This is a genomic window from Peteryoungia rhizophila (assembly GCF_004912145.1).
GTDB classification, from domain to species: domain Bacteria; phylum Pseudomonadota; class Alphaproteobacteria; order Rhizobiales; family Rhizobiaceae; genus Allorhizobium; species Allorhizobium rhizophilum.
Map to the genome: position 1 here is coordinate 228020 of NZ_STGT01000006.1, position 54980 is coordinate 282999.

Here is a 54980-nt window from a genome sequence, read left to right on the forward strand (position 1 = left end):
AGCTTTCGATATGCAGCCCGACGGCAGTCACCCGCTCGTCTTCGATCGCCGCCGCCGCAAGCGCAGACAAGCCCGTCTGCGCCTGGTTTCCGGCCGTCATCAGATAGGCGATCGGCAGCCCGCGGGCCTGCATCGAGATATTGAGTGCGATATTGGAAGACTGGGTGAGGATCGCCACGCCCCTGTCGACATGCACCATGCCGTGTTGGTCGGGCCAGAGCAGGGCATCGTCCAGCATGTTGATGAAGCCGTAGCAATTGGGGCCGAGCATCGGCATGTCGCCAGCGGCAGCCACGAGCTCCGTCTGAAGCGCCAGACCATCGGGCAGTTCCGACACCGCTTCGGCGAAGCCGGATGCGTAACAGATGGCGCCGCCGGCACCACGCTGGCTAAGGTCGCGGATGATCTCGACCGACAGACTGCGGTTGACGCCGACAAATGCGGCATCGGGCGCGCTTGGAAGATCGGCGACCGACCGGTAGCAGCGATGGCCATGCACCGTCTCGCGCGTCGGATGCACCGGCCAGATGTCGCCGCGATACCCCGCCTTGCCGCACTGCTCCACCACCCGTGCCGCTTCCTTACCGCCGAAGACGGCGATCGATTGCGGGCGGATGAGGCGGTTGAGTGCTGCAGCGGGGATGCTCATCCAGGCCACCTGTCTGTCGGAAGGTGGCCAGGGTCGGAGGGCGGAAGACGATGCGAGCTGCCGGAAGCTTGATTAGCCATGCTCATGCTCCAAACGGTCGCAACAGGTCGCGGCTGATGATGTGGCGCTGGATTTCCGAAGTGCCGTCCCAGATCCGCTCGACCCGCGCATCGCGCCAGAAGCGCGCCAGCGGCAGGTCGTCCATCAGGCCCATGCCGCCATGGATCTGGATCGCTTCGTCTGTGACACGCGCCAGCATTTCCGAGGCATAGAGCTTGGCAGAGGCGATCTCGCGATTGGCCGGCAGGCCCTGGTCGAGGCGCCAGGCGGCGGCGAGCGTCAGATAGTCGGCCGCATCGATCTGGGTGATCATGTCGGCGAGCTTGAACGACACGCCCTGGTTCGTCCCGATGGGCTTGCCGAACTGATGCCGTTCGGCAGCATAGGGGACGCACAGATCGAAGACGCGCCGCGCCCGGCCGACGCAGCTCGCAGCCACCGTGAGCCGGGTGCCGTAAAGCCAGGCATTGGCGAGTTCGAAGCCCTTGTGCAGTTCGCCGAGGATCTGGGCCGAGGGCAGGCGGCAATCGTCGAAATCGAGGATGCAGTTCTTGTAGCCGCGATGCGACAGGGAGGAATAACCGTCGCGGATGGTGAAGCCGGGCGTGCAGCGATCGACCAGGAAGCAGGTGATCAGCTTCTTCATGCCCTTTGGCGTCTCCTCCTCTCCGGTGGCCACGAAGACGATGACGAAATCGGCGATGTTGGCATGGCTGATGAAATGTTTGGTGCCGTTGACCACCCAGTCATCGCCATCAGGGCGTGCGGTGCAGCTCATGCCGCGCAGGTCCGAGCCGGCACCGGGTTCGGTCATCGCAAGCGCATCGAACTTGTCGCCGCGCACGGCCGGCAGCAGGTAGCGTTCGCGCTGGTCGTCGTTGCAGCCCATCAGAATGCCGGAGGGCCGGCCGAAAAACACGGTGAGCGCCATGGAGGCGCGGCCGAGTTCGCGTTCGACCAGCGTGAAGGTCTGGTGGTCGAGCCCGCCGCCGCCGACCTCTTCCGGCATGTTGCAGGCGAAGAAACCGAGTTCCTTCACCTTGGCCGCGATCTCCCAGCCCATCTCCGGCGGCACGTGGCCTGATCTCTCGACCTGGTCCTCAAGCGGATAGAGCTCGCTCTCCACGAAGCCGCGGACCGTGTCGACGATCATCTGCTGCTCTTCGGAAAGGGCGAAATCCATGGCTCTATCCTTGTCGGTTCACGGCGATGGTGGGCATGGGTCTACCTCTTCTGCCCGACGTGGCGGCCGGCGCCTTCGGGCATCGGCAGGCGCTCATGCGCAGCGATCAGGGGTTGAAGCTTCGATAGGACCGCTGGCAGCGGCGGAACGGTTTTGCCCTCGGCCGAGGAGACATGCAGCATCAGGTGCTCGCAGGTCGCCACAACGGCATCGTCAGAAGTGCGGCGCAGCCAGAAGAAGCTGTGTAGCTTCTTGCCATCCGACGGCAGCAGCTGCACCTCGACATAGAGCGCGTTACCCAGCTTGCACTCGTCGAGCAGCCGCAGATGGTTCTCGACCGTGTAATAGCTGTGGCCGGCCGAGACATAATCCATGTCGACGCCGATGAGGCGCAGCAACGCGTCGGAGCTGTCGGCGAAGCACTGGCTGTAGCGGTATTCGGTCATGTGGCCGTTGTAATCGACCCAGGACGGATGCACGCGGAAGTCCGCAAGCTTGATCGGCTTTGTGACATCAGCGGCAGCAGGAGCCGGTGCAGATGACCAGAGATGCGCCTCGAACTCCGCCAGCAACTTGCCGGACCCCCAGCCGCGACCGGCATCGCCGGCCTTCAGGGCCTGCATGATGCCGACAAGGTTCTGGTCGCGGATGCGTTCCAGATCACGAATGCCGCGCGCGCCCGACTGGGCGTCCGACTGTCCCGCGATCTTGTCGACGAGTTCGTCGTTGAGATCGACCACATCGGTGAGCTTGGTCCAGGGCCAGGCGAGGCAGGGGCCGAACTGGGCGAGGAAATGCCGCATGCCGGCCTCGCCGCCGGCGATGCGATAAGTCTCGAAGAGGCCCATCTGCGCCCAGCGCATGCCGAAGGAATAGCGGATCACATCATCGAGCGTCTCGGTGTCGCAGATGTCGTCCTTGATCAGCCATAACGCCTCGCGCCACAGCGCTTCCAGCAAGCGGTCGCCGACGAAGCCTTCGATCTCCTTGTTGAGGATCACGCCCTTCATGCCGATCGGCGCAAGTTTCGCCTTGGCCTCTTCGAGCACCGCGCGGCTGGTCTTTTCACCGCCGACGAGTTCGGCGAGCGGCAGGAGATAGACGGGGTTATAGGGATGCGCGACGAACATGCGCTCGGGATGTTTCATGTCGCGCTGCAGGTCGGTCGGCAGAATGCCCGAGGTCGAGGAACCGATCAGCGCCTTGGGGTCGGCAGCCGCATCGATCTGGGTCAGCACGCCGCGCTTGAGATCAACGCGCTCCGGCACGCTTTCCTGGATCCAGTCGGCGCCTGCGACCGCCTCCGCAAGCGACGCCGCATAGGTGAGCTTCCCCTTGGGCGGCAGCGGCGCCATGGTCAGCATCTCATAGGCGCGTTCGGCATTGGCGAGCACTTCGCCGATGATGCGCTGAGCCTCGGGATGCGGATCGAAGATCGTGGTGTCGATGCCGGCCAGCACGAAACGCGCCGCCCAGGCCCCGCCGATCACACCGCCGCCGATACAGGCCGCCTTTTGAATTCTGCTCATCACGTTCTCGTCCGCATGTCGGTTTGTTCTATGACCCGTCTCCGAAATCATCAGGGACGGGCGATGCATCAGCGCTTGGTCAGCTTCAGTTTCTTGCGCACCTCGTCTGGTCCGATGATCCGGGCACCCATGCCCTCGATCACGGTCACGGCCTTTTCGACGAGTTGGGCATTGGTGGCGAGCATGCCCTTGCCGGCATAGAGATTGTCCTCCAGCCCGACGCGCACATTACCGCCAGCCAGCACGGCGGCCGCCGGATAGGCCATGGCATTGCGGCCGATCGAGAAGGCCGAGAAGGTCCAGGTCGGCGGCACGTTGTTGACCATGGCCATGAATGTGTTGAGGTCATCGGGCGCGCCCCAGGGAATGCCCATGCATAGCTGGATCAGCACGGGATCCTCGATCAGACCTTCCTCGACCAGTTGTTTGGCGAACCACAGATGGCCGGTATCGAAGGCTTCGATCTCGGGCCGGACGCCAAGATCCGTCATCAGCTTCGCCATGGCACGCAGCATCGATGGCGTGTTGGTCATGACATAGTCGCCGAGCGAGAAATTCATCGTGCCGCAGTCGAGCGTGCAGATTTCCGGCAGGCATTCGGCCACATGGCTGACGCGCTCGGTGGCGCCGGCCATGTCTGTGCCCACGGGATTGAGCGGCAGCGGCTGTTCGACATTGCCGAAGATCAGGTCTCCGCCCATGCCGGCCGTGAGGTTCAGGACCACGTCGACATCGGCCGAACGGATGCGATCCGTGACTTCCTTGTACAGATCATTGCGGCGGCTCGCAGCACCCGTTTCCGGATCGCGGACATGGCAATGCACGACGGCGGCCCCGGCCTTGGCGGCATCGATGGCGGACTCGGCAATCTGCTTGGGAGTGATCGGTACATGCGGCGATTTCGAGGTGGTGTCTCCGGCGCCGGTGACGGCACAGGTGATGAAGACATCCCGGTTCATGGCTAATGGCATGGACAGTTCTCCCCTGTTGCCTGGGGGGTATTACGGGGCAGAATGTCGCAGGATGCTTTGCACCATCGGATCTGTTCTGTACACTATCGGAAATCCTGGAAATTCGATGCAATGCCCGAGCAGACTGCGCCCCCTGATTTCGCACCCACTTCGACCCTTCTCGACATTCTCGTCGTGCCGGACACCAATCTCATTCTCGTGGCCTCGGTGATCGAGCCCCTTCGACTGGCCAATAGGGTCAGCGGGCTCGAGCTCTATCGTTGGAGACTTTTGAGCCCCAACGGTCAGGCGATCCAGACCAAAAGCAACATTCCGATCCCGGTTCACGGCGCTTTCCAGCCCGGTAGCGAGGAGAACCCGCTCTTCGTTCTCTCGAGCCATGATTGGAAGCGTCAGGCAACATCAGAGCTCAAGCGGCTCTTGGCAAAGACGGCCCGTCATCGTGGCGTGGTGGCAGGCATCGAATCCGGCGTCTGGCTGCTTGCAGAGAGTGCGCTTCTCGACAATTTTTCCGCGACGCTGCATTGGGAGGATTATGACGAGTTCTGCAGCGCCTATCCGCAGGTGCGGCCCGTGCGCGAACGTTTCGTCATCGATGGCAAGCGGATCACCACAGGTGGGTCTCTGCCGACGCTTGACCTGATGCTCGAGCTGATCCGTCGCCGCCATGGATATTCACTGGCGCTCGAAGTGTCGCGGCAGTTCATTTACGAGCAGGGCGGGGTCAGCAGTGACGCTGCAGCCATGCCCTCGACTGGCAGCATTCGGCTGGCTGACCCAAGGGTCAGTCATGCAATGCGGCTGATGGAAGAGCATATAGAACAGCCGCTGGCGCTGACTAAGCTCGCGCGTCGCATCGGGATCAGCGAAAGACGGCTGCAATCGCTGTTTACAACCGCAATCGGCGTGCCGCCGCATCTCCACTATCTGGCGCTGCGTCTCAACGCCGCCCGTCGCAAAGTGATCGAGACCCGCGCGGCATTTGCCGATATCGCTGCCGCAACCGGCTTCAACTCAGCTTCGGCCTTTTCGCGCAGCTATCGCGGCCATTTCCACGAGAGCCCGAGCGAAACCCGTCGGCGTCTGACGTCGGCTGCGCGGACGGGCGAAGTTTTCGACATTCTTGCGGTCAGGTAGGCGCGTCCGGCAGCGCTGCCCGGCTGTCAATAGCCTCCGTCTCGTGATAGGTTGCGCCATCCCGCTAACTCGCCTGCGTGCCATGTAGCTGACGCTGCCCCGTTCGCTCGCGCGTGGTAATGATGCCCATGCCCAAGTCTGAGCAAGACGAAGAGAAGAAGACGACAAGTGCCCCAGACCAGAGAAACACCCCGCTACTTCAAGGCTCCCGTCTTTGCCGTCGCCCCGATGATCGACTGGACGGATCGGCATTGCCGCTTCTTCCATCGGCAGCTCTCGTCTCGGGCGCTTTTATATACCGAGATGGTGGTGGCCGATGCGATCATCCATGGGCCGCGGGAGAAGCTGCTTTCGTTCAACGACGCTGAACATCCGGTTGCCTTGCAGCTCGGTGGGTCGGATCCGGGCAAGCTGGTTGAGGCGGTCAGGATCGCTTCGGACTATGACTATGACGAGATCAATCTCAATGTCGGTTGTCCGTCGGACCGGGTGCAGTCGGGGACCTTCGGGGCTTGTCTCATGCAGACGCCCGAGGTGGTCGAGGCCTGTGTCTCGGCGATGAAAAAGGTGGCGACGGTGCCGGTTACGGTCAAGTGCCGGATCGGGGTGGATGATCAGGAGCCGGCGGAGGTACTGCCCGATTTTCTCGCGCGGATGATCGGGGCGGGGGCCGATGCGATCTGGATCCATGCGCGGAAAGCCTGGTTGAAGGGGCTTTCGCCGAAGGAGAACCGGGAGATCCCACCGCTGGATTACGAGCTGGTCTATCGGATGAAGCGGGAGAATCCGAGTGTTTTTCTCGGCATCAATGGCGGGATTTCCGATCTCGACCAGGCGGTGGAGCACCTCTCCGTCATGGATGGCGTCATGCTCGGGCGGGCGAGTTATCACAATGCGACGCTGCTGACCGAAGTCGATCAGCGGATCTATGGCGCGGCGGCCGTGCCGGTCGACTGGGATCATGTGCGTGATGTCATGATCGGTTATGCGGAGCGGGTCGTGGCGTCCGGGGGGCGGCTCAACCATGTCACGCGGCATATGGTCGGGCTGTTCCAGGGCTATGCCGGCGCGCGGCGCTATCGGCAGATCCTGTCGTCGGAGGCGACCAAGCCGGGTGTGTCGCCGGAGCTGATTGCCGAGGCCTTTGCAGCGGTCGACATCGCGGGCGGGCCGAAGACACAGGGCGCGCCCAGCAGCACGTCGGCGGCTGCGGAATGATTTTTAGCGTGGCTTTCCGGCATTTCTGAGGTCCGAAAGCGAGAATGGCGCCCCGGGGGGACGCCATTCGAAACTTTTGATCAGTCGGCCTGGATGTTGACGGCCTTGGGGCCCTTGCCCATGCGGTCCGGCTCGGTGTCGAAGGTGACCTGCTGGCCATCCTGCAGGCTCTGCAGGCCAGACGCCTGGAGCGCGGAGATGTGGACGAACACGTCCTTGGCGCCGCCTTCCGGGGTGATGAAGCCGAAGCCCTTGTCCTGGTTGAAGAATTTTACAGTGCCCTTGGTGGCCATGGGAGAGTTCCTTGTTCCCGATTTTTTTTGTCGTCTGCGCCACGGCCGGCGGACCGGAAGCGGCAAGGCAAAATTCCGCCGAAACGGAACCGTCGAGGGATCGCGATAACGGGGAAAGAACGTCTACCGGCGGGAGAAGGCCCCCAGGACCGCACGGGCGGTTTCACTCAATCTGTCCAGTCTCCGGGATCTTTGGCCCGAACCTCAAAAAACGTAGGGACATTTCCGAACCTTGGCAAGTATGAAAAGTCACAGTCATCGCCACGGGACGCCGGCAAAGAGCTGAAATCCTTGAGATTTAGGGGGTGGGAACGATGCCGTGTCGCCACCCTCGGGCGAAGGGTGGCGAGCTGCCCGGGTGTTTTTCGACGGGGGACGACGGGTTGTTCCGTCTTGAAGCCGCCGTCCTCCGGGGTTAGGGGAGAGGTGGCTGGGCGCGGGAGTGGATGAGTATGGCGAAGACGGGTGCCGCAGTGATCGACCCTTACGAGCTCCTGGGCGTGGCCCGCGATGCCGACGATGCGGCCGTCAAGGCGGCCTATCGCAAGGTGGCGAAAACCGCCCATCCGGATGCCGGCGGCGATGCCGAGGCCTTCGCAAAGATCTCCGCCTGTTACGACCTGCTGAAGGATCCCGTGCGCCGCCGGGTCTTCGACGATACCGGCTATGATCCGCAGCTCGCCGAGCCCACCGATCTCAAGGGGCTGATGGTGCTGGAAACGCTGATCAACGACATGATCCTCGACGAGCGCGAGCCGGGCAGTTTCGATCCCGTGGCCGGGCTGCGCCGCAAGCTCACCGACGACATTCTCAAATGCCGCTTCCACATTCTCGAGCTGGAGCGCCACCGGGCGCGGGTGCGCAAACATCTCGACCGGCTCGGTCGCCGGCCGGAGACCGACGTGCTTGGCTCGATGCTCAGGGCGCGGGCGCAATCGATCACCGATGCGATCAAGGCGTCGGAAGTGCAGATCGGCGCGATCGAGCGGGCCTATTCCATGCTCGAGGGGTATTCCTACGAGCTGGAGCCTTTGCCTGTCGAAGTGGAAACCGAGGATCTGCCGAAGGCGGCGGAATAGGAACGCCTCCCTCGCTTTCGCCACTACTTTCCCCATCACTGGCCCGCTCGCTTGCGCCCTCATGACGGGGTGGCCGCACGGACCGGCGGGTGTTTCTGCGGATTGCGGTGGCGCCAGACGCGGCGGTAAAGGGCGGATTCCTCCGGGTCCGGGTCGTTCGACTGCCAGGCGGCGAGGGCGGCTCTCTCGTGGTCCCGATGCGGGCCGGGCCGGCCGAGGATGCGGTGGATGAGGCCGAGCCGGGCGCGCAGCAGCGTTGCGGGCTGCTCGTCCACCGGCCATGGGCGTGGGTCCTGGCTCGGGACGAGGCAGGCGGAGAGTGTATCGGCGAGCGTCAACAGATCGCGACGCAGGGCGGGCTCGGCATGGATGAGGCAGCGCGGCAGGCGTTCGCCTGTTGTGATCGGCCGCTCGGCCGGGGCGGCCGGGCCGCAGCAGGTGCGGCTACGCCGGCATTGGCGTGTATGGCAGTGCAGGGGGACGCGATGCTCGGCGGCCATGTCGCGCATGAGGCGCAGGTGCAGCGGTTCGATGATGGGTCCGCTGATGGTCTGAAGGTCTGGCATGCCGGTCTCCTTTCGGTGTTTCGGGAAAGAGTGAAGGGGCGGGGCCTGTCTTCCCCCTTGCGGGGGAGACAGATCAACCCAAGCTCCGCCGCCGGTCGGGATCGCTCCCTCCGGGGGTGGTCATGTCAGTCTCGGACGAGGCGCCAGAAGCAACCTGTCTAAGTAGTTTTATGTGGCTCCCTCCGGTGCCTCGTTCGGCGTCTATTCCCGCTGCATGCGTCTCTCTGGCAAGGCGGCGACGGTCCTTGGTCCTCGGGTCAGGCCCGAGGATGACCGAGGAATGACCGGGCGCGGGTCCGGCTGCGACGTCACACGAGATGACGCTTCAGCCTGGCCGGTGGCCCGGGAGGTTCCCGCCGGATGGTGCACCAATCCGACCGGGCCCCTCGCCCGGGGGATGCTTTTCGATCATTGGCGATCGTCCAACATCCCCGCCGTTTTGTTCGCCCCGCCGTCTGGCATGTTCGCGACGGCGTGGGCGCCTTGTCTGTGTGCCTCTGAGGCACGTCCTTCCGATCGGGGTATCCAGTCCTGGGGCATCCGACCCCAAAACCTTCGTCCAGCCCCTCGTCCGGAGGGAGACCGTTGCAGCGGGCCGGGGATTTGTGCCTGCGACAGCACTCGCCCCCGGCGCCGGCCCCGCCTCGCCTGACATCGCATCGTCAGGTGTATCCGAGGGCGGGACGGGGAATAGGGTAAAGCGGTGGAAATGGGCGGGGATGAAAAAACATGTCGGCGATTGATTTTGTTGGGGAATCGCTGCGGCGCGTCCCCCTTTTTTTAGAAGTTTACATGTGCCTTCATCGGATCACTTACGATTGCGTTGTGAATCGGCTGCTACATCAACTTGTATAGACTCAATTAGTCAGAGTACGCTCCGCATAAGATGATTGCGTGTTCGTCACACATGTGGAGACTGCCATGCCAACTCTAAGGCGCTTTATAATAAAGAATTTTCGAGGCATTAAGAGCGCGGAAATAAATGTAGATGTGCGAAAGAACGCGAACGTAATTACGCTAATAGGTCTCAACGAAAGCGGAAAAACTACGATACTTGAGGCCTTGTCCCATTTTTCGACTGGGGATCGAACAATACCAAATCTGGTTGCTCGATCAGAAAGGAAGGAGCACCTTATATCGCTTATACCCATAGATCGGCGAGCCGCATTCACAGACAGCATAAAAATTACTGCTGAAATTGGATTTCCTGAAGGAGAGTTCCAAAAGTACGTTGATAGAGCCAAATTGAGGTTCTCAAAGGATCTGCGCGTCAAGAGTCCTATCGAAAAGATATCCGTAGCTAAGTGCTTTGAATACAAAGATAGTTCTTATGTAAGGCAAATGAGCTATTGGAGCGGCATAGACCTTGAGGTTAAGGATGCCGGTAAAAAAAAGTACGTCGATTACGTGTCGCCGGAAGATAAAACAGTAGATAATGATGTTTGGCTCTGGATTGTTGAAGAGATAGAAAAGGAACTTTTCGAGCTTGTATATTTTCCGACATTTATAGTTGATATGCCGAATAGAATATATCTGGAAGAACACGACAACGAAAGTGCTATCAATTTATACTATAGAAAGGTGATAGAAGATATTTTGGCTAGTTTGGATGAGGGTATAGACCTCAAGCGGCACGTCGTTCAAAGGCTGAAAGATGCAAAGAGATTAGACGCCACCCCGAATTGGTTTTCAATTTTCTTTGGAAAGCCAGAACGTAGCTTGGTTGACTCGGTTCTTAACAAAATACAAGCAGCAATCAATCGCGAAGTTATCGGAAGCTGGGCCAAGGTTTTCAAGGGCTCGGCGACGTCAAGAAGCGTCAAGCTTGAATGGAATGTCGATAGCCAAAAACAAGATATGGCTTATCTGTCTTTTGCAATTTCCGACGGGCAGTCGACGTATGCTATTCACGAGCGGTCATTGGGTTTTAGGTGGTTTTTCTCTTATCTACTTTTTACGCAATTTAGATCTAAATCAAAAAAGAAGACAATATTTTTGTTTGATGAGCCGGCGGCAAACCTTCATGCAAAAGCCCAAAGTCAACTTATGGAAAGTATAGCTAGAATTGTTGGTGGAGGAAACAAGGCTATATACTCTACTCATAGCCCTCATATGATAAATCCGGCTTGGTTGAGCGATGCATTTATCGTCGAGAACAAGTCTGTGAACATAGAGAAGCATGAGGATATTTATGGTATGGAAATGAAGGCAAACGATATACATGCGGTTGGATACGGCGAATTTGTGAGTAAATTCCCCGAGAAAACCACCTACTTTCAACCTGTTTGGGAGAAGCTTCTATATGAGATTCCGCCAATTGTGGGATCTGGTCCGTATTTATGCGTTGAGGGGATATCGGATTTTCACTTATTCTATTACGTCAGAAATCTTAACGATCAGAAATTTAAATTTTCTATAGTTCCTGGCGTTGGTGCAGGCGGATTTGAAGCTACTTTGCCGTCGCTATACGGCATCGGCGCTCAGTTCATACTTCTTTTGGACGACGACACACAGGGAAGAAAAGAAAAAGTTAGATACATTGAAAAAGGAATATTATCCGAGGATCAGGTCTATACTCTCGCTGATGTGAACCCTGAGTTTGCGGGCCGCCGACTTGAGGAGTTAATCACGGCTGGCTCCATGTCCCTCATCAAAGGCCGTTTCTCAGGCAAATCTGGTAAGAAGCAAGTTGGAATGTACCTTGCCGAGATAGCGAGTTCCGGTGCGAAAGGTTCTCTGGACACTGAAACGATCGCCAACGGTGAGATTGTGTTGCATTGGTTCGCTGACAAAATATCGAAGTAAGCATTCGGTGATTGTTTTCTAGAAACTACAAGCGCCTCACCACCCACACCAACCCAACCACCAATGCCACCATCACATCCCGCACCAGCCATCTCACGCTGCGGGAACGGCTGCGCCAGCCGGCGGTCATGTAACTGAGGATATCCGAGAGCAGGTTTGCCAAGTCTTGCATGGTGGCCGTTTTGCCCCTCTCTTGGAATTTCTAGCACTTAACTGCGCTAAGATGCTGAAATTCCGTTCTCCCCCGCAAGGGGGGAGATAACGTCACCGCCCCGGCCGTCCCGTTTTGCCCTTCGTCCTTGCCTTGCGCTTGCCGTCACCCGGATCCTCGTAGGAGCCGGCGCCAGCGCGGGCGCGGATGATGGGGCGAGGGTCGTCTGCACCCCTCACCAAGTTCGCCTCGCCAATCGGCTTCGCCTCTTGGGGCGAACTATCCTCCCCCACGATTTGAGAGGCGGGGGGAGAGGAAGACTTCGGCTTCTCGGGCAGTTTGCCGGTCACCGGTTTTTCGGTGCGGCCGACGGTCATTTCGTCGAGGGTGTTCTTGCGGAAATAGGAGCTTTCCGGGCCGGATTTCGGCAGGGGCACGGCGCCGTCGGTGCCGGGGCCCATGTCGTCGATATGGGGTTTGGAGAAATAGCTGCCCTTGCCTTCCGGGGCGCCCGACTTGTTGCGGCCTGAGGTGGAGATGCGGGGTTGGGTGTCGCCGTCGGTTTTGGGTCCTCGGGTCAAGCCCGAGGATGACGACGGAGGGGGCGGCGCCAAGTTTTTCCCTCTCGCGCCTTCGGCGCTCGACGCCTCTTGCCTGGCGATCGGGTCGTCCATGGCGGCGAGTTCGACGGCCTTGAGGCGTTTGATTTCGTCGCGCAGGCGGGCGGCCTTTTCGAAGTCGAGGTCGGCGGCGGCGTTGCGCATGTCTTTTTCGAGCGCGTTGAGATGGGCCTGGAGGTTGTTGCCGACGAGGTGGCCGCCATCGGCGAAGCCTTTGCCGGAGACGCCGGAGATGTCGGCGCGGACGTGGTCGCGTTCGTAGACGCTATCGAGGATGTCGGAGATGCGGGCCTTGACCGATTCCGGCGTGATGCCGTGTTCGGTGTTGTAGGCCATCTGCTTTTCGCGGCGGCGGGACGTCTCGTCCATGGCGCGCTGCATCGAGCCGGTGATCTGGTCGGCATAGAGGATGACCTTGCCGTCGACGTTTCGCGCGGCGCGGCCGATGGTCTGGACCAACGAAGTTTCCGAGCGGAGGAAACCTTCCTTGTCGGCATCGAGGATGGCGACGAAGCCGCATTCGGGGATGTCGAGGCCTTCGCGGAGCAGGTTGATGCCGACGAGCACGTCGAAAGCACCCAAGCGGAGATCGCGGATGATCTCGATGCGCTCCAGCGTGTCGATGTCGGAATGCATGTAGCGGACGCGCACGCCCTGTTCATGCAGGTATTCGGTGAGGTCTTCGGCCATGCGCTTGGTGAGCACAGTGACGAGGGTGCGGTAGCCCTTGAGCGCCGTTTCGCGGATTTCGCCCAGCACGTCGTCGACCTGGGATTTGGCCGGGCGGATTTCGACCGGCGGGTCGATGAGGCCGGTGGGGCGGATGACCTGTTCGGCGAAGACGCCGCCGGCTTCTTCCATTTCCCAGCTCCCGGGGGTGGCGGAGACGGCGACGGTCTGGGGGCGCATGGCGTCCCATTCCTCGAAGCGCAGCGGGCGGTTGTCCATGCAGGAGGGCAGGCGGAAGCCGTATTCGGCGAGCGTCGCCTTGCGGCGGAAGTCGCCTCGGTACATGCCGCCGATCTGGGAGACGGAGACGTGGCTTTCGTCGATGAAGAGCAGGGCGTTGTCGGGGATGTATTCGAACAGCGTCGGTGGCGGCTCGCCGGGCTTGCGGCCGGTGAGGTAACGCGAATAGTTCTCGATGCCGGCGCAGGAGCCGGTGGCTTCGAGCATTTCGATGTCGTAGCGGGTGCGCTGTTCCAGCCGCTGGGCTTCGAGCAGGCGGCCGCCCTTTTCGAGCTCGGCAAGGCGGATTTTCAGCTCGTCCTTGATCGACTTGATCGCGCCGTTTAGGGCGGGGCGCGGCGTGACATAGTGGCTGTTGGCGTAGATCTTCACCGACTTCATGTCGCCGGTCTTCTTGCCGGTGAGCGGGTCGAATTCGGTGATGCTCTCGATCTCGTCGCCGAAGAGGGTGATGCGCCAGGCGGCATCCTCCAGGTGGGCGGGGAAGAGTTCGATCGTGTCGCCGCGGACGCGGAAGGAGCCGCGGACGAAGTTGATGTCCTGGCGCTTGTATTGCTGGGCGACGAGGTCGGCGAGCAGCTGGCGCTGGTCGATGCGGTCGCCGACCGACATCTGGAAGGTCATGGCGGTGTAGGTTTCGACCGAGCCGATACCATAGATACAGGAGACCGAGGCGACGATGATGCAGTCGTCGCGCTCGAGGATGGCGCGGGTGGCGGCGTGGCGCATGCGGTCGATCTGTTCGTTGATCGAACTCTCCTTCTCGATGAAGGTATCCGAGCGCGGCACATAGGCTTCCGGCTGGTAGTAGTCGTAATAGGAGACGAAATATTCCACCGCGTTGTCGGGGAAGAAGTTCTTGAACTCGGAATAGAGCTGGGCGGCGAGCGTCTTGTTCGGCGCGAGGATGACGGCCGGGCGCTGGGTCGCTTCGATCACCTTGGCCATGGTGAAAGTTTTTCCGGAACCGGTGACGCCGAGCAGGACCTGAGTGCGGTCATTGTTGGAGAGGCCCTCGACGAGGTCCTTGATCGCGGTCGGCTGGTCGCCGGCGGGCTCGAAATCGGAAACCATGCGGATCTCGACGCCGCCTTCGGATTTCGCCGGCCGGGCCGGGCGGTGGGGCATCCAGAGTTCGCCGTTCTTGAACAGCGGGTTGCCGCTTTCGATCAGGGCGGTGAGGGCTTCGACCGTGGCCGTGACGGCGCCGGGGGCGAGCGACTGGGCGTCTTCCAGCGACATGTCCATGCCGGCCACGGGGTTCAAGCCGGCGGCGGCGCGGGTGGCGGGATCGGAGGAGGCGCCGATCGAGACGCCGCGGGAGGTTTTGGTCGAGGTCGTATTCTTGGCGGTGGGTTTGGTGGTCGCCTTTTCGAGCGCCACCTTCTCCGCATGGCGGCGGGCCTCGATCTCGATCTTCTTGCGGTGTTTGCCGGCCTTCGAGGCGAGTTCGCGCTGGCTTTCGACGGTCGACGCCTCGGCTTCCGCCTCCAGCTGCTTCACCCAATCGGAGACGGATCCTCCCAGAGGGGCGCCCTCGAACGGGGCTTGCGGGGCTTCCTCGAAACCATTCGAGGGGGCGGAGGATTTGGGAGATTTGGCCATGGCCGGAATATGGAGAAGGGCGGCGGCAAAGGGAAGAGGCGGCAGCTGAGAATTGGAACGAAAACGCAACGGGTGGCAAGGGTTATGGCCAGCGTGGTGGCAGGAGGGTGGGGACGTCAGTGCTTGAAGATGTTGTCACGATGCCAGTCGAGATAATGCGGATGCGGGCGTAGGTGTGGCGCGGTCGGGACACGAGCCTTGCCGTCCTTGACGAGCAGGTGGGAAATGTCCTCGTTCAAATGGCGAGATTGCAGGATGGTGAGATCATCGGCCAGGGATAGCAGGCCGCGATCGAACATCCAATGGACGGTGCCTGAGAGGGCAATGCCGTTCTGGACCGAGTCATTTCCACCGCGCTCGACAGGAACGATATGGGCTGCCTCCACTTCGGGTCGGCCACCGCCATTGATGAGGCGCAGGCCGGTGAAGGCGCAGGTGCGGTCGTAGACGCGGCGGACATGCTGACGGAATTTCGCGTCGCGGAAGGGGCGGTTGATGGTGCTGGAGATGATGGGCCGATCATAGCCGTCGGCGACGTAGCCGGTTTGGTCAGGTTCACCGATCTGGAAATAGGATAGCGGATTGGTCTCAGGCGAGATCTCATCCTGCGGATCGACGCGCTGTGGCCACTCATCGGAGTCGGAGAGACCAGCGGTTACCAGTGCGGCAAATTCGGCTTCACTGATGATCCGAACGGCTTGAACGCTTCGACCGGGATTGACGATGCCATCCGGACCGACGAGTTGGCGCTCATAGCCGCCACCCTCCCGATAATCGAGGGGACGATCGAAATCGATATAGTCAGTCAATTTCGCGTAGTGATGATCAGCAAGCTCGTGATCATCCTCGATGACCGCAACTCGGGCCAGGCCAGAATAGTAGCGTCCCGGCATGCCTACAAGCGGACCGTAGTAGACGATCCAATCGCCCAGCGCCTGCCTGACACGGGAGAGGTAGGTCTTTGGAAAGTGGTAGTGCTGACCGCGGACGTCTTTATAGCCGCTTCCGTCCTTGTGGTAGAAAATCGCCTTGGCCATGTGTGTCCCGAGTCATCCGATGATGCTGCCACTATGCCGTGACATCGACGTCGCGCAACCCGGACCTGGCCCTCACGCTACAGACAGATGCTTCGACTTGCCCTTGCGCTTGAGGTTGGCGCTGGGTTGATGGCCGGCGATCCAGGTGTCGAGGGCGCTTGCGGGCATGGGGCGGGCGAAGAGGTAGCCCTGGGCGGTGCCGCAGCCGAGGCGGGCCAGAATGGCGGCGTCTTCGGGGGTTTCGACGCCTTCGACGACGATCTCCAGCGACAGGGACTGGCCGAGGCTGACCATGGCGGAGATCAGCTTCTGGTTCGTCTCGCTGCGGGCGACGTCCTTGACGAAGCTGCGGTCGATCTTAAGGCGGTCGATCTTGAGGCCGATGAGATAGGCGAGCGAGGAATGGCCCATGCCGAAATCGTCAACGGCGAGCTTGTAACCGGCTTCTTCCATCTGCTTCAGCTGGGCGTCGGCAAGAGCCGGGTCAAGAATCGCCTCTTCGGTGATTTCGATCTCCAGCGAGGCGGGATTGACGCCGTGTTCGCTGGTCACGCGGTGCAGCATGCAGGCGACGGAATACAGCGCGAATTCGCGCGGCGAGACGTTGAGGGCCACGGTCACGTCGGGCAAGCCCAACTCCGGCAGGCGGCGCACGAGCAGGCAGGCGTCGCGGGCGATGCGGGCGGTGAACTGTTCGGAGAGATGCACGGCGCGGGCGGCATTGACGATTTCCGGCGGGGAGACGAAGCCGAGCTGCGGATGCTGCCAGCGGACCAGCGCCTCGAAACCCGTGATGCGGCGCGTGACCAGATCGACCTGGGGCTGGAACCAGGCGCCGATCGCGCCCGTCTGGATGGCGCGTTCGAGATCCTGCTCGATGATCCGCCGACGCTCGGCATTCTTGCGCAGATCCGGATCGAACTCGCGCAATTGCCGGCGGTCGCTGCGTTTGGCGTCATAGAGCGCCATGTCGGCGCATGCGAGCAGTTCCTCGGCATCGCTGGCATGCTCGGGATAGGCCGCGAGGCCGACGCTGAGGCCGACGACGGTCTGGCGTTGGTACCACTGGATCGGCTGGCGGCTCGCTTCCAGGACTGAGGCCGCATGGGTCCGGGCCCGGTTGAGCGCGTCCGCCCCGCTGACGATGACGGCGAATTCGTCGCCGCCGAGACGCGCGATCAGACTGCCATCCTCGACGATCGAGGAAAGACGGGCGGCGATCGCGCGGAGCAGCGCATCGCCGGCGCTGTGACCAAGCGTATCGTTGATCGACTGGAAACGCTCGACGTCGAAAATCAGCAATGCGACCTCTTCATCGACGACCCGGGCGCGGGCGATGTCGCCGGCCAGCCGGCCGTGAAAGAAGACCCGGTTGGCAAGCCCCGTGAGCGTGTCGCGATTGGCCAGCGCCTCGAGGCGGGTGTTCTGGCGCAGGATGTCACTGTTGGCGCGGGTCAGGCTGTCGGCAAGCGCCGTTGCCTCGTGGCGGGCCACCTGGCTGTTGACGAACATGCGTTCCGCCCAGAGGCTGCGGCGGATGAAGATGAGGATCATCAGCGACAGGCAGAGCCCGATCAGCACTTCGTTGGGGCGCCACAGGCCAATGAGACTGACCATCAGTGAAATAAGGATAGGGATCGAATAGTTGAGGGCGAGCGGAGTATTGCCGATCTGCTTGATGACCGCGCCGGCCGCCATTCCGCCCATGATCAGCAACAACGAGGCGTGCTGACCGAGGGGTTCGAAATTGGTGACGGCCCAGGGCAGGGCCGCCCAGACGGTGCCGAGTGCGAGTGCTCCGAGGGACAGAATCCTGAGGGAAAACTTCGGGGCGGACAACAGAAGACCACGCCGTGTCAGCGCTTTCATCGAGTAGGCGCGGACCCCGACCATGACGAGTGCTACGCCGTACCAGATGAGGCTGGTCCAGCTTGCCTCGTGCTGCATGGAGAGGATCAAGATGCAGACGGAGAGGGTGATCAGGTTGAGTGCCAGGGTCGAGTGGTATCCATCGGCGACGTCCGCCACCTTGGCTTGCAGCACTGCCGGCATGATGTCGCCGCTTCGGCTCTCACTCAACCACATAATACAAAGCCCATACCTATCGCAATAAATACTCAATAACATGAGCGACTTAACGGTATGTTACGGCGTCTTTGCGCAATTTAACTAGAAATCACCAGCGACTTTTTGGTGGCCTGCAGGGAATGTTGTCTGCCCGTGTGGGGCGAGCTTCTGGCCGTTGCCCGTCACAGGTGAGCATGCCTCAGGTTGTGGCGAGGCATGCTATTTTCGCATGTTGGGGGCGCAAAACTCTGCAGCGCCATGATCCCCGGAATTTGATAAAGTGAAAGCGACGGACGAGCAGTGACTCGCCGGCCGTTCCCTCCGCCATCCTCCCAACTCACGAGTTCTCCATGCCGAGCTTCTCCCCCGCCGCTCTCTGGCCGATCCTGCTTCTGTCCTTGTCCAACATCTTCATGACCTTCGCCTGGTATGGGCATCTCAAATACAAGACCTCGGCGCTGTGGATCGCCATCGCCGCCAGCTGGGGTATCGCCTTCTTCGAATATTGTCTCGCCGTGCCCGCCAATCGCATTGGCTCGGAGGTCTATTCGGCAGCTCAGCTGAAGACGATGCAGGAGGTGATCACGCTGATCGTCTTCGCCGGCTTCTCTGTCTTCTTCCTGAAGGAGAGCCTGACGATCAATCATGCAATCGGCTTCGCCCTGATTGCTGCCGGCGCGGCCTTCGTGTTTCGCGGATAAAGGAGAGGCGGACGCGGGATTTCGCGCCCGTCTCTCAACCCCGAAATACATTCGTCAATTCGTCGACGCGATTGCATCCGCTTCGATGCGCCATGCCGGCAGCACGATGGCGAGCATCAACACGGTGTTGAGCAAAACGTTGACCGTCGCGCCAGCCACGAAGGAGCCGGTGCTGTCGACGAGATACCAGGCGAGGGTCGACTCGATCAGCAGCAGACGGGCCAGTCGGGGATCTGCTGGCATGAGGCGATCGATGATAAGCCACATCATGACGGCCCAGCCGACCATGACGCCGCCACTGATGGCAGCGAGTACGCGGGCCGACTCCGTGTCGATCCTCTGCGTGTCGTCGAAAGGCCAGAAGACGATATCGGCCAGCATGTTTGCCGGCCAGGCGGTGGTGGGATGCGCGCCCAGCGCGACCAGCAGCCCGAGGGCCACGATGAACAGGCTCATCATTTTGAGCCAGGATGCGGATAATGAATGTGTCATTCGATGTCTCCCTTGGTTTGAGCATCGCCATCATCCGGCGGCCGGGTGTTGCGCTCAATTACCCGGGAGGTAAGTGACGGCTTTCGCGTTCCATGGCATGACGGACCTCCTGGAGGTTCCGATGGCACTCGAATTCGCACGGCAGTTGAAGATCTGGAGAGGCCACCGGCGGATGAGCCAGTTGCAGCTGGCGCTGGAGGCGGATGTCTCTGCGCGCCACATCGCCTTTCTGGAGACAGGGCGTGCCCGGCCGAGCCAGGCGATGGTGCTGCGGCTCGGTGAAGCACTCGACATGCCGAGGGCGGAGCGCAATGTGATGCTGGATGCCGCCGGTTTCCGGCCGGCTTATGGGCGTCGAAGTTTCGACGACGAGACGCTTGCGCCGGTACGCCACGCGATCGCGCATATGATCAAGGGGCATCTGCCTTATCCGGCCTTCGTTTTCGACCGGCACTGGATCATTCTCGATGCCAATGACAGCGGGCGGGCCATGCTGTCCGGTTTTGGGCTCTCCGATGGCGACAGCTTCAGCGACTTTCTTCTTCGGCCCGGACAGGGGATGGCTCTGGTCGAGAACTGGGCCGAGGTGGCTTCCCATCTTTCCTCTCGGTTCCGTCTGGAAAGTGCCCATCTGGGCGGTGATGCCGTGCTGGACGAGGCTGCGGCAGCTTTGGCAAGGGAGGCGGGAAGCAGTTCACATGCCGGCCATGTCGACCTGCCACCGGTCGTGCCGGTGCGCTTCCGGTTTGCCGGCGGCGTCTTTCCGATGTTCTCGACGATTGCGCAATTCGGGACGGCCGAAGACATTGCGCTGGCTGATATCAAGATCGAGATGTTCTTTCCCGCAGATGCGACCACGGAGCAGTTGTTCCGGCAAATGGCCGCAGGGCAGGCTGGCTAGAGTTTCCTAGAGCGCCGGGACCGGCGTGGGCTTGCCCTCGGCATCGAGCGCCACCATGACGAAGGTCGCCTCCGTGACCTTTTGCATGACATGGGTGAGATAGCGCTGGGCCCAGGTTTCGACCTTCAGCGTCATGGAGGTGCGACCGACGCGGGCGATTTCGGTATAGACGCAGAGCGTGTCGCCGATCTTGACCGGCATGGCGAACGCCATTTCCTGCACTGCGGCAGTCACGACACGGCCGCGGGCACGCTCGGCGGCGCGTATGCCACAGGCCAGATCCATCTGCGCCATGACCCAGCCACCAAAGATGTCGCCCGCAGCGTTCGCGTCAGCAGGCATGGCCAGCGTCCTCAAGGTCAGTTCGCCGGTCGGTGTATCGCTCTGGGCGGCCATGGAATTTTTCTCCTTCACTGCGTGCAGGCGCAAGAGACCGGCATGCGAACGCGAGCGCCACTATAAATTATGAGGGATGAGAATCCGCCCCTTAAATCTCGCAGTGCAAATTTACGGACTTTAGAACTGATAAATATCAAAATTTAGCATTCTAACTATTTGGGGGTGGGCAATATGAAATCCGTGTCTCTGTCCGTGCGGCTCTATGCACTGGTCGCGCTGGCTCTGGCCGTTCTTGTGGGCGCGCTGACTTACAGCCTGTTTCAATCCTATGACATGCTGGTGCAGGAACGCCGCATCGGTCTGGCACAGATCAACGACAATGCTGTCGCGATCCTCGACAAGTATCACAAGATGGAGCAGGAGGGCACGCTGACGCGCGAGGAGGCGCAGGAGCGGGCCAAGGATGTGATCGGCGCGATGCGCTACCAGCCTGATGGTTACATGTGGATCAACGACATGCAGCCGGCCATGGTCATGCATCCGATCAAGCCGGAACTGAACGGCAATGACTTGAGCCAGAACAAGGACCCGAACGGCAAGTTCCTGTTCGTCGAGTTCGTCAATACGGTGAAGGCGGGCAAGGAAGGCTTCGTCGACTACTACTGGCCGAAGCCAGGCTTCGAAGAGCCGGTCGAGAAGCTTTCGCATGTTATCGGTTTCGAGCCCTGGGGCTGGGTCGTGGGCACCGGCGTCTATTCGGACGACCTGGCAGCGCTCTTCCGCCAGACGGCAATGCAGTATGGTGCGCTGATTGCGCTTGCCCTGATCGGCAAGCTGATCTGCGCCTATCTCGTGGTGCGCAGCGTGGTGAAGCCGATCAGCCGCCTGAAGGACTCGATGCGGGATATCGCCGAGGAAAAGGTGGACATCGAGATCGCTGATACCGGCCGTCGCGACGAAATCGGCGGCATGGCGCAGACGCTCGAAGTCCTGCGCAACAGCGTGCGCGAACGCATCGAGTTGCGCGGCCGCGAAGTCGAGCAGCAGGAGAGCCTGAACGGTGAGCGCGAGCGCAACGAACTCAACCTGCGCACATCGTCCGAGCGGCAGAACCACGCGATCAATGCGCTGGGTTCGGCGCTGGAGCGGCTGGCGGAGGGCGACCTCACCGTGCAGATCGGCGTGATCGGTTCGGACTATGAAAAGCTGCGTGACGACTTCAACCGCGCGGTGGAGTCGCTCGGTGGCGTGATCGCGGCGATCAACCAGACTAGTGACGTGGTCACGTCCTCGGCCGGCAATATCAGCGAGGCGACCAACAATCTGTCGAAGCGCACCGAGCAGCAGGCGGCGGCGCTGGAAGAAACGGCGGCGGCACTTGATGAGATCACCGCCACCGTGCGCACGGCGGCGGAACGGGCGAACGAGGCCCGCCAGATGGTGGCCGAGACCAAGTCGAGCGCCAACCGCTCCGGCGAAATCGTGCGCAATGCGGTCGATGCCATGGGCCGGATCGAGGGCTCGTCGCAGAAGATCAGCCAGATCATCTCCGTGATCGACGAGATCGCCTTCCAGACCAACCTCCTCGCGCTCAATGCCGGCGTCGAGGCGGCGCGGGCCGGCGAAGCGGGTCGCGGCTTTGCAGTCGTGGCGCAGGAAGTGCGGGAACTGGCCCAGCGCTCGGCCAATGCGGCGAAGGAGATCAAGACGCTGATCAGTGCATCGGCGGCCGAAGTCGACACCGGTGTCGGCCTGGTGCGCTCGACCGGCGAGGCGTTGATCGAGATCGAGGCGCTGGTCAACCGCGTCAACGAAAGCGTCAACACGATCGCGACCGCCGCCAAGGAACAGGCGACGGGGCTGGCCGAGATCAATACCTCGGTCAACCACATGGACCAGATGACCCAGCAGAATGCGGCCATGGTCGAGGAAACCTCGGCGGCGGGGCAGTCTCTGGCGGAGGAGAGCTACAATCTGCGCCAGCTCTTGTCGCGCCTCAAGGTCAATGCCCAGCAGGCCGTGGGCCATCGTCGGGCGGCGTAAGCGGCAGGGCAGACGAACAGCAGATAAGGGCCGGCGGAGCGATCTGCCGGCCCTTAGTTTTTGCCCCGGATTCCTCGTGGTTTTCATTCATGGCACGTTAAGCCGGAAAGCCCTATGCTGCCTGAAGTTGTCCCATAAGGGGCCATCGAGGGTGAAATGAGTTTTGTGTTTTCGTCCCTTGGCTGCCGGATCACGGCGGCTTGTTTCTCGGCCCTGATGCTATCAGGATGTTCCGGCAGTGACCGCGTTCCGTTCGCCGATGTCGGTGGGCCGCGCGCGGGCGACCAGCTCATCGGCAAGGTGGATCGGAAGCGCGACGGGCGGGTGCTCGTCGGACGCGTCGGTGATCGGCAAGCGGAGGCAGCGGCCTATGCGGCGCCGGCCGGTGCGCAGAATGTCGGGAGCGCCGGCCTCGACTATCTCGACACGCCAAACCTAGCTGAAAACGAGGCCACGCAGGCCGCGCCCATGATGGCAGCGGCTGAGCCGGGTTCGGTCGGTGACGGCCAGGGCCAGGCGATGAGCGCCATGGTCATTCCCGAAGGCGGCGTCAATATTGATGGCCAGCTCGGGATCGGCGGGGCGCCTCTCGTGTCTGATCTAAATTCTGCCGAGGTGGTGAGCCCTGTCGGGGTTCAGCCGCATGTGGTGACGCAGGGTGGGGCCATGGCGATCGCCGAGGGCACGACCAGCCAGCCGGTCGTTGATGGCATCGGCTTTGACGAGCCGACGCAGATCGTGACGGGCCCGGGCGGGGATGCGCCTCTGGTCGATGAGGTGCAGGTGGCAGAGGACCTGCCGGACGAGGGCGGGATCCTGCCGCTTTCGGCGGACAGTGGCAATTCCGGCATGGACGATCCGGTTCCGGTCTCGACGCGGCGGGTGGCGGCCTCGACGGGTGCCGGGGCGCCTGCTGGCAAGGATTGCTCGCTTTATCTCGACAAACGGAACTGCCGCTGAAGCCGAGTTTTGGCTAAATCGATAATTCGTTCATTTCCTAATCATTGGCCGCGCCCGTTACTGGCGGGGGCGTGGGCATGAGTGCGGACCGCGCTGCACCATCCGCTCTGGCTCCGGGGCGTACCGGTGCGGGCGGGGAAGGGCTTGCGGGCGGCGGCGGGTGGGCCTAGAGGCAATGTCGTCCATGTCTGGCGGCCTCGTTTTCGGCCTGCGCGACAGGTCAAACCCGCCGCAAAAGACCGTCCGGCCGGACGGCTCGTTCTTTCCGGAGTGCCTCATGCCACCGATTGCCGATATCCTGTTGTTTGCCGTGATGCTGGCTGCCGCCGGCGCCGTGGCGGGGCTGCTGGCCGGCGTGTTCGGGATCGGCGGCGGCGCGGTGCTGGTGCCGGTCTTCTACCAGGTCTTCGGCTATGCCGGGATCCCAGAGGAGGTGATCATGCATCTCGCCGTCGGCACCTCGACGGCGCTGATCGTGCCGACCTCGATCCGCTCGTTCCAGGCGCATCGGAAACGCGGGGCCGTCGACATGGACTTGCTGAAAGGCTGGATGATCGCGGTGCCGCTCGGGGCGCTGCTCGCCACCGTCGTTGCGGCCTATGTGTCGAGTGCGGGGCTTCGCCTGTTCTTCGCCGTCATGGGCCTGGTGCTGGCGGCGCGCATGCTGTTCCTCTCCAACCGACTGCATCTCGGCACGGAACTGCCGGGCGAGCCGGTGCGGTTTGTGACGGGTACGGCGATCGGGCTGTTTTCCGGGCTGATGGGGGTCGGCGGCGGGGTGTTCAATAACACCTTCATGACGCTTTTCGGCCGGCCGATCCACCAGGCGGTGGCGACATCATCGGGTGTTGGCGTGCTGATCTCGATCCCGGCCTTTTTCGGCTTCATCTATGCCGGCTGGGGCGAGGCGGGCCTGCCGCCGTTTTCGACCGGCTTCGTCAACTGGATCGCCTTTGCGGTGATCTTCCCGATCGCCATGCTGGTCACCCCCTATGGCGCGCAGCTGGCGCATAAGCTGAACAAGCGGCAGCTGGAACTGGGCTTTGCCATCTTCCTGCTTTTCGTCTCGGCGCGGTTCTTCTGGAGCCTCTATGGCGGGTGACGCTCGATAGCCGATCGATCAGATCGCGATAAAACAGCAATGGCTTCTTGAGTTTGTCGTGAAGCTGGTCTCTCCTGTCGGCACCGATCAACGGTTGAGACAATGAGGAGACGAAAATGGGCCTGTTTGATTTCATCAAGAGCGCCGGCAAGAAGCTCGGCATCGGCGACGACGATGCGCCGGATGCGGAGGCCGTGCAGAAAGAACTCGCCTCGCACGGGCTCGGCACCGATGCCGTCCAGGTCGAGGTCGTCGAGGACAAGGTGGTACTGAAGGGCACGGTCAAGGACCAGTCGATCTTCGAGAAGGCCGTCGTCGCCGTCGGCAACACGCTCGGCATCTCCAAGGTCGAGGCCGGCGAGTTGACGATCGCCGAGGCGCCGGACGCGGCCCCGGTCGCCGCCAAGGATCCGGTCCTCTACACGGTCAAGAAGGGCGACAATCTCTGGAAGATCGCCGAGGCGCAATATGGCAAGGGCAAGGGCGCGAAGAACACCGTGATTTTCGAAGCCAACCGGCCGATGCTCAGCCATCCCGACAAGATCTATCCGGGGCAGGTGCTGCGGATTCCGGAATTGGAGGGGTGAGATGGGGAGGGCGCGGGCTGCTGCGATGGTGGCCCGCGCGCTTCTACTGGCTATGTCAACGGAAATCCCTTTGGCGCGATCTTTCCGATCGCAAAAGTGGTGATGCCCCATGACGCGCGGCTGGCGATGGGTGTTGCGGTGTTTCTGCTGTTCGTGTCTGCAGGGTTTTTCTAGAGTTTGGTGGGGTGTGTGGGCGGTGGTGGCCCTGGAGGGAGCGCCCACCATCCCTCAAGCGTCCAAGAAATCGGGATTTCTAGGATGTCCCCTTCCATGGGGCTGCATTGCAACTAGAGAACCGTTTCTCCACCTGCAACCGGCATTTATCGGCTACCATACCGTCGTTCCGATAGTAGTAGATAGCGCTTTGTGAAGTATGCGATCAATCGCTGCTACCAGATCTTGAACGTTTTTTATATTCCGTTTCACATCAAGGTATGTGAGCTGGGGCGGGTTTGCGTGCGCCAGGGCGGTACGTATGGAGTTGAAGCTTTCCAATCGATACTCCGCATCGGCGTTTATTCGACCAGAGATTTGGTCGAAAATATTGTCGATGCCGATGCGAGAAAACATCACTTTAACGTTCTTAGCGGAAGGGTACTTCCTTTCAGCGAACACTACTCCACCATCGAAGCCGGCGGGGATCTGCGCGCTTCCTTCAAGGAAAGCCCATAGGTCGCTCTCACGTTCGATTTTTTTTAGAAATCGACCTTCGTCGCTGGTGTAGGCTAATGCAGAGAAGTGCTGGGTGAGACGGCTTTTCGCTACTGCTACGCGAGTTCGGACAGGGATGGCATTGCTTCGAATGTCGTTTAATGAGCGGAGTCTGAAAGCCCATGCCTCAAAGACGGATCTAATGTACTCTTCCACCGCTGCACTCGTTTGTAGGATCGAGCACTGAAACGCTAGATCTCGTACTCCAGGCGGAACGCTTTTTCTACGTGCCAGATTTGAATCTCGTACTAGCTGCTCTGTTCGAGTGATGAAGTCGGCTCTGTGAGGACTGACACGATATCGCAACGTCATAGCCTGTTGAACAGCTCAGTAGCGCGGGAGATTCGGGTTTGAACAGATGTCTCATCGCTTGTCGCTCGTTGGACGCTAGTGGCGAAAATCCGATCTGACATGAGGTCGACAAAGGCTCGTTGAACCTGCGTTCTGTCTGCCCTGAGGCTTTTGATCCCGTGGCTCGTAGTTTCAGCCATACCGATCATTTGCGCATCGTATATTGCTGAATTAAAATTGCCTGCGGTAGTGAGATCCTCTTTGATAATCTTGAACGCGTTTCGACCAAAATAGTAGTTAACAAGCTCGAGACTTTCAATGAAGTCGTGAGTCCACGCATCCAGTTTACTATCAGGTATATTTCGATGACTTGTCGTAAACGTATCGAGAAAACCGGATAAAGGCTTAGAGTATGAATCTCTCGCATGCCTGAATGCAAAGTATCTCAGGATTAGCTCCGCGCCTTTCATCCTCTTGTCCGACTTTATTCCGCTGAGTTTCTTCCACGTATCATTTTTCACAAGGTGGTCAACACGCTTCATTAATGAACCGTGATTGACGCCGTGGCGTAATTCTTGGCCGTTAAGCTTTACGGACCCCGTATTCAATCGTTCGAAGACATCAAATTTGATTTGAGGGTGAGTATCCTTTAGAATGGTGATACATCGTATTGTGCGGTTATTGATATGATCCCTGAATCTAGGATCAAGTTGCGCCCAAGTATAACCGTTTAGTTCGGGGTAGGTCGTAAGGCCCTGTAAGTCAAATGCGTCATTCAAGAACAATTTTATCGACATCAGTCTCTGATTGCCGTCTATCACAATTAGATTGTTAGTCGGAGACTGGCTGAAATAAACGACGGGGATGGGGCATTGGATGATCAAACTTTCGATAAGCCTCGAGGCTTGAGTTCGAGTCCATACATAGCCACGCTGAAACTCCGGCACCTCAATCTTGCCAGTGCCCATTAGCTGGTGAAGGGAGCCGACGGTCAGATCTGCCGTTTCTGTGTGAAGCCGTCGTTGCTCCGGGGGAATATTTCTGACTTCCGCATCGTCTTCCTGTGCTTGCATCACGGGGAAGAGCTTGTCCGCCAGAGCCTGTATTGAAGTCGTCATCATTATTCCGTCTTTTGGATAGCAGTTGCGGTGCCTGCAACTTATTAGTTCCCCGGTGAAAGTCAAAGATCCTAATCGGATGCCAAGATCTTCTGCGTGCAACAGCTGGCCTTAAAGGCGCGATGGCTTCTTTTGCGGCGCTCCTAATTTCACGTGGTCTGATTGAATGAAGCTACTACGGAAAGGGAGGGTCGGCGCCTAGCTCCCGCGTGGGGGTGATCTGGCGGCAGTTAGCACCGGGTTACCCCAACTGCGCGTTCCGCCCAACCTCCCTCTCAAAGGGGAGGGAGAGCGGGTGGCGCCAACGATCAGCCCTAGTGGGGGAGCGGAAGCGACCCTCGAAGGACGAGGGCGAGTGGGGCTGGTCTGGGCCTAGGTCCTTCGAGGCCCGCTTGCGCGGGCACCTCAGGATGAGGGTCAACGTGGTCTGAACTGCTTCCCGGTCAACCGGGGAGAGTGCGCGCGCGGGGCGAAGTCCCCTCCCAAACCCTCCCCACAAGGGGGAGGGCTTAACCTGGGCCGGCCTTGGTGCGTCGCCGATGGCTTACACCACAACCCCCGTCCGGTTGCTCGACATCGTCAGCTTGCGTTCGGCGCGCTCCTGCTGGGGGGAGCGGTTGTAGAGTTCGCGGTAACACTTCGAAAAATGCGAGGCGGAGACGAAGCCGCAGGCGACGGCGACTTCGACGACGGGCATGGAGGACTGGACGAGGAGGTGGCGGGCGCGGTCGAGGCGGATTTCGAGATAGTAGCGGGCGGGGGAGCGGCCCATTTCCTGCCTGAAGAGGCGTTCGATCTGGCGGCGCGAGAGGCCGGCGTCGTCGGCGATTTCGAGGAGTGACAGCGGTTCTGCGAGATTGGCCTCCATCAGCTCGATGATCTGCAGCACCTTGGAATTCTGCACGCCGAGGCGGGCTCTGAGCGGCAGGCGCTGGCGGTCATTGGCGGAGCGGACGCGGTCGGTCAGGTGCTGTTCGCAGACGCGGTTGACGAGGCCTTCGCCAAAATCCTGGCCGATCAGGTTCAGCATCATGTCGAGCGAGGCCGTGCCGCCGGCGCAGGTGTAGAGATTGCCGTCGACTTCGTAGAGGTCGGCATAGACTTCGGCCTGGGGGAAGGTCTCAGAAAAGCCGGGCAGGTTTTCCCAGTGGATGGCGCAGCGCTTGCCGTTCAGCAGGCCGGCCTGGGCCAGAACATGGGCGCCGGTGCAGAGCGAGCCGACCGCGACATTGCGGTTATAGGCTTCGCGCAGCCAGGCATTGACCGACTTGTTGTTGAACTCCTCGACATAGATGCCGGAACAGACGATCGCCATGTTCGGGCGGTTCTCGCCACCGAGATAGCGGCGCTCGTCGGCGAGCGAGCCGTTGACCTCGATGCCGATGCCCGAGGAGGAATGGACCTTCTGGCCATCGACCGAGGCGAGACGCCATTCATAGGCGCCGTAACCCAGCATGCGGTTGGCGATGCGCAGCGTCTCGATGGCGCCGGCAAAGGGCAGAAGCGTGAAATGCGGGACGAGGAAGAAGACGATGGTTCGCTTCTTGGTCTGTGGCTGTATCTTGCTCATGATGGTGCCCTGATGTCCTTGCTGCCGTTCCCTTGTTTTCCGGCATGCTCCGCCTGAATTGAGCGTCGCGATAGTCGTTTTACGACATTGTCGCGAAATCGCGCGTCGCAAAATCATCAGCAATCGCTAATCGCAAGATTGTTTCGCAGTTTTCAGGCTGCGACATGGCGTGGGGTGCCATGTGGCGGGCATCGGTGCGGGGAGGGCGCTGTATGGCAGGGGCTAACGGCAGGGGCGGGGCGTTTGCGACCAAGACATGGGGCTTTCCCGTTTGCGACGCCGTTTCCGATGTGGGGGCGGGTGTGTCGCAAACGGGGTCGTGGCCGGATCGCCAGCCTCAGCGGCGCATGTCGTCGGCGGGCCAGCCGAGATCCTTGCGCAGGTCGAAGGGCAGGGCGGCGAGCACTGCCGCGTCACGCCTGCGGCGGCGGTGATCGGCCATGGCGCGGGCGAAACCGTTCAGTTTTGCCGCGAGGTGGCCGGCCGCGCGGCTCGCCATGTCGCCCGGCGTGGGCACGGCGGGGGCGGTGCGGGTGATCGGGGTATCGCTGCAAACCATTGCCATGGTCGTGATCCTTCTGAGGTTCGATGGCTCCCTTTTCATCCTTTGCTCTTCACTCGGCGGGGGCCTGGTTTCGATATTGCGCCTTTCACTCATCAATCAAACGAATGTTCCTTATGTCTGTCATTCTGAAAGGTGATGAATTGGCGGTGGCTTGTGAGGCCGAGATCGTCCCGCATTGCTGTGCCGAGCGGGGCGAGTGTGCGGCGGGTCGCCTTGCGGATGTTGCGGTGGCGCGTCTTTGCCATCAGGGTGGCGACCATGTCGTGCAGCGTGTCGCGCAGGGTCTGGAAGGCTGTCTGTGTCATGGCTGCAATCCTCCTTATCCGGGTTGTGAGAAGAGGATGCGCCCCGATTGACATTCAATCAAACGCAATAGTATCGTCTTCAAGTTCAATTTTGTTGAAGGTAAACCGCCATGACGCTCATGCTGCGCCAGCCGCTTCCGCTTCTCGACAACGACGTTCTGCGTACCTTCGTGGCGATCGCCGAGACCGGCAGTTTCACCACGGCCGCCGATCGGGTCTATCGCACGCCGTCCGCCGTCTCCATGCAGATCAAGAAGTTGGAGGAGCAGCTGAGCGTCACGCTCTTCCTGCGCGATGCGCGTTCGGTGACGCTGACGGAGGGGGGCGAGGTGCTGCTGCCCTATGCGCGGCGCATGCTGGCGCTGTCGAACGAGGCCGTCGGGCGTTTTCGCATGCCGGAGATGAAGGGGGTCGTGCGGCTGGGCGCCCCAGACGACATCGGCGAACGTTTCATGCCGACGATTCTCAGGCGCTTTGCCGAGCTCTATCCGCTGATCATGGTGGATCTGACGGTTGACACTTCGGGGGCGCTTCGGCGCCGGCTGGCCGAACAGCGGCTCGACTTGACGCTGACCAATTGCGCGCCGGGCCAGGTGGTACATGAGGGCGAGGTGATCCATCAGGAGCAGCTGGTCTGGGCCGGTGCCAAATGCGGCACGGCGCATTTGCGCGATCCGCTGCCCGTGTCGATCTGGGAGGATGGCTGCTGCTGGCGGGCGGATGCGCTGGCACGGCTCGACAAGGAAAAGCGGCCCTATCGCATCGCTTATCTCTCGGCCCATACGATGGCGCAGCGGGCGGCTGTCATTGCGGATCTCGCGGTCGCGCCTTTGCCGCGCAGTTACCTCACAGACGACATGACGGCGCTCGGCGCCAAACACGGGCTGCCGGAGCTGGGCTCCTTCGAGGTGCGGCTGCTGACCGGCAAGGAGACATCCGAGACGATCCGGGCGGTGGCGGACAGCGTGCGCTATGCGTTTTCCGAGATGATCGGGATGGCGGCGTAAACCGGCGAGATCGGTAAGCGGTTGGCGATTTTCGTAATTAGGGAAATGCCGAATTGGACACCCGCCAGTGGGAAACAGGCGTAGGATTTGAGTGCGGATGATGGATGAGACGAAGGGGCTGCGGCTCGAGGACTTTGCGGGTCGGGCCTATGACAAGCTGCGTTATGGCGACACGGACCGGCAGGGGCATGTCAACAATGCGGTCTTTGCCACCTTCATGGAAACGGGCCGCGTCGAACTGATCTACAGTCCGCAAGATCCGCTGCTGGACGAGGGGTATCCCTTCGTGCTCGCCAAGCTCGACATCGATTATGTCGCAGAGGTCTTGTGGCCGGGCACGGTCGAGATCGGCACGCGGGTGACGCGGGTCGGGCGGTCGTCGGTGACCATGCAACAGGCGGTGTTTCAGGCGGGCCGGCTGTGTGCATCGGCCGAGACGGTGGTGGTGCATTTCGACCAGGCGACGCGGAAGTCGCATGCGTTTTCGCAAGTGCAGCGGGCGAAGCTCGAGGCGTGGATTTTGACGCCTTAGGCGGTCAGGAGATGGCGGATTGGGGCGGGCATCTTGCGATGCGCCGCCCTTTGTTTTGCGTCGACAGTTCAGTCCTGGCGTTCGTAGAGCGCCTGGCTCTCCGTCAAGACCTCGTCGAGGCGGCGGCCTTCCTGGAAATGGGCGAGGTGATCGGGGAAGGCCACGCCTTCCGGGACCTTGGGGCAGATTTCGGGCGCGCGGAGACGCGTTTCGACCGGGATGACGCCGGCCCAGACCTGTGCGTCGACATCGGCCGGGTCGTCGGAGACGCCGCCTGAGCGGACTTTTGCCGAGGCTTCCTCGATGCGCATGCCGATGACCATGGTGCCCTTGGCTTCCTGCTGGTCGTTTTCGCGCAGCACGTCCGTGCGACCGGGATAGAAACGGTCGACGACCGCCTTCAGGGCTTCCGCCTTCTCTTCCGGGTCGTCGATGATGTGGGCGGTGCCGAAGCACATGGCGGAGCGGTAATTGGCGGAGTGATGGAAGCCGGAGCGGGCGAGCACCAGGCCGTCGAGATGGGCGACCGTCAGGCAGACGGGGATGCCTCCCTTCTGGGTCTTCAGCATGCGGCTGGCGGACGAGCCGTGCCAGAACAGCCAGGCGCCCTCGCGCCAGTGGGTGGTCGGTGTGCAATAGGGCTGGCCGTCGATGACATAGGCGACATGGCAGAGGAGGCTCGCGTCGAGCACGGCATAGACGGCATCGCGGTCATAGGCTGCGCGCTGGTGCAGGCGCTTGGCGCGATTGCGCGGGCTGACGGGGAAGGTTTCGGGCTCGGGTCTCTCGTTCATGCTTGCCTCCGGACTGCTGATGCGGCAGGGATAGCGGGATCAATTGGTCATAAGAAGATCCACAATGACGCAAAAACCGCGAACCAATTCCGACTGGTCGGCCAGCACGCCGGTTCTGCCGGCCACGGGGCCAAGGCGGCTGGCGCTCTATCGTTCGCTGCGCGGGCTGATCGAGAGCGGGCAGATGAAGCCCGGCGACAAGCTGCCGACGACGCGGGATATTGCCAAGCGTTTCGGCATTTCGCGGGGTGCTGCGGTCGCGGCCTATGAGATGCTGGTCGCGGACGGTTTCGCAGAGGCGCGGGTGGGAGCGGGCACCTATGTGGCCGAGGCCGTGCCGCTGGTTCAGCCGGTGCCAGCGTCTTCGCCGGTCTCGCCGCCGGTCATGGAGCAGGATGCGCTGGCGCCGCTTCCCGGGGCGCTCGGATGCTCGACGGCGGACGAGACGTCTCTGCGGATTTTCCGCATGCTGATGAATCGGCACCTGGCCAAACCATCGGCGCGGCATTTCCACTATAACGACCCGGCGGGCAGTCTGGCGCTCCGGGTGGAGGTGGCGGCTTACCTCAAGGCCGCGCGGGGCGTGGTCTGCGAGCCGGATCAGGTGATCATGACGGCGGGTACGCAGCAGGGGCTGGATCTCGCCGTCAGGGCGCTGTTGAAACCGGGCGATCCCGTGTGGCTGGAGGATCCGTGTTATGCCGCCGCGCGGGAGTTGTTCGAGGGCACGGGCCTGTCCGTGACTCCGGTTCCTGTCGATGGCGAGGGGATCGATGTGGCGGCGGGTATCGCGGCGCGGCCGGATGCCAAGGCGGTCTATGTGACGCCCTCGCACCAGTATCCGCTCGGGGTCACGCTCTCCATGGCGCGGCGGCTGGCGCTGATCGACTGGGCAAGACAAGCGGGCGCCTATATCCTGGAAGACGATTACGACAGCGAGTTTCGCTTCGCCGGGCCGCCGCTCAGCGCCCTGCAGGGCATGGATGGCGAGGGGCGGGTCATTTATCTCGGGACCTTCTCCAAGACGTTGTTGCCCGGTTTTCGGATCGGCTATCTCGTGGTGCCGCGCGCCTTACGTGAGCGATTGCTGACCATTCGCCGGCTAACCGATCGCTTTCCCTCGACGCTGGCCGAGGACGCACTCACCGAATTCCTGCGCAACGGGCATTTTTCGGCGCATATCAAGCGGGCGCGCAAACGGGTGAAGGCGGCGCGGGATGCGCTGGTAGAGGCGCTGCGGGAGGGGCCATTCGCGGTTTCAGCACCCGAGCAGGGCCTGCATCTCGTGGCGGAGCTTGCACCCGGGGCCGACGACGTGAGCCTCGCGAGACGGGCGCGAGAGGCCGGCTTCGGCGCCAGGGCGCTTTCGCCGCTCTACCTCGCAGAGCCCACACGGCGTGGCCTGGTGATCGGCTTTTCCGGGTTTCCGCCTGAAGTGATGGCCAGCGCGGCACGGCGATTTCTCAGCTTGGTTGCCTGAGGTCCAATGTCGGTGGCGGGCTATGTGTCAGGCGGAGGTGTCCGGTCGCGTCGCGGTCTGTTCGGCGCCTGCGATCCAGACGTCGAGCAACTGGCTCAGCATGATTTCGGCCGTCTCGGGCGGCGCCAGCCAGCCGGAGATTTCGAAGACGATGACCTCGTGAAACAGGGCCTGGACGCCGCGCGCGAGCAATAGTGCCCGCTCGGCTGACGGTGGTCCTTGCGACGGATTGCGGAAGAGTTCGGCGATCTGATCTTCGAGAACACGGCAGAGATCGAGGAAGGCTTCCGTATGGGGGCCGCGGGTGAGGGCCGACTGGCTGAGATAGAGGCCGGCAAAGGCGTGTTCCCGGCAGAAATAGGAGAGCCAGGGCCAGAGCAGAGCGCGCAGCCGCTCACCCAGCGGACGGTCGTCCGTGCGGGCGATCTCGGCCTTGCCGGCTTCTGCCAGCTTTTCGATCTCGGCCAGGCCGAGCGCTGCCAGGAGATTGGCCTTGTCGCCGAAATGGGCAAAGACGCTCGACTTCGCAACCTTCGCCGCACTCGCGATCTGGTCGATGCTGGTCGGCTCGTAACCCTGGCGCGCAAAGAGCTCGCGCGCGGCGCCAAGAATCTGCTCTCGGGTCTGGCGGCTGCGGGACTGGCGAAGTTTCATGCGCGATTCCTTTTGGACGAGCCTACGCTGAAATTATCTTGACCGAGGTCAATTTGTTCAGCATAAAATGACCACGGTCAAATACAAGGAGATTCCGCATGTCCTTCCTGTCACGCGATGCCCAGCCCTCGCGGCTTCTCGTCCTGAACGGCAATCCTGCACGGAAAACCCTGTGCGGAGCGATGGCGGAGCGGATTGCGGATTCCGCCCGCGAGCTGGGCCAGACGGTTCGGCTGGTGCATCTGGAGGATCTTGATTTCGACGCCAATCTTCGGGACGGGTATCGCGCCCGCATGGACTGGGAGCCCGATCTTGCGGCGCTCGCAGAAAGCCTCACCTGGTGCGACCGGCTGGTGATCGTGCATCCGCTCTGGTGGGGCGCGGCGCCGGCCAAGCTCAAGGGCCTGTTCGACCGCGTGCTGATGCCGGGTTTCGGCTTTCAGTATATCGAGGGCAAGGCGCTGCCGAAGCCGCTGCTTTCCGGCCGCAAGGCGCGCGTGGTCATCACCTCGGATACGCCGACCGTCTTTCTCAAGTGGATCTATGGCAATGGCTGGGTCAAGTTGCTGAGGCGGCAGATTCTGGCCTTTTGCGGGTTCAGGGATCTGAAGGTGAAGTATTTCAGCCCGGTCCGCGGGGCAAAGCCGGAGGCGTTGGCAAAGATGGTCGAAGCGGCGCCGGGGATTTTGGGGTGAGGGGGGAAGGCCGTTTTGTGGCCGCGAGGGGACAGTCAGCTCTGGTTGAAGTGGTCAGAGGGCAGACGCCTGCCGGTGCTCGCTCATAGAGGCTACAGATGGTGGCGGTGTTATCTCAGACAGCCCCGGCTCTTAGTTAGTCATGGAGCCTCACTCGATCATTCAACAGTTGCAATCGGCGCATGACCGAGTTCGTAAGTTAAGATGAAGCCGACCCAGTCATTCAGGATGTGAGCTCCCGCTGAGACCCAGAGGTTTCGCGAGGCAATGTAAGCGAGCGTCAAAACCATTCGGGCGCCACCGATGACGATGAGCGATTGCGTCCAATTCCAGCCATAGGTCGGTAAATGCGCTGCGCCGAAGAGCAAGGAGGCGAGCAAAAGCGCGATCGCGATGCCGATGCGGCGTGGCATGCCGAGACGCGTAACGCAAAACCAGAGGACAGCGAGGAATGGCAGGATGGCGAGCAGCTCTTCTCCGACAAGTTGGGGGATCGTTACGGCCAAAATCCAGACAAATTGCGCGCCGGACATGGCGCGCATGGATTCGGAAACGGGATTTTCGGTGAACGCCATCACCTGCGACAGGCCAAGTGCAACGGCAAAAGAGACAATGATCGTCAGCAGGGCGAAGACGACCATGAGGGCCACCTCCCTGAGCCCGACTTTGCCGAACAAAGCGGCCCAGTTCCCGCCGGTCACCAAGCGCAATGCGATCAGTGGGATCGCGACAAACAATAGCGCTGGCATGATATTTACCGGAAATGCCCGCAGGGGGATCATTGTCAGAGCCACAAAGGCCACAGCAACCGAACCGAGGAGGAACAGCCAGCCTTTGGCTTCCACGGCCACCGGGCGGCCGTCGTAATAGGGGAAATCCGGTCGAGATTCCATGATGCGCTCTGATTACTCAATATAGAGGGTCAGTTGGTAGTTCGCGGTTTCACCCCGGCGTGCAGCGTTCCGCATCAGGTAAACCTGGACGACGTAGTTTCCGCTCGACGGAATTGTGATGCTGGTGCCGTTGCCGTCCATCGAGCTGTTGTAGAGGGCGGCATTGGCCCCGGCCGCCAGAACGTTGAAATAGAGGCTGGAATTCGAGGAATCGAGTTGAACGCTCATCTTCTGACCAGCCCCAATGCCGAGCTTGTATTCGACGCTGTCGTAACCCTTGATCTTGCCATTGATCGTCGCGCCGGACGTTCCAGATGCGAACCGGACTGTTTCTTGCCTGATGTTATCCGCCAGGACAGGCGTGGCGAACGTCACACCCAGGCCGATCAGAAGCGCACGAAGTAAATTCATAGGCACATCCTTTCTCTCAGTTCGATTTCAGTCGCAAAACCGGACAATCCAGTACTCACTGCCAGTCAAAATTGCAGGACTTCGAATTTTAGATTTGGAAGGCTTTCTGTCGGCGTCAAGCGCCACCCTGCAAAATGGCCTATCGATCTGAGTGAACGTGTCCATTGCAAAAGTCTCACGCAACTCTTGCGACGGTCAATTGAGCAGCGCAAAAGTAGAGCGTCGCCGGGAGGTTCAATCAAGGTTACACTGTCAGTGGGCGCTGATACGGACCGGGGGTTTGCAACCCAAGAGCCGGACAGGAGTGACACTTGGACTTCATGAAGCTTCTGAAGTCGCTCGAGGAACTGCTCTGCAAGCTGGTTTCGTGGCTTGTATTCGACCCTCTGACGATGTGGCGAACGGTCGTCAGCCCGCTGTGGCCGGGGCTAGTGCATGCCAACGTGCCAATGACGTCGTCCCGGCCGCCTATTCCCTCGACCGCCGGCGCCTCCGCCCACCGCCTTCTCCTTCGCCGTCCGCCAGCACCTTCCGCTCCGGCAGCGTCACCGCCGCCGAGAGCTTCGGGAAGGGATCCACCTTGTTCGGCAGGGCCATGGCGTCGATGAAGAGTTGCTGGAAATGCGGCTCCAGCGCGGTCTCGATCTTTTCGATGCGGGTGACGGTTTCCTCGATTTCGCGGCGGTAGTCGCGGTTGAGGAGAGCCATCAGGGCGCCGGTGCCGGCGGCATTGCCGACGGCCTTGACTTCCGAGAGCTCGCAATCGGGGATGAGGCCCAGGACCATCGCGTATTTCGGATCGATGAAGGAGCCGAAGGCGCCGGCGAAGCGGATGGTGTCGACGGTATCGATGCCGAGCTTTTCCATCAGCAGCTTGATGCCGGCGTAAAGGGCGGCCTTGGCGAGCTGTATGGCGCGCACGTCGTTTTGCGTCACCGTGATCTTCTGAGCGCCGTCATGCAGGAGATAGGAGAAGGTGCGGCCGTTTTCAAGGATGCGGTGGCTTTTCGCCGCCATGCCGCCATCGACGACGCCATCGGTGGAGATGACGCCGGAGAGGTACATTTCCGCGACGACTTCGATGATGGCCGAGCCGCAAATGCCTGTTATGCCGGTCTTGTTCGCGGCCTCAGTGAAGCCTTCCTCATCCGACCACTGCTCGACGCCGATGACCTTGAAGCGGGGTTCGAGGGTTTCGGGATCGATGCGGACGCGTTCGATGGCGCCGGGGGCGGCGCGCTGGCCGCAGGAGATTTCGGCGCCTTCGAAGGCGGGGCCGGTCGGTGAGGAGGCGGCAACCGTGCGTTCGCGGTTACCGAGTACGATCTCGGCGTTTGTGCCGACATCGACGAGCAGCATCATCTTGTCCTGGCGATGCGGGCCTTCCGACAGTGTGGCACCGGCGGCATCCGCGCCGACATGGCCGGCGATGCAGGGCAGGCAGTAGATGCGTGCACCGTGGTTGATGGCGAGATCGATCTCGCGCGACCAGGTGTGGATCGCGCCTGACACGGCGAGCGCAAAGGGCGCCTGGCCGAGTTCCGTCGGGTCGATGCCGAGGAAGAGGTGGTGCATGATCGGATTGGCGACGAAGACGGCGTCGAGAATGTCGTCCGGGTTGACGCCGGCTTCGGCGCAGACCTTGACCGTCAGCTCGTTGATTGCCTGACGCACGGCCTTGGTCATGGCCTCGCGCCCGTCGGGGTTCATCATGACGTAGGAGACGCGGCTCATCAGATCCTCGCCGAAGCGGATCTGCGGGTTCGACAAGCCGGAAGAGGCGATGACGCGGCCCGAGAGGAGCGAGACGAGATGCATGGCGATCGTCGTCGAGCCGATGTCGCAGGCGATGCCATAGGCTTCGTTGTGCAGGCCCGGCCAGAGCGCGATCATGTTCGGGCGCGACGTCTCGAGGTCGCGGTGGATCGCGGCGGTGACGCCCCAATTGCCCTTGCGGAGCGTCTTCTGCACCTCCGGCAGCAGATGTTGGGCGACGAGGATGTTCTGGAGGCCCCAGTCCTTTTCCAGCATGACGTTGAGGCGGTCGAGATCGCCGAGCGGCTTGTGCATGTCGGGTTCGTCGACCTCGACATAGCAGAGCTGGATCGCCGGATTGCGCGGAAAGGTGCGGTCGGTCGCGGCCTTGCGGATGACCTGGGCATTGACCACCGTGTCCGGCGGCACATCGACGACGAGATCACCGAGGATCTGGGCCGAGCAGGACAGGCGGCGGCCTTCCGGAATGGTGCGGACTTCGGCGTAACGCTTTTCCTTCGGCCCGACGGGCGAGATGTGGTCATTGGACGAGGTGATGCCGTGTTTGGCGAACTGACCTTCCTGGACTTCGATCTGGCAGCGCCCGCAGGTGGCGCGTCCGCCGCAGACGCTTTCGACATAAACGCCGAGCGTGCGCGCGGCCTCCAGCACGGAGGTGCCGACGGGGAAACGGCCACGCTTGCCGGAGGGCATGAAGAGAACGAGGGGATCAGCGGCGTCTGTCATTCTGGTCTTTCGAAATCTGGGGTATTCCCCGGGGCATGACTGTCTGCTTCGGCCTTACTTGGCCACCGTCTTTTCGAGTACTTCGCGGATCAGGCGGGTGTAGGGAATACCCCTTTCCTGAGCCTTTGCCTTGATCGCCGAAAGCAGGGCTTCCGGCAGTCTCATGTTCAGCTGAGCCGACTTCTTCTCGAACTCGAACTGGACGGGTTTGAAGCCGGACAGGTCGTATTCGGAAAGGTCTGCTTTCTCGACGAAGGCTTCGGCCTCCGCGTCGGAATGCAGGACCGGCATCTGCTTGCCCTTACCGTTGCTCATAGCGCCGGATCTCCCGTTCGTGCATGTAACGTGCGCTGATCGGTCGGATCAAAATTCCGAGCTCGCTTTCGCGCAAGGTGAAGACGACGAAGACGTATCTGCCTTCCGCAGTAGTTCCGATGGCGCGCTTCCGGTCTTCTCCGACAGTCGGGTCGGGGTAGACGGAAGGCGTTCTCATGAACACCTGCTCGATTTCCGCTTTCGTCAGGCCGTGCCTGGCACATTTCGGCCAATTGCCGCTGTCCCAATCGAAACCGGAAATCGCTCGCTTCATGCTCGCATACTACACGTTTGTATAGGCAAATGTAAAACGGCAGAGGTCCTTCACTCCGTCGGCGCACTGCCTCCACCCGTCCGGCCCGCGCGGCCGCCGCGGCGACCGCTCGAGGCTCCGGGGGCAGCAGTCGAGGCAGCCGCGCCGGCTTCGGCAGGCTTGTGGTCGCGGTAGGTCATGATCCAGTTGCCGCAGTTCGGGTCGGTGCCGTTCAGGACGTTGGCGGCGCGGACGGCTTCCATTTCCTGCGGGCGGCAGGGGTTCATGATGGCGGATGTCATGCCTGCGCCGATGACCATCGGGATGAAGCCGGCATTGATGCCGTGGCGGTGCGGCAGGCCGAAGGAGATGTTGGAGAGACCGCAGGTGGTGTTGACCTTCAGCTCGTTGCGCAGGCGGTAGAGCAGCTGGAAAACCTGACGGCCGGCATCGCCCAGCGCGCCGATCGGCATGACGAGCGGGTCGACGACGATGTCATGCGGCTTGATGCCGTAATCCATGGCGCGTTCGACGATCTTCTTGGCAACCGCGAAACGCACATCCGGGTCCATCGAGATGCCGGTCTCGTCGTTGGAGATAGCGACTACGGGCACGTCGTATTTCGCGCAGAGCGGCAGGATGGCTTCGAGCTTTTCTTCCTCGCCGGTGACCGAATTGACCAGCGGGCGGCCCTTGGCGATCTTCAGCGCTGCCTCGATGGCGGCGGTGACGGAACTATCGATCGAAAGCGGCACGTCGACCAGGCCCTGGACGATTTCCATCGTCTTGACCAGCAGCGCAGGCTCGGTCTCGTTCGGGTTGACCGAGGTGACGCCGGCATTGACGTCGAGCATGGTGGCGCCGGCGGCGACCTGTTCCAGCGCGTCCCGGATGACCGTGTCGAAATTGCCCTCGATCATCTCGGCTGCGAGCTTCTTGCGACCCGTCGGATTGATGCGCTCGCCGATCACGCAGAAAGGCTGGTCGAAGCCGATGATGATTTCCTTGGTGGCGGATGCGACGATGGTGCGGGTCATTTCAGTCCTCCGGTCGATGCCGGCTCTCGCACGGCGGGAATGGGATGTGCCGGCAGGTGCCGGGAAATAGCAATGGGGCGTTAGTGGGTTTGCGATTGGGCGGCGCGGCCGGCCATTTCCTGCTGGTCCTGGACAGGGTCTTCGCCGATCTCCTGCATGCGCTGGGCGGCGATGTCGTCGGCGCGGGCGTGCTCGCGTTTCCAGGGCTTTCGGCCCTTGAGGATGCCGGATTCATGCACGATCTCGGCGACATATTCCTCCTGGCGATAGGCCATGACATGCACGCCGGAGACGCCCTCGATCTCCTTCACCTCGTTGATGATGTCGATGCAGAGCTGCTTGCCTTCCTTTTTCTGATCCTGCGCGCCTTCGAGGCGGGCAATCACATGATCAGGAATGTGGATGCCCGGCACGTTGGAGCGGATCCACTTGGCGGTCTTGGCGGACGCCAGCGGGCCGACGCCGACGAGTATGTAGCATTTCTCGTGGAAGCCGAGGTCGCGGACCTTGTTCATGTAGTCGCGGAACATCGGCACGTCGAAGCAATACTGGCTCTGCACGAACTGGGCGCCGGCCTCGATCTTCTTGCCCAGGCGATAGGGGCGGAAATCATAAGGCGGGGCGAAGGGGTTGATCGCGGCACCGAGGAAGACCTTGGGCGGGGTCGAGAGCTTGCGGCCGGAGAGGAATTTCGATTCGTCGCGCATGGTGCGGACGGTTTCCAGGAGCGACATGCAGTCGAGGTCGAAGACGGGCTTGGCGCCCGGCTGGTCGCCGGCCTGTACGCCGTCGCCGGTCAGACACATGATATTGGTCACGCCCATGGCGGCCGCTCCCAGCACGTCGCCCTGGATGGCGATGCGGTTCTTGTCGCGGCAGGCGATCTGCATGATCGGCGCGTAACCCATCCGGGTCAGAAGGGCGCAGATGCCGACGGAGGACATGTGGCAATTGGCACCGGAGGCATCGACCGCGTTGATGCCGTCGACCCAACCGTCGAAGATCTTGGCGCGTTCGTAGACGTCCTCAGGGTCGGCGCTGTCGGGCGGGTTCAATTCGGCGGTGACGGCGAACTCGCCGCGGCGGAGCACGCGCTCCAGGCGACCCAGCGAGGAGTGACCGGGCAGGGGATCGAGCGGCAGATGCGGACCCAGCGGGTTTTCGTCGATATGGGCCATGGATCAGGCTTCCTTTGCCGGTTTTTCGCGCTCGGCGGCGGCTTCTGCGGTAACCCGCAGCCACGAGGATGTCTCGCGGAGCGACTGGTTGACCGGCTTTTGCACCTTCAGGATTGCATCGCCGGCCACCATGTTGCGCGAGCCGTTCCAGGCCTGGACCCAGACGCAGGGCATGTCGGGTTCGACTTCGCAATTGCCATTGGCGCGCACGCCACCGCAGGGGCCGTTGCGCAACTGCTTGGGACAGTTCATCGGGCAAGACATGCCGGTGGAGGACAGCACGCACTGGCCGCACATGCGACAGTCGAAGAGCAGGCCCTTCACATTGCGCTCGACGAAGGTGACCGGGGTTTCAACCCTGCTATAGCCGAGCGCCTTCCAGACCGGATGGAGGAAGAGGAAGGCGCTGGCGAAGTTGCGGTAGACCCATTCGAGCAGGCGCGAATTGCGCACGGCCCAGAGGCGGATCGTATAGGAGCGGCGGGCGCGGCGATTGGGTGAGACGCCGGCTGGCGTGAATGCGCCGGTCTTTGCCTTCGCGGCAGGGGCGGCATTGCCTTTCTTCGGTGGGCCGGGATCAACCAGTTGGGGTTCACCCATTGTCGCGGCCCCCGGCATGAACGAGGGCGACGAGGCGGGCCTTGTCGTAGGCTGCCTCGATCTCGGCTGCGGCGGCTTCGGCTTCGGCTTCCATGTCGTCACCGACGGGGATCGGATCGGCCTTGCGCCAGTCGGCGAGATAGGCGTCGGTTTCAGCAGCGCCTGAGCGCATGGCCGCCATGTCGATGGCTTCAGTGAAGCGGAGCGAGAGCTCACGCTTGGCCGATTTGCGACCCTGCTTGACGATCACCTGGGCTGGAATGTCCCGCCAGTAAACGACGATCTTGTCTGCCATGCCACTCTCTCCCTTTGAGCCCAGAATGCACGGGGGGCATTCGCCGGACTGCGCTCTTCACGACGTCGCTTGTCGCCAAAAACGACGCTGCCATGAGTCCTGATGTTTTTACCAGATCCGGCGTGTCACGCCGCACCAGAGCCAGGACCAGAACGTGGGTGGAAAGCGAAGCGCAGAGGGGCCTTGCGGGATTTTTGGCGAGAGGTGACCGTCGAGGGCGTCCTCCACCGAGCGGCGGGTGATCTCCAGGGCGGAAATCGTCAGCAGGAGCGGATAGGTCGAGATGAAATCGGAAGGCTCAGGGCGGGTTCGTACTTCGTAGAGCGTGCCGCCGGTATCGGTGCCGGCATCGACGAGATGGAGGGTGGCGCCGAAGTTCTGGGCGTCGTTTTCGCGCAATGACCAGTAGCCGCCCATCTGGCCGCGATAATTGGGGTTGATCCCGGCATGCAGGTTGATCACCGGGCAGGGCATCGCCGCAAGCTGGCGTGCCGACATGAGACGGGTCGAGACGAGCAGGATCGCACCGGGTCGGATCTGGCCGATGACATCTTGCGTCTCGGCATCATTGATGGATGTGACCGGGTGGATGGGAACGGTCTCCGGCAGGATACGGTCGAGGTCGTGGCGGCTGAGCAGTTCCGCCACGCGGCGGTCGGCGAGGCCGCGGAGAAGGCGGGCAGCAATCATCGTGCCGAGCTGGCCGAGAGCTTCGACCCAGCCCAGCTTTCTGGCGCGGCGGCGGGTGATCTCGCCCTTGCCTTCGGGATTTTCCAGCACGATGTGGACATCGAGCCCGCTTTTGGCCAGATGCTGGACGACGATTGTCGGATTGAGGCCGCCGGCGGTCATGACGACTACTGTGCGGCGTGACAATTCAGGTGCAGCTTCCTGCATCAGATGACGAGCGCGACAACGGCGAGGGCGGTGTAGACGACGAAACCGGCGACTGCGAGCGAGAGCAGACCGATCAGGCAGCCGACGACGACGCCGAGGCCGTCACGCTGGGAATGGGCGAAACCGAGCAGTGCGAGCGCGAAGGCCGGCGGCCAGTTGCCGAGCGGGATCGGCAGGAAGACGACGATGGCGAGGATCAGGGCGAAGAAACCGATCACGCGTTCTGCAAATCGGCTTTCGAAAAGCCAGAAGCGCGGGATCACCAGTTTTTCTGCCCAGCGCATCCAGGGAACCAGGCGCTTGACGATCGCCTCGAAGGTCTGCGGCTCGACGCCGTAATCGCTGACCACCCGGGGAAAGAAGACCCGCCCGCCCGGAGAGGCCATCATCTGCCAGGCGACGAAAATCAGGGGCAAGCCCAGAATGAAGGTGGCACCCGGCGGCATCGGCACGAGATTGGGAAGGGCGAAGACGAGGAGGAAAGCGCCGAAGGACCGGTCCTGCAGGGCGATCGCGATGTCGCGGATCGTCACCTTGCGGTCGGTCGTGCGGGCCAGCCGGACCAGAAGGTCCGAGAGGTTTTCGGGATGATGATGTTCACGCGCGGTGACGAGACCCGCCACCCATGTTTCCGCCCTGTCGGTCATTCCTGATTCTCTTGGTTTTTGTTGACCTGACGAGCAGTGTCGCAGGGGGACATTACAGGGACATTAAAGCGGATGCGGGGCGGGCAAGGTGTTTCGCTGATGGTGAAAAGATGGTGAAGACTGCGGCAGCCAACCAAAAACCGACTTAAGCCGTTGGCTTGATTTTTCCGCACGCACTTGTCACCTAGATCGTCTTGTTTCGATCCAACGGGGAATCAGGATGACTGTCGCTTTTCAACGCTCTGCAGGTGTCGTGGCCATGCTCTTGGCGGTGACGCTTGGCCTTTCCTCTTGCGGCAACACGATCCGCGGGATTGGCAACGATCTCGGCAATGCCGTGGATGCCACGCAGGACGCCGGGCGCAGCGTCGCCAACTCGGTCAACTGAGGCGGCTCATTCCGAACCTTCCGGGGATCAGGCGGCCGGTGCGTGGGCACGCGCGGCGGCGACCAGCTCCGGCTGAAGGTCGCCGTAGCCGGTGAATCGGTATTCGTAGTCGAGCTTCAGATAGTCCGCAGCCCACTTGGCCTTGGCCTGGAGTTCGGTGTCTTCCGTCTGGGCGAGATAGACGATCTTGGTGTAATTGCCGAAGACCATGTCGCGCAGTTCGGGATGGCGGTCGAGCTTCAAGGGTTCGATGACGAAGGCCTCGAACTGCCGGGTGATCAGGTCGGTGAGGTAGAAGGCGGTGAATTCCGTCTCGCATTCGGCGAGAAATTTATCCGTGCCGGTGAAGAAGGCGTAGCAATGGGGGCCTGACAGCCGCTCGATGCCTTCCTCGCGACAGATGCGGTCGACTTCGCCCTGGGTGCCGCATTCGGCATAACCGATGAATATGTTTTCATGGCCCGATGCCCGCGCTTCCGCGATCTTTTCACGGAGCGCGGGGGCGATCTTTTGCGGGTAGACGTGCCAGATCGCCGGCAGGCATTCCAGCGTCAGATGATCGAGCCCGTTCAGAGCCTTCACCGCCAGAATCTCACGTGCGATCGCACCGCATGCAATCACGTGAACTTTTTCGCTTGTCGCGCGTTGTTCCATCGCAATCCACTCGTTACCCATACAGAAGGTACATCCACATGATGGCGAAAAAACTGACAGCCGGCGCAGCCCTCGTTCTCACCGTCTTCGCGCTCTCGTCCTGCGGCAATACGATCCGCGGCGTTGGCCAGGACGCGGCCAACACCGTCGATGCGACGCAGTCTGCGGGCCGCAACGTCGACGCCGCCGCTTCCCGCTAAGCGCGATCGCGCGGGGGACACCGCTTTGAGCGCAGCTATATCAGGAGAGGGAGCATGACGCTCACGACCATCGCAAAGGCCAGTGCCATCTATATGCTGGCGGCCGTCCTGTATGCCGGTGGGCATATCGCTTGGCAGACCATGGCGACTTCCCCTCAAGGCGAGTATTACGCAGAAGCCGGCCTCTAAAGGGCCGGCTTCGCCGTTTTCAGGTTCAGGCGCGAGCGCCTAGGCTGTTGTGCTTGCGGCTGATGAATTCCTTGGCCGTTTCGACGGCGACGGCCGCATCACGACAATAGGCATCTGCGCCGACGGCCTTGCCGAATTCTTCGTTGAGCGGTGCACCGCCGACGAGCACGACGTAGTCGTCGCGAATGCCCTTTTCCTTCATCGTGTCGATGACGACCTTCATATAGGGCATCGTCGTGGTCAGCAGAGCCGACATGCCGAGAATGTCGGGCTTTTCGCGTTCCAGCGCTTCCAGATAGTTTTCGACCGGATTGTTGATGCCGAGATCGATCACGTCGAAGCCAGCGCCTTCCATCATCATGCCGACAAGGTTCTTGCCGATGTCGTGAATGTCGCCCTTGACGGTGCCAATGACCATCTTGCCCTGCTTCGGGGCGCCGGTTGCGGCGAGTAGCGGACGCAGGATCGTCATGCCGGCCTTCATGGCATTGGCGGAAAGCAGGACTTCCGGCACGAAGAGGATGCCGTCGCGGAAGTCGACGCCGACGATGCGCATGCCTTCGACGAGCGCCTGAGTGAGGACGTCGTAAGGCACCCAGCCGCGTTCGAGCAGGATGTTCGTCGCTTCCTCGATCTCCTCTTTCAGGCCGTCATAGAGGTCATCATGCATCTGCTGCACGAGTTCTTCGTCGGAGAGTTCGGAAAGAATGATGTCATCTTCGGCCATGGTGGTGCTTCCCGCTTCTTTTTCAACGCGATTCAGGTCGCGCCGGACATGAGACTGCCCGATCGAAAGTTAAACCTCAAGTTCGTGAAAAACTCTTTTCGATTACGACGCGCCGCCCCTGAAAAGCGACGGTGTGAGACTAGCTGTCAGAAATACGATGTCTGTGAGACGCAAGCGGTTGGCGCATAAAGGATGGTTTCACATGCGGATTGGAATAGCATAATGGAGGAGAGAAGCAGCGCGGATGAGCGCTCGAGCGAGGAAGCAGACATGGATGAGATCATCGAAGAAGCGGGTGCAGGACGTCGTTCTCGCGGCGAGGGACGCGGAGCAGCGGCTCGCCGCGCATCCCGCAGCGGCGGCGGTGCCGGTCCGGCCATGCCCTATATCAGCCGCAAGATTCAGCCTTACAACGTGCTGGACGAGGAGGGGCTTCAGCTGATCGAGCACAATGCCGATATCGTGCTCGAGGAGATCGGTATCGAGTTCCGTGAGGACGGAGAAGCGCTGGAGCTCTGGAAAAACGCAGGTGCCGACGTCAAGGGCGAGCGGGTTCATTTCCCCAAGGGGCTCTGCCGCGAACTCCTGAAGACGGCGCCGTCGGAATTTACCTGGCATGCCCGCAATCCCGAGCGCAGCGTGCGCATCGGCGGCAATGCTACGGTCTTTGCGCCCGTCTATGGCCCGCCCTTCGTGCGCGACCTTGACGGGAACCGCCGTTATGCGACGATCGAGGATTTCCGCAATTTCGTGAAGCTCGCCTATATGGCGCCGTCAATGCATTCCTCGGGCGGCACGGTCTGCGAGCCGGTCGATATTCCGGTCAACAAGCGCCATCTCGACATGGTCTACAGCCATATCAAATATTCCGACAAACCCTTCATGGGGTCGGTTACGGCGCCGGAACGAGCTGAAGATTCGATCGCCATGGCGAAGCTCGTCTTCGGCGATGACTTCGTCGAAAACAATTGCGTCATGCTGAACCTGATCAACGCCAACTCGCCGATGGTCTTCGACGAGACGATGCTCGGTGCGTCGAAGGTTTATGCGCGTCACGGTCAGGCGTCTGTCGTCTCGCCCTTCATCCTGTCCGGCGCGATGAGCCCGGTCACCGTTGCCGGCACGCTGACGCAGATCCTGGCGGAAGTGCTGGCGGGTGCTTCCTTCACCCAGCTGATCCGTCCGGGTGCGCCGGTGCTGTTCGGCACGTTTGCGGCATCGATCTCGATGCAGTCGGGTGCGCCGACCTTCGGCACGCCGGAACCGGCGCTGGTCTCCTATGGTGCCGCCCAGCTCGCGCGGCGCATGGGCCTGCCCTTCCGGACCGGCGGTTCGCTCTGTGCGTCGAAGGTTCCGGATGCGCAGGCGGCGCATGAGAGCGCCAATACGCTCAACATGACACTGCTCGCCGGTGCCAACTTCGTGCTGCATGCGGCCGGTTGGCTCGAGGGCGGTCTTGCCGCCTGCTACGAGAAGTTCATGATCGACCAGGATCAGCTCGGCATGATGCAGAAGATGGCGCAGGGCGTAGACCTCAGCGAAAGCGGCCAGGCGATGGATGCGATCCGGGAAGTCGGCCCCGGCGCGCATTATCTCGGCTGCGCCCATACGCAGGCGAACTTCCAGAGCGCCTTCTATCGCTCGGCGCTCGCCGACAACAACTCGTTCGAGCAGTGGGAAATCGAGGGGCGCAAGCGCGTCGAGGATCGCGCCAATGCGCTTTGCCGGTCCTGGCTCGACAGTTACGAGGCGCCGGCGCTCGATCCCGCAATCGACGAGGCGCTCCTGGCCTTCATCGCTGCCCGCAAGAATTCGATGCCCGACGCCTTCACTTGAAAGGGTCCCGTTGCCAGGGAGCAAGGCGGAGCCAACAAGGTCGCCGACATGATCCAGGAGGAGGTCTGGCGACCCCATTACAAAATCGAGGGGCCGCGATGAGCGGCCCTTCGGGCGTTTTGGCCGCACTCGACGTACGGCTCGGTGCGTTCGGGTTTTCGTGCCGGGGTGTGTTGCGTTTCGAGGACGGACATTCGGCGCCATCGCTGGCTGAGGGCGAGGCGGCATCGACTGTGGTGCTCGTCGGTGTCGCCGGCGGCGCGATGTGGCCGGTCTTCAGCACTTGGCGCGCGGCGCAGGGCGACGGTGGTGGATCCGATCCGCTGGATCGTTGGTCCAAACAAGTAATCGATGCGGTGGCAGAGGAATTCGAGGCTTCGGCCTGTTATCCGTCAGAGCCGCCTTACCAACCGTTTCAGACATGGGCCATGCGGGCGGAGGGTTTGAAGCCATCGCCGCTCGGGATCCTGATCCATCCACGCTTCGGCCTCTGGCATAGTTATCGTGGCGCGCTGCTGTTTCGAGATTGGCGCGATGAGATCGTAGCATCTGAAACGGTGGCTCATCCTTGTGAAGCCTGTGTGGACAAGCCTTGCCGCTCTGCCTGTCCTGTCGGGGCCATCTCCGAAAGCGGCTTCGACGTCGCGCGCTGTCGGCAGCATCTGGTGACGCCGGTCGGGCAGGCTGGTTGCATGGTCTCGGGCTGCCTTGCCCGCAATACCTGTCCTGTCGGCGCCGAGTTCCGCTATCCGGATGCGCAGCTCGGCTTTCTAATGCAGGCGCTGACGCTGCCGGGCTGAGACCGATGCCGATCGTGGGGAATTCCTGGTGTGCAGCCTTCACAATGCCTGGAATCACAGCCAAGAAGCGGAGCCATCGAAAGGGCACTGCGTGCGAAAAATCCTCTCCGTCATCGGCTTCCTGACCTGCCTGTCCCTGCCGTCGCTCGCGCTTGCCGCTTGCGAGGAGATCAGGGACGAGGCCAGCAGCTATATCGCCTGCAGCTTCGATCCCGCCCGCGAGGACATCCGACTGCATCTCGGCGGGCCGGAGGGGCAAGCCTATGGCGGGTTTGCAAAACTTCACCAACAGCTCTGGGCCGAACGGCGCGTGCTGCTCTTCGCCATGAATGCCGGCATGTATCACGACGATCTGTCGCCGGTCGGCTACTTCGCCGAACATGGCAAGGTGCTGAAGCCGGCGGTGACCGGCGGCGGCTGGGGCAATTTTCATCTGCTGCCGAACGGGGTTTTTCTGATGAAGGACGGCAAGGCGGAGGTGAGGGAGACGAAAGCCTTCGTCGCCAGTGGTGTCGTGCCGGATTTCGGCACGCAATCGGGACCGATGCTCGTCATCGATGGAAAGCTGCATCCGCGCTTTCTGGCCGACAGCGACAGTTTTAAGATCCGCAATGGTGTCGGCGTGGATTCGAAGGGCCATGTGCACATGGTCGTCTCGAGGGTGCCGGTGCGGTTCTACGACTTCGCAGCCTTTTTCCGAAACCGGCTGGGCTGCGACAATGCGCTTTATCTCGACGGGACGATATCGAGCGTGTTCAGCGCCGAGGACAAGCGGATGGACAGGCTGTTTCCCATGGGGCCGATCCTGTCGGTGAGCATACCCATCCCGCAATAGGGTCTCAGAACATTTCGCGCAATTGCGCACGCAAAACCGGTTCGCACCTTTGCTGGAATTGCGCTAGACGGCCGCCTTCGGATAGGCGCGCTCCAGGCCGCCGGAGCGGGCAAGGCCGGTGCGGAAGGCGGCGAAGGCCGGATGCTGGCTGGAGCGGGCGACTTCCATCAGGCGGATCTGCAGGCGGGTTGGCGCATGATTGCCGATCCATTCGCCCGTGCGTTCGAGCTTCAGCGAATTGAGAAAACGGCTTTCGGACGCGATGTCGAGATAGAGACTGAGACCTTCGAGCAGGGCGTCGTCCTGGGCCGGGTTTTCGAAGATGAGCTTCAGGAAGGCCTGGTCCGGCTCCTGCATCGAGGCGATCTTGGCGGCGACTGTGTCGCGATCCGGAAAGGCTGACATGGGTTTGCTCCTCACATGGTCAGGGCTCTCGGAAACGGGATAACCCGCATCCATTAGGACCAGCTACACCACAACAAGTTTGCCCGAGGCTTGCCCCGCTGGCCCGAGAGCCCGGTTACTCGTGGCGGAGGGCGTCGATCGGGTTCATCTGGGCAGCGCGGCGGGCCGGGAAATAACCGAAGACCATGCCGATCGCGGCCGAGAAGGCAAAGGCCAGAAGGATGATCGACGGGCTCGCTACGAAGGGGACCGACATCAGTGTCACCGCCATATAGGCGATCCCCAACCCCAGCGCGATGCCGACCACGCCGCCGAAGACGGAGAGGGTGACGGCCTCGACCAGGAACTGCATCAGCACCTGGCGCTCGACGGCGCCGATCGCTAGCCGGATACCGATCTCGCGGGTGCGCTCGGTGACCGAGACCAGCATGATGTTCATGATCCCGATGCCGCCGACGAGCAGCGAGACGGCGGCGACGGCGCCGAGCAGGCCGGTCATCAGGGTGGTCGTCCCGGTCAGTGTGGCCGCCATCTGGGTCATGTCGTTGACGGTGAAGTCGTCGTCACGACCCGAGACGATCTTGCGGCGCTCGCGCAGCAGGCGTTCGACATCGGCCTGGACCTTTGATGTCGAGACGCCGTCTTCGGCCGAGAGCATGATGCTGGACACATCCGTCGAGCCGCCAATGCGGCGCTGGAAGACCTTGAGCGGCATCATGACGACATCGTCCTGGTCGCTGCCCATGCCGCTCTGGCCCTTCTTCGCGAGAATGCCGATCACCTGGCAGGCGACATTGCCGACGCGGATCGTCTGATCGACCGCAGGCGTGGAACCAAAGAGCTTGGTGCGCACCGTTTCGCCGACGATGCAAACGGCCTGGCCGCCGCGTTCCTCGGACGCAAGGAAGGTGCGGCCGGAGGCGAGTTCCCAGTTTTGCGCGATCAGGTAATCGTCTCCCGAGCCGACGATTGTGGTCTGGCGACTCTGTCCGCCAGCTATGACCGTCTGGCTTGACTGGTTGATGGCGGCGACGGCGCGCAGGCCCGGGATCTGCTCGCGGATCGCCTCGATGTCACGAATGGTGAACTTCTTCGCATCGGTGCCAGCGCGACCGGGGCCGAACTGGCCGGGCCGGACGAAGAGGAGATTGGTGCCGAGCTTGGAGATCTCGCTCGTCACCTGCGCGGTCGTGCCATTGCCGATCGTCACCATGGCGATGACGGCGGCGACGCCGATGACGACACCGAGTACAGTGAGGAAGGAGCGCAGAAGGTTACGGCTGATCGCGCGGAGCGCAAGTTTCAGGGTTTCACCGAACATGGGCGCGCGCCTCCTCGATCCCGCTGTCGGACTGGATATAGCCATCGACGAAGCGCAGGGTCCGCTTCGCATGGGCCGCGATATCGTCTTCATGAGTGACCATGATGACCGTGATGCCGTGGTCGCGGTTGAGGCCGGTAATCAACTCCATGATCTCGCGGCTGGTCTTCGTATCGAGATTGCCGGTCGGTTCGTCGGCGAGCAGCACGGCGGGGCTGGTGACGATGGCACGGGCGATCGCGACACGTTGCTGCTGACCGCCGGACAGTTCCTGCGTCGTGTGGTTTTCGCGGCCGGATAGGCCAACCTGGGACAGCGCCTTGAGCGCCCGGGCACGCCGCTCGCGAGGGTCCATGCCGCGATAGACCAGCGGCAGTTCGACATTCTCGACGGCGGAGGTGCGGGCGAGCAGGTTGAAGCCCTGGAAGACGAAACCCAGCATGTGGCGGCGCAGCAGCGTGTATTGCGCGCGGTCGAAGCCAGTCGTGTCGATGCCCTGGAAGAGATATTGACCTGAGGTCGGCACGTCGAGGCAGCCGAGGATGTTCATGGCGGTCGACTTGCCGGAGCCGGAAGGGCCCATGATGGCGACGAATTCTTTTCGGTCGATCGACAGGTCCACCCGGTCGAGGGCGCGGATCGTCGCTTCGCCGCGGCCATAGACGCGGGAGATTTGGCGAAACTCAAGGAGCGGGGAGGTGGCCATAGCGCGCTTCAGCCGTTGCGGACGGTCTGGTCGGTAATGACCCGGTCGCCTTCCTTCACTTCGCCCTTGATGATGACCGTGTTCTGTCCGTCGGAGGCGCCGATCTCAATGTTGACCGCGACGGGTGCGCCGTCACGCAAAAGCCAGATGGTGCGTTCGCTGCCTTCGGGCTCCGGCGCACTCTGCGGCGCCTCGCGGGGCGGGCGGAACAGGCTGAAGACACCGCTACCGCCGCCGGTGGTTTCCGCTGTGGCTGTCGCAGGCGGGGAATAGCGCAGGGCCGCATTGGGAATGAGCAGGCCGTTTTCAACCGACTGTACGACGATGTCCGCCGTCGCGGTCATGCCCTGGCGAAGCAGAAGATCGTCATTGGCGACCGAGAGGATGCCCTTGTAGGTGACGACGTCGCTCACTGTCTCGGCGGCGTATCGGATCGAGGTGATCTCTGCCGGGAAGCGCTGGTCGGGGAAGGCGTCGACCGTGAACGTGGCGGCCTGGCCGACGGCGACCTGGCCGACATCCGCTTCGTCGATCGAAACCTGCAGCTCCATCTGGCGCAGGTCGCCGGCGAGGGTGAAGAGGGTCGGGGCTTCCAGCGAGGCGGCAACGGTCGCACCCGTGTCGACGTCACGCGAGAGCACGATGCCGTCGATCGGCGAGACGATCGTCGCCTTGGACACGGAAAGCTTCGCCTGTTCGAGGGCGGCTTCTGCCGAGATCACGTCGGCTTCGGCGCTCTGACGCGCGGCTTCGGCGGCCTGAAAAGTGTATTCGGCCGTGTCGAGATCCTGTTGTGTGGAAACGCGGCTCGATACCAGCGTTGTCAGGCGATCGAGCTTGGCCTTGGCCGACGCTTCGTCGGCGCGCGCCTTCGACACCGAAGCGCGCGCCGAGGCGAGGGCGGCTTCCTTGGCCTTCAGGTCGGCGCTCAGCTTGTCGGTATCGAGACGGGCCAGCACGTCGCCCTTCTTAACCTCACTGTTGAAGTCGACCAGCACTTCGCGGACCGTGCCCGACTGTTCGGAGGAAACGTCGACCTGGACCGTCGGCTCGACCGAGCCGGTGGCTGTCACCAGGACCGTTAGGTCGCCGGGCTTCAACTCCGATGTCGTGTAGCTGACCGTGGTTCCGCCGGCCGTCCAGAGATATGCGCCATAGGCGAGGCCGGCGAGGGCGACCAATCCGACGATGCGCAGGCCCCCGCGGGTCTTCGGCCGGGCCGCCGCCGCCAGGATCGTCTTCAGCTCCTCCGTCTCGGGAGAGGTCTCAGGCTTCACGTCGTTTTCCACGTCTACTCCGTCACACTCATGCAATGGTCCATACATTGGACCTAAACCGGCACCGCGCGCTTGATCGGGGTCAATCGGCGTGATGGTTCCATTGGCATGGAGATAGAGGTTCGGTGGAGAAAGGACAGTGAAAGATTGGTAAGGTTGAACGGCCGCCGCTGCAGCGCAGTGGACGTGGGCTTGGTGGCGGGTCAGATAGCCGCCTCTCGGCATATGACGAACGGGGCCAATTGAGGCCCCGTCCCTTTATCAGAATGTCATCAGGCGATGCGAACGCCATTCGAACCGAAGAAGTGCAAACCGGAGGATTTCGCTCCGATCTTCACCATATCGTCCATCTCGATCCGTGAGCGACCTGCCACCCGGAAGACAATGTCGCTGCCATCCGGCAATGTCGCATGCACATAGCTCTCGGCACCGACAAGCTCGACGGCGGCGACCTTCACGGTTGCCTTGAAAGTGTCGTCGTCCAGCCCGTCTGGGATGACATGAAGGTCTTCCGGTCGAATGCCGAGGGTGGCGGTGCCATTCGGGACCGCTGCATCGGCTGTGAGTGACCAGTTTCCGGTTGCTTCGACATTCTGCAGTAAGTTCATCGATGGCGACCCGATGAAGGTCGCCACAAAGGTCGTCGCCGGGCGCTCGTAAAGCTCGATCGGCGTGCCCACCTGTTCGATCCGTCCGGCGTTCAGGACCACAAGCCGGTCGGCAAGGGTCATGGCCTCCATCTGGTCATGGGTTACATAGACGCTGGTGGTGGCGAGCGAGCGTTGCAGCCGCTTGATCTCGACGCGCATTTGCACTCGCAGCTTGGCGTCAAGGTTCGACAGGGGTTCGTCGAACAAGTAGGCGGCGGGCTCGCGCACGATGGCGCGGCCCATGGCCACACGCTGGCGCTGGCCGCCGGACAATTGGCGTGGTTTGCGCTCCAAGAACTGTTCGATCTCCAGCGCCTTTGCTGTCCGTTCGATACGGCGATCGATTTCATCCTTCGGCGTGTTGCGGTTCTTCAAACCATAAGCCAGGTTCTGCCGAACGGTCATGTGCGGATAGAGTGCATAGTTCTGAAAAACCATCGCAATATCGCGCTCGGACGGCTCCAGCTGATTGACGACGCGGTCGCCGATCGCGATTTGCCCACCTGAAATGCTCTCAAGCCCGGCGATCATGCGCAGCAGCGTGGACTTGCCACAGCCCGACGGTCCGACGAGTACAACGAGTTCCCCGTCGGCGATTTCCAGAGACACGCCTTTGATGGCTTCGATATTGCCATACATCTTGCGGACATCGTTCAAAACAATCTGGGCCATTACTTTTCTGTCTCCACAAGACCTTTGACGAACCATCGCTGCATCAAGACGACGACGATGATGGGAGGGATGATGGCGAGGATCGCCGTCACCATGACGTAGTTCCAGGGCGTGGAAGCGTCGGTGAAGTCGACCATGCGACGAAGGCCGATAATGATGGTGTTCATCTTGGCGTCATTGGTGACCAGAAGTGGCCACAGATATTGGGTCCAGCCATAGATGAAGAGGATCACGAAGAGGGCCGCGATATTGGTGCTCGACAGCGGAAGCAGGATGTCCTTCATGAAACGAAAGGGTCCGGCATTGTCGATGCGAGCAGCCTCGACGAGTTCGCCCGGAATGGTCAGGAAGAACTGTCGGAAGAGGAAGGTGGCGGTGGCTGATGCCATCAACGGCAAGGTCAGACCCGCATAGGTATCGATCAGCCCCAAGTCCACGATCACCTTGTAGGTGGGCAGAATGCGCACTTCGACGGGCAACATCAGCGTGATGAAGATCATCCAGAA

At 61.6% G+C, this 54980-nt stretch carries 58 protein-coding genes (2 of these 58 running past the window's edge); 21 read left to right on the plus strand and 37 right to left on the minus strand.

Going from position 1 to position 54980, the window contains the following annotated elements; genetic code table 11:
• From E9677_RS22295 to E9677_RS22310, 4 genes are all read right to left on the minus strand, one after another.
• On the minus strand, positions 1-649 hold the 5' end (the start) of the coding sequence (locus E9677_RS22295) for an acetate--CoA ligase family protein (RefSeq protein ID WP_136560256.1). Its footprint begins 1412 nt before the window's first position; the window shows 649 of its 2061 coding nt (coding positions 1-649); its start codon is at positions 647-649; its stop codon lies beyond the left edge, outside the window.
• Positions 650-731: 82 nt separating this feature from the next.
• A complete protein-coding gene (locus E9677_RS22300; protein ID WP_136560257.1) occupies positions 732-1892 on the minus strand; it encodes an acyl-CoA dehydrogenase family protein in 1161 nt (386 codons plus the stop codon).
• A 41-nt stretch (positions 1893-1933) separates the two neighbouring features.
• Positions 1934-3421 carry a carnitine 3-dehydrogenase gene (locus E9677_RS22305; RefSeq protein WP_136560258.1) on the minus strand — a complete coding sequence of 496 codons (1488 nt, stop codon included), beginning with the start codon at positions 3419-3421 and terminating at the stop codon, positions 1934-1936.
• A gap of 68 nt (positions 3422-3489) precedes the next feature.
• Positions 3490-4392 (minus strand): BKACE family enzyme, encoded by a 903-nt coding sequence (locus tag E9677_RS22310; protein WP_136560259.1) that lies wholly within the window; start codon positions 4390-4392, stop codon positions 3490-3492.
• Between the two features lie 111 nt (positions 4393-4503).
• Here E9677_RS22310 and E9677_RS22315 point away from each other — a divergent pair, with 111 nt between their 5' ends.
• Complete coding sequence (locus E9677_RS22315; protein ID WP_235883070.1) at positions 4504-5529, plus strand: GlxA family transcriptional regulator; 1026 nt, start codon at positions 4504-4506, stop codon at positions 5527-5529.
• 168 nt (positions 5530-5697) lie between these two features.
• Complete coding sequence (dusA, locus tag E9677_RS22320) at positions 5698-6747, plus strand: tRNA dihydrouridine(20/20a) synthase DusA (RefSeq protein WP_136560261.1); 1050 nt, start codon at positions 5698-5700, stop codon at positions 6745-6747.
• 80 nt (positions 6748-6827) lie between these two features.
• Here dusA and E9677_RS22325 read toward each other — a convergent pair whose 3' ends face one another.
• Positions 6828-7040: a cold-shock protein gene (locus E9677_RS22325; RefSeq protein WP_136560262.1), complete on the minus strand. Its 213-nt coding sequence runs from the start codon at positions 7038-7040 to the stop codon at positions 6828-6830.
• Positions 7041-7492: 452 nt separating this feature from the next.
• Between E9677_RS22325 and E9677_RS22330 the strand changes: the two genes are divergently transcribed.
• Positions 7493-8119, plus strand: coding sequence for a DnaJ domain-containing protein (locus tag E9677_RS22330; protein WP_408014768.1), 627 nt, complete (start codon positions 7493-7495; stop codon positions 8117-8119).
• Positions 8120-8178: 59 nt separating this feature from the next.
• Here the strand turns inward: E9677_RS22330 and E9677_RS22335 are convergent, their stop codons facing one another.
• Positions 8179-8685: a hypothetical protein gene (locus tag E9677_RS22335; protein WP_136560264.1), complete on the minus strand. Its 507-nt coding sequence runs from the start codon at positions 8683-8685 to the stop codon at positions 8179-8181.
• A gap of 894 nt (positions 8686-9579) precedes the next feature.
• Between E9677_RS22335 and E9677_RS22340 the strand changes: the two genes are divergently transcribed.
• The gene (locus tag E9677_RS22340) at positions 9580-11490 is read left to right on the plus strand and encodes an AAA family ATPase (protein WP_136560265.1); all 1911 of its coding nucleotides are present in this window, start codon (positions 9580-9582) and stop codon (positions 11488-11490) included.
• An 11-nt stretch (positions 11491-11501) separates the two neighbouring features.
• Positions 11502-11624, plus strand: a complete 123-nt coding sequence (locus E9677_RS25770) for a hypothetical protein (RefSeq protein ID WP_268960321.1) — start codon at positions 11502-11504, stop codon at positions 11622-11624.
• 130 nt (positions 11625-11754) lie between these two features.
• Here E9677_RS25770 and uvrB read toward each other — a convergent pair whose 3' ends face one another.
• The 3 genes from uvrB to E9677_RS22355 form a co-directional block, all read right to left on the minus strand.
• On the minus strand, positions 11755-14835 hold the full coding sequence (gene uvrB, locus E9677_RS22345) for an excinuclease ABC subunit UvrB (protein WP_136560266.1): 3081 nt from the start codon (positions 14833-14835) through the stop codon (positions 11755-11757).
• A gap of 116 nt (positions 14836-14951) precedes the next feature.
• On the minus strand, positions 14952-15872 hold the full coding sequence (locus E9677_RS22350) for an HNH endonuclease (RefSeq protein ID WP_136560267.1): 921 nt from the start codon (positions 15870-15872) through the stop codon (positions 14952-14954).
• A 72-nt stretch (positions 15873-15944) separates the two neighbouring features.
• Entirely contained in the window at positions 15945-17924 is a 1980-nt protein-coding gene (locus E9677_RS22355; protein WP_136560268.1) for a putative bifunctional diguanylate cyclase/phosphodiesterase, read from the minus strand.
• Positions 17925-18289: 365 nt separating this feature from the next.
• On the opposite strand from E9677_RS22355, the gene E9677_RS22360 reads away from it, so the two are divergent.
• Entirely contained in the window at positions 18290-18640 is a 351-nt protein-coding gene (locus tag E9677_RS22360) for a DMT family protein (RefSeq protein ID WP_136560269.1), read from the plus strand.
• Between the two features lie 54 nt (positions 18641-18694).
• On the opposite strand, the gene E9677_RS22365 is transcribed toward E9677_RS22360, so the two are convergent.
• Positions 18695-19132: a hypothetical protein gene (locus E9677_RS22365; protein WP_136560270.1), complete on the minus strand. Its 438-nt coding sequence runs from the start codon at positions 19130-19132 to the stop codon at positions 18695-18697.
• 121 nt (positions 19133-19253) lie between these two features.
• On the opposite strand from E9677_RS22365, the gene E9677_RS22370 reads away from it, so the two are divergent.
• Positions 19254-20033 carry an MmyB family transcriptional regulator gene (locus E9677_RS22370; RefSeq protein ID WP_168801300.1) on the plus strand — a complete coding sequence of 260 codons (780 nt, stop codon included), beginning with the start codon at positions 19254-19256 and terminating at the stop codon, positions 20031-20033.
• A gap of 6 nt (positions 20034-20039) precedes the next feature.
• Here the strand turns inward: E9677_RS22370 and E9677_RS22375 are convergent, their stop codons facing one another.
• A complete protein-coding gene (locus E9677_RS22375; RefSeq protein WP_136560272.1) occupies positions 20040-20429 on the minus strand; it encodes an acyl-CoA thioesterase in 390 nt (129 codons plus the stop codon).
• Positions 20430-20603: 174 nt separating this feature from the next.
• On the opposite strand from E9677_RS22375, the gene E9677_RS22380 reads away from it, so the two are divergent.
• The 4 genes from E9677_RS22380 to lysM all read left to right on the plus strand — a co-directional run bounded on the left by E9677_RS22380 (position 20604) and on the right by lysM (position 25064).
• Entirely contained in the window at positions 20604-22415 is a 1812-nt protein-coding gene (locus E9677_RS22380) for a methyl-accepting chemotaxis protein (RefSeq protein WP_136560273.1), read from the plus strand.
• Positions 22416-22571: 156 nt separating this feature from the next.
• The gene (locus E9677_RS22385) at positions 22572-23375 is read left to right on the plus strand and encodes a hypothetical protein (protein ID WP_136560274.1); all 804 of its coding nucleotides are present in this window, start codon (positions 22572-22574) and stop codon (positions 23373-23375) included.
• A 277-nt stretch (positions 23376-23652) separates the two neighbouring features.
• Positions 23653-24477 carry a sulfite exporter TauE/SafE family protein gene (locus tag E9677_RS22390; protein WP_136560275.1) on the plus strand — a complete coding sequence of 275 codons (825 nt, stop codon included), beginning with the start codon at positions 23653-23655 and terminating at the stop codon, positions 24475-24477.
• 116 nt (positions 24478-24593) lie between these two features.
• Positions 24594-25064 (plus strand): peptidoglycan-binding protein LysM, encoded by a 471-nt coding sequence (lysM, locus tag E9677_RS22395; RefSeq protein WP_136560276.1) that lies wholly within the window; start codon positions 24594-24596, stop codon positions 25062-25064.
• 327 nt (positions 25065-25391) lie between these two features.
• On the opposite strand, the gene E9677_RS22400 is transcribed toward lysM, so the two are convergent.
• From E9677_RS22400 to E9677_RS22420, 5 genes are all read right to left on the minus strand, one after another.
• The gene (locus E9677_RS22400) at positions 25392-26087 is read right to left on the minus strand and encodes a HEPN domain-containing protein (RefSeq protein ID WP_235883071.1); all 696 of its coding nucleotides are present in this window, start codon (positions 26085-26087) and stop codon (positions 25392-25394) included.
• Positions 26084-27187 carry a GmrSD restriction endonuclease domain-containing protein gene (locus E9677_RS22405; RefSeq protein ID WP_136560278.1) on the minus strand — a complete coding sequence of 368 codons (1104 nt, stop codon included), beginning with the start codon at positions 27185-27187 and terminating at the stop codon, positions 26084-26086. The genes E9677_RS22400 and E9677_RS22405 overlap by 4 nt, the downstream gene beginning before the upstream one ends.
• Positions 27188-27728: 541 nt before the next feature.
• Entirely contained in the window at positions 27729-28754 is a 1026-nt protein-coding gene (locus E9677_RS22410; RefSeq protein WP_136560279.1) for a GlxA family transcriptional regulator, read from the minus strand.
• Between the two features lie 337 nt (positions 28755-29091).
• Entirely contained in the window at positions 29092-29319 is a 228-nt protein-coding gene (locus E9677_RS22415) for a hypothetical protein (RefSeq protein ID WP_136560280.1), read from the minus strand.
• 92 nt (positions 29320-29411) lie between these two features.
• Entirely contained in the window at positions 29412-29624 is a 213-nt protein-coding gene (locus tag E9677_RS22420; protein WP_136560281.1) for a hypothetical protein, read from the minus strand.
• 110 nt (positions 29625-29734) lie between these two features.
• Here E9677_RS22420 and E9677_RS22425 point away from each other — a divergent pair, with 110 nt between their 5' ends.
• Positions 29735-30631, plus strand: coding sequence for a LysR family transcriptional regulator (locus E9677_RS22425; protein WP_136560282.1), 897 nt, complete (start codon positions 29735-29737; stop codon positions 30629-30631).
• Positions 30632-30728: 97 nt separating this feature from the next.
• Positions 30729-31163, plus strand: a complete 435-nt coding sequence (locus E9677_RS22430; RefSeq protein ID WP_136560283.1) for an acyl-CoA thioesterase — start codon at positions 30729-30731, stop codon at positions 31161-31163.
• A 68-nt stretch (positions 31164-31231) separates the two neighbouring features.
• On the opposite strand, the gene E9677_RS22435 is transcribed toward E9677_RS22430, so the two are convergent.
• Positions 31232-31957: a pyridoxamine 5'-phosphate oxidase family protein gene (locus E9677_RS22435; RefSeq protein ID WP_136560284.1), complete on the minus strand. Its 726-nt coding sequence runs from the start codon at positions 31955-31957 to the stop codon at positions 31232-31234.
• Positions 31958-32021: 64 nt separating this feature from the next.
• Here E9677_RS22435 and pdxR point away from each other — a divergent pair, with 64 nt between their 5' ends.
• Entirely contained in the window at positions 32022-33437 is a 1416-nt protein-coding gene (gene pdxR / locus E9677_RS22440) for a MocR-like pyridoxine biosynthesis transcription factor PdxR (RefSeq protein ID WP_136560285.1), read from the plus strand.
• A 27-nt stretch (positions 33438-33464) separates the two neighbouring features.
• Here pdxR and E9677_RS22445 read toward each other — a convergent pair whose 3' ends face one another.
• Positions 33465-34091 carry a TetR/AcrR family transcriptional regulator gene (locus tag E9677_RS22445; protein WP_136560286.1) on the minus strand — a complete coding sequence of 209 codons (627 nt, stop codon included), beginning with the start codon at positions 34089-34091 and terminating at the stop codon, positions 33465-33467.
• A gap of 98 nt (positions 34092-34189) precedes the next feature.
• Between E9677_RS22445 and E9677_RS22450 the strand changes: the two genes are divergently transcribed.
• On the plus strand, positions 34190-34786 hold the full coding sequence (locus E9677_RS22450) for an NAD(P)H-dependent oxidoreductase (RefSeq protein ID WP_136560287.1): 597 nt from the start codon (positions 34190-34192) through the stop codon (positions 34784-34786).
• A gap of 158 nt (positions 34787-34944) precedes the next feature.
• Here E9677_RS22450 and E9677_RS22455 read toward each other — a convergent pair whose 3' ends face one another.
• The 11 genes from E9677_RS22455 to E9677_RS22505 form a co-directional block, all read right to left on the minus strand.
• Complete coding sequence (locus E9677_RS22455) at positions 34945-35637, minus strand: CPBP family glutamic-type intramembrane protease (RefSeq protein WP_205910182.1); 693 nt, start codon at positions 35635-35637, stop codon at positions 34945-34947.
• Positions 35638-35691: 54 nt separating this feature from the next.
• Entirely contained in the window at positions 35692-36090 is a 399-nt protein-coding gene (locus tag E9677_RS22460; protein WP_136560289.1) for a DNA breaking-rejoining protein, read from the minus strand.
• A 468-nt stretch (positions 36091-36558) separates the two neighbouring features.
• Positions 36559-38592 (minus strand): ASKHA domain-containing protein, encoded by a 2034-nt coding sequence (locus E9677_RS22465; RefSeq protein WP_136560290.1) that lies wholly within the window; start codon positions 38590-38592, stop codon positions 36559-36561.
• A gap of 54 nt (positions 38593-38646) precedes the next feature.
• The gene (locus E9677_RS22470; protein WP_136560291.1) at positions 38647-38907 is read right to left on the minus strand and encodes a BrnA antitoxin family protein; all 261 of its coding nucleotides are present in this window, start codon (positions 38905-38907) and stop codon (positions 38647-38649) included.
• Positions 38894-39181, minus strand: coding sequence for a BrnT family toxin (locus tag E9677_RS22475; RefSeq protein ID WP_136560292.1), 288 nt, complete (start codon positions 39179-39181; stop codon positions 38894-38896). The genes E9677_RS22470 and E9677_RS22475 overlap by 14 nt, the downstream gene beginning before the upstream one ends.
• A 50-nt stretch (positions 39182-39231) precedes the next feature.
• Complete coding sequence (locus tag E9677_RS22480; protein WP_136560293.1) at positions 39232-40197, minus strand: methyltetrahydrofolate cobalamin methyltransferase; 966 nt, start codon at positions 40195-40197, stop codon at positions 39232-39234.
• Between the two features lie 80 nt (positions 40198-40277).
• Complete coding sequence (locus E9677_RS22485) at positions 40278-41375, minus strand: methylenetetrahydrofolate reductase (RefSeq protein WP_136560294.1); 1098 nt, start codon at positions 41373-41375, stop codon at positions 40278-40280.
• Between the two features lie 3 nt (positions 41376-41378).
• Positions 41379-41975, minus strand: a complete 597-nt coding sequence (locus tag E9677_RS22490; RefSeq protein ID WP_136560295.1) for a methylenetetrahydrofolate reductase C-terminal domain-containing protein — start codon at positions 41973-41975, stop codon at positions 41379-41381.
• Positions 41968-42270 (minus strand): virulence factor, encoded by a 303-nt coding sequence (locus E9677_RS22495; protein ID WP_136560296.1) that lies wholly within the window; start codon positions 42268-42270, stop codon positions 41968-41970. Before E9677_RS22495 ends, E9677_RS22490 begins: the two co-directional genes overlap by 8 nt.
• 108 nt (positions 42271-42378) lie before the next feature.
• Positions 42379-43167, minus strand: a complete 789-nt coding sequence (locus E9677_RS22500; protein ID WP_136560297.1) for a formyl transferase — start codon at positions 43165-43167, stop codon at positions 42379-42381.
• On the minus strand, positions 43167-43814 hold the full coding sequence (locus E9677_RS22505) for an exopolysaccharide biosynthesis protein (RefSeq protein WP_136560298.1): 648 nt from the start codon (positions 43812-43814) through the stop codon (positions 43167-43169). Before E9677_RS22505 ends, E9677_RS22500 begins: the two co-directional genes overlap by 1 nt.
• 259 nt (positions 43815-44073) lie before the next feature.
• Between E9677_RS22505 and E9677_RS22510 the strand changes: the two genes are divergently transcribed.
• Positions 44074-44202: an entericidin domain-containing protein gene (locus E9677_RS22510; protein WP_136560327.1), complete on the plus strand. Its 129-nt coding sequence runs from the start codon at positions 44074-44076 to the stop codon at positions 44200-44202.
• A 27-nt stretch (positions 44203-44229) separates the two neighbouring features.
• On the opposite strand, the gene E9677_RS22515 is transcribed toward E9677_RS22510, so the two are convergent.
• Positions 44230-44856, minus strand: coding sequence for a DUF1638 domain-containing protein (locus E9677_RS22515; protein ID WP_136560299.1), 627 nt, complete (start codon positions 44854-44856; stop codon positions 44230-44232).
• Between the two features lie 38 nt (positions 44857-44894).
• Here E9677_RS22515 and E9677_RS22520 point away from each other — a divergent pair, with 38 nt between their 5' ends.
• Positions 44895-45056, plus strand: coding sequence for an entericidin domain-containing protein (locus E9677_RS22520; protein WP_136560300.1), 162 nt, complete (start codon positions 44895-44897; stop codon positions 45054-45056).
• Positions 45057-45110: 54 nt separating this feature from the next.
• Positions 45111-45245, plus strand: a complete 135-nt coding sequence (locus E9677_RS25775) for a hypothetical protein (protein WP_268960323.1) — start codon at positions 45111-45113, stop codon at positions 45243-45245.
• Between the two features lie 25 nt (positions 45246-45270).
• Here the strand turns inward: E9677_RS25775 and E9677_RS22525 are convergent, their stop codons facing one another.
• Positions 45271-45972 carry a corrinoid protein gene (locus tag E9677_RS22525; protein WP_136560301.1) on the minus strand — a complete coding sequence of 234 codons (702 nt, stop codon included), beginning with the start codon at positions 45970-45972 and terminating at the stop codon, positions 45271-45273.
• Between the two features lie 270 nt (positions 45973-46242).
• On the opposite strand from E9677_RS22525, the gene E9677_RS22530 reads away from it, so the two are divergent.
• From E9677_RS22530 to E9677_RS22540, 3 genes are all read left to right on the plus strand, one after another.
• Positions 46243-47808: a trimethylamine methyltransferase family protein gene (locus E9677_RS22530; RefSeq protein WP_136560302.1), complete on the plus strand. Its 1566-nt coding sequence runs from the start codon at positions 46243-46245 to the stop codon at positions 47806-47808.
• A 98-nt stretch (positions 47809-47906) separates the two neighbouring features.
• A complete protein-coding gene (locus tag E9677_RS22535; RefSeq protein ID WP_136560303.1) occupies positions 47907-48608 on the plus strand; it encodes a ferredoxin in 702 nt (233 codons plus the stop codon).
• Between the two features lie 91 nt (positions 48609-48699).
• Positions 48700-49443, plus strand: a complete 744-nt coding sequence (locus tag E9677_RS22540; protein ID WP_136560304.1) for a phosphodiester glycosidase family protein — start codon at positions 48700-48702, stop codon at positions 49441-49443.
• A 63-nt stretch (positions 49444-49506) separates the two neighbouring features.
• On the opposite strand, the gene E9677_RS22545 is transcribed toward E9677_RS22540, so the two are convergent.
• The 6 genes from E9677_RS22545 to ugpE form a co-directional block, all read right to left on the minus strand.
• The gene (locus tag E9677_RS22545) at positions 49507-49848 is read right to left on the minus strand and encodes a hypothetical protein (protein ID WP_136560305.1); all 342 of its coding nucleotides are present in this window, start codon (positions 49846-49848) and stop codon (positions 49507-49509) included.
• 115 nt (positions 49849-49963) lie between these two features.
• Entirely contained in the window at positions 49964-51169 is a 1206-nt protein-coding gene (locus tag E9677_RS22550; protein ID WP_136560306.1) for an ABC transporter permease, read from the minus strand.
• Positions 51159-51875 (minus strand): ABC transporter ATP-binding protein, encoded by a 717-nt coding sequence (locus E9677_RS22555; protein WP_136560307.1) that lies wholly within the window; start codon positions 51873-51875, stop codon positions 51159-51161. The genes E9677_RS22550 and E9677_RS22555 overlap by 11 nt, the downstream gene beginning before the upstream one ends.
• An 8-nt stretch (positions 51876-51883) precedes the next feature.
• Complete coding sequence (locus E9677_RS22560; RefSeq protein WP_168801303.1) at positions 51884-53200, minus strand: efflux RND transporter periplasmic adaptor subunit; 1317 nt, start codon at positions 53198-53200, stop codon at positions 51884-51886.
• A 224-nt stretch (positions 53201-53424) separates the two neighbouring features.
• Positions 53425-54474, minus strand: a complete 1050-nt coding sequence (locus E9677_RS22565) for a sn-glycerol-3-phosphate import ATP-binding protein UgpC (protein ID WP_136560308.1) — start codon at positions 54472-54474, stop codon at positions 53425-53427.
• Positions 54474-54980: the 3' portion of a sn-glycerol-3-phosphate ABC transporter permease UgpE gene (gene ugpE / locus E9677_RS22570; RefSeq protein ID WP_136560309.1), read on the minus strand. 342 nt of this gene lie beyond the right edge of the window; only the last 507 of its 849 coding nucleotides appear in the window; its start codon lies beyond the right edge, outside the window — the gene reads right to left on this strand; the stop codon is at positions 54474-54476. The genes E9677_RS22565 and ugpE overlap by 1 nt, the downstream gene beginning before the upstream one ends.

What these genes read in the sequence shown, in the direction of transcription:
- E9677_RS22460 (WP_136560289.1), bottom strand. Translation starts at nt 36,090, where the DNA reads ATGAATTTACTTCGTGCGCTTCTGATCGGCCTGGGTGTGACGTTCGCC.
- E9677_RS22505 (WP_136560298.1), bottom strand. Translation starts at nt 43,814, where the DNA reads ATGACCGACAGGGCGGAAACATGGGTGGCGGGTCTCGTCACCGCGCGT.
- E9677_RS22490 (WP_136560295.1), bottom strand. Translation starts at nt 41,975, where the DNA reads ATGGGTGAACCCCAACTGGTTGATCCCGGCCCACCGAAGAAAGGCAAT.
- pdxR (WP_136560285.1), top strand. Translation starts at nt 32,022, where the DNA reads ATGACGCAAAAACCGCGAACCAATTCCGACTGGTCGGCCAGCACGCCG.
- E9677_RS22470 (WP_136560291.1), bottom strand. Translation starts at nt 38,907, where the DNA reads ATGAGCAACGGTAAGGGCAAGCAGATGCCGGTCCTGCATTCCGACGCG.
- uvrB (WP_136560266.1), bottom strand. Translation starts at nt 14,835, where the DNA reads ATGGCCAAATCTCCCAAATCCTCCGCCCCCTCGAATGGTTTCGAGGAA.
- E9677_RS22450 (WP_136560287.1), top strand. Translation starts at nt 34,190, where the DNA reads ATGTCCTTCCTGTCACGCGATGCCCAGCCCTCGCGGCTTCTCGTCCTG.
- E9677_RS22380 (WP_136560273.1), top strand. Translation starts at nt 20,604, where the DNA reads ATGAAATCCGTGTCTCTGTCCGTGCGGCTCTATGCACTGGTCGCGCTG.
- E9677_RS22430 (WP_136560283.1), top strand. Translation starts at nt 30,729, where the DNA reads ATGATGGATGAGACGAAGGGGCTGCGGCTCGAGGACTTTGCGGGTCGG.
- E9677_RS22350 (WP_136560267.1), bottom strand. Translation starts at nt 15,872, where the DNA reads ATGGCCAAGGCGATTTTCTACCACAAGGACGGAAGCGGCTATAAAGAC.
- E9677_RS22525 (WP_136560301.1), bottom strand. Translation starts at nt 45,972, where the DNA reads ATGGCCGAAGATGACATCATTCTTTCCGAACTCTCCGACGAAGAACTC.
- E9677_RS22555 (WP_136560307.1), bottom strand. Translation starts at nt 51,875, where the DNA reads ATGGCCACCTCCCCGCTCCTTGAGTTTCGCCAAATCTCCCGCGTCTAT.
- E9677_RS22560 (WP_168801303.1), bottom strand. Translation starts at nt 53,200, where the DNA reads ATGTATGGACCATTGCATGAGTGTGACGGAGTAGACGTGGAAAACGAC.
- E9677_RS22500 (WP_136560297.1), bottom strand. Translation starts at nt 43,167, where the DNA reads ATGCAGGAAGCTGCACCTGAATTGTCACGCCGCACAGTAGTCGTCATG.
- lysM (WP_136560276.1), top strand. Translation starts at nt 24,594, where the DNA reads ATGGGCCTGTTTGATTTCATCAAGAGCGCCGGCAAGAAGCTCGGCATC.
- E9677_RS22535 (WP_136560303.1), top strand. Translation starts at nt 47,907, where the DNA reads ATGAGCGGCCCTTCGGGCGTTTTGGCCGCACTCGACGTACGGCTCGGT.
- E9677_RS22410 (WP_136560279.1), bottom strand. Translation starts at nt 28,754, where the DNA reads ATGAGCAAGATACAGCCACAGACCAAGAAGCGAACCATCGTCTTCTTC.
- E9677_RS22520 (WP_136560300.1), top strand. Translation starts at nt 44,895, where the DNA reads ATGATGGCGAAAAAACTGACAGCCGGCGCAGCCCTCGTTCTCACCGTC.
- E9677_RS22415 (WP_136560280.1), bottom strand. Translation starts at nt 29,319, where the DNA reads ATGGCAATGGTTTGCAGCGATACCCCGATCACCCGCACCGCCCCCGCC.
- E9677_RS22545 (WP_136560305.1), bottom strand. Translation starts at nt 49,848, where the DNA reads ATGTCAGCCTTTCCGGATCGCGACACAGTCGCCGCCAAGATCGCCTCG.
- E9677_RS22495 (WP_136560296.1), bottom strand. Translation starts at nt 42,270, where the DNA reads ATGGCAGACAAGATCGTCGTTTACTGGCGGGACATTCCAGCCCAGGTG.
- E9677_RS22355 (WP_136560268.1), bottom strand. Translation starts at nt 17,924, where the DNA reads ATGCCGGCAGTGCTGCAAGCCAAGGTGGCGGACGTCGCCGATGGATAC.
- E9677_RS22305 (WP_136560258.1), bottom strand. Translation starts at nt 3,421, where the DNA reads ATGAGCAGAATTCAAAAGGCGGCCTGTATCGGCGGCGGTGTGATCGGC.
- E9677_RS22360 (WP_136560269.1), top strand. Translation starts at nt 18,290, where the DNA reads ATGCCGAGCTTCTCCCCCGCCGCTCTCTGGCCGATCCTGCTTCTGTCC.
- E9677_RS22510 (WP_136560327.1), top strand. Translation starts at nt 44,074, where the DNA reads ATGCTCTTGGCGGTGACGCTTGGCCTTTCCTCTTGCGGCAACACGATC.
- E9677_RS22445 (WP_136560286.1), bottom strand. Translation starts at nt 34,091, where the DNA reads ATGAAACTTCGCCAGTCCCGCAGCCGCCAGACCCGAGAGCAGATTCTT.
- E9677_RS22390 (WP_136560275.1), top strand. Translation starts at nt 23,653, where the DNA reads ATGCCACCGATTGCCGATATCCTGTTGTTTGCCGTGATGCTGGCTGCC.
- E9677_RS22370 (WP_168801300.1), top strand. Translation starts at nt 19,254, where the DNA reads ATGGCACTCGAATTCGCACGGCAGTTGAAGATCTGGAGAGGCCACCGG.
- E9677_RS22325 (WP_136560262.1), bottom strand. Translation starts at nt 7,040, where the DNA reads ATGGCCACCAAGGGCACTGTAAAATTCTTCAACCAGGACAAGGGCTTC.
- E9677_RS22515 (WP_136560299.1), bottom strand. Translation starts at nt 44,856, where the DNA reads ATGGAACAACGCGCGACAAGCGAAAAAGTTCACGTGATTGCATGCGGT.
- E9677_RS22310 (WP_136560259.1), bottom strand. Translation starts at nt 4,392, where the DNA reads ATGCCATTAGCCATGAACCGGGATGTCTTCATCACCTGTGCCGTCACC.
- E9677_RS22475 (WP_136560292.1), bottom strand. Translation starts at nt 39,181, where the DNA reads ATGAAGCGAGCGATTTCCGGTTTCGATTGGGACAGCGGCAATTGGCCG.
- E9677_RS22330 (WP_408014768.1), top strand. Translation starts at nt 7,493, where the DNA reads ATGGCGAAGACGGGTGCCGCAGTGATCGACCCTTACGAGCTCCTGGGC.
- E9677_RS22425 (WP_136560282.1), top strand. Translation starts at nt 29,735, where the DNA reads ATGACGCTCATGCTGCGCCAGCCGCTTCCGCTTCTCGACAACGACGTT.
- E9677_RS22375 (WP_136560272.1), bottom strand. Translation starts at nt 20,429, where the DNA reads ATGGCCGCCCAGAGCGATACACCGACCGGCGAACTGACCTTGAGGACG.
- E9677_RS25775 (WP_268960323.1), top strand. Translation starts at nt 45,111, where the DNA reads ATGACGCTCACGACCATCGCAAAGGCCAGTGCCATCTATATGCTGGCG.
- E9677_RS22385 (WP_136560274.1), top strand. Translation starts at nt 22,572, where the DNA reads ATGAGTTTTGTGTTTTCGTCCCTTGGCTGCCGGATCACGGCGGCTTGT.
- E9677_RS22335 (WP_136560264.1), bottom strand. Translation starts at nt 8,685, where the DNA reads ATGCCAGACCTTCAGACCATCAGCGGACCCATCATCGAACCGCTGCAC.
- E9677_RS22530 (WP_136560302.1), top strand. Translation starts at nt 46,243, where the DNA reads ATGGATGAGATCATCGAAGAAGCGGGTGCAGGACGTCGTTCTCGCGGC.
- E9677_RS22405 (WP_136560278.1), bottom strand. Translation starts at nt 27,187, where the DNA reads ATGATGACGACTTCAATACAGGCTCTGGCGGACAAGCTCTTCCCCGTG.
- E9677_RS22485 (WP_136560294.1), bottom strand. Translation starts at nt 41,375, where the DNA reads ATGGCCCATATCGACGAAAACCCGCTGGGTCCGCATCTGCCGCTCGAT.
- E9677_RS22480 (WP_136560293.1), bottom strand. Translation starts at nt 40,197, where the DNA reads ATGACCCGCACCATCGTCGCATCCGCCACCAAGGAAATCATCATCGGC.
- E9677_RS22315 (WP_235883070.1), top strand. Translation starts at nt 4,504, where the DNA reads ATGCCCGAGCAGACTGCGCCCCCTGATTTCGCACCCACTTCGACCCTT.
- E9677_RS22550 (WP_136560306.1), bottom strand. Translation starts at nt 51,169, where the DNA reads ATGTTCGGTGAAACCCTGAAACTTGCGCTCCGCGCGATCAGCCGTAAC.
- E9677_RS22465 (WP_136560290.1), bottom strand. Translation starts at nt 38,592, where the DNA reads ATGACAGACGCCGCTGATCCCCTCGTTCTCTTCATGCCCTCCGGCAAG.
- E9677_RS22365 (WP_136560270.1), bottom strand. Translation starts at nt 19,132, where the DNA reads ATGACACATTCATTATCCGCATCCTGGCTCAAAATGATGAGCCTGTTC.
- E9677_RS22435 (WP_136560284.1), bottom strand. Translation starts at nt 31,957, where the DNA reads ATGAACGAGAGACCCGAGCCCGAAACCTTCCCCGTCAGCCCGCGCAAT.
- E9677_RS22420 (WP_136560281.1), bottom strand. Translation starts at nt 29,624, where the DNA reads ATGACACAGACAGCCTTCCAGACCCTGCGCGACACGCTGCACGACATG.
- E9677_RS22400 (WP_235883071.1), bottom strand. Translation starts at nt 26,087, where the DNA reads ATGACGTTGCGATATCGTGTCAGTCCTCACAGAGCCGACTTCATCACT.
- E9677_RS22300 (WP_136560257.1), bottom strand. Translation starts at nt 1,892, where the DNA reads ATGGATTTCGCCCTTTCCGAAGAGCAGCAGATGATCGTCGACACGGTC.
- E9677_RS22565 (WP_136560308.1), bottom strand. Translation starts at nt 54,474, where the DNA reads ATGGCCCAGATTGTTTTGAACGATGTCCGCAAGATGTATGGCAATATC.